Below are 56572 nucleotides of genomic sequence, written 5' to 3'. Positions count from 1 at the left end.
GGATGCGTTGCCGGCGGACTGCGCGGCGCTGCGTCCCTCGGCGGCCTGGCGGGCCAGCCGGTCGCGGTCGGCCTCCCGGCGCAGTTCCTCGGCGCGGGCGCGGTGCTGGACTTCGTAGTAGAGCATGACGTCTCCTGGACGGCCGCGGGAAGCGCGTTCCCGCGGCGGCTGACGGTACGTCGTCAGCCTGGCCGCCTCAGGAGGTGCGCCGCATCGGGCAACTTCCCGATCTCCACGGCCGGAGGGGCCTTAGATCCGCTGCCGTGTCTCATGCCGCGGATCTAAGGCCCCTCCTGTATGCCGTCATGCGGGCTCTCCTCAGGAGGAGCCGCCGGCGCTGAGCTTCGGGGCGGACGCGAACAGGTCGAGGTACATGCCGCCGGCGACCACCAGGCCGATCACGGCGAGCGCGAAGCCGGCCCAGGCGACGGCCCGGACCCAGACGGTCTGCGGGCGGCGGAGCAGGACGACGCCGGTGACCACGAGGGCCAGCAGGGCGAAGATCCCGTTGACGAGGGCCGTGGTGTGCCAGGGGGCGGTGTAGACGGCGGCGATCTGGTCCCGGGTCTTGCCGGTCTGGAGCTTGATCTGGCCGAGGACGGTCTGCCGCTCGGCGAGGACGGTGCCGGCCCAGGTGCCGGTCAGGGAGGCGAGGCCGAGCGCGGCACCGACGACGGCGCCGGCCCCGGCGGCGATGGAGCGGCGCGCGGATGCGGGCTGCTCGACGGCGGGCGCGTCCTCGGTGAAGCTCTCGTCCGCGCCGGTCTCCTCGGTACCGGCGGTGGTCTCCGGGGTGCTGTCCTCGGGGGCGTCCGCCGGCTTCGTGTCCGCCGCCGCGTCCCCGGTGACCGGCTCGGTCTTCTCGGTGTCGTTCTTGGTCGTCGTGGTAGCCATGGGCGCGACCGTAGGGGCCGCGTCTGAGAGTCGTATGAGAGAGCGGGCCGACACCGGATGACGAGCGCGGGAACGGCGTCCGGACGGCCCGGTCAGCGGCGTACGAGGGGCGCGTCCGCCGCCTCCCGCGGCTCGGGGACGAGGACCTGCGGGGCGGCGTCCGCGTACTCCTCCGGCGGTTCGATGCTGAGGCGCGGCAGCCGCCGCTCCAGCCAGCCCGGCAGCCACCAGTTCGCGCCGCCGAGCATGTGCATCAGGGCCGGTACGAGGAGCGTGCGCAGCACGAAGGCGTCCAGGGCGACCGCGGCGGCCAGTCCGATGCCGAACATGGCGATCGTCCGGTCGCCGCTGAGCACGAAGGCGGAGAACACCGCGATCATGATGACCGCCGCGGAGTTGATCACCCGGCCGGTCTCGGCGAGCCCGACTCGTACGGACCGGCAGTTGTCGTGCGTGCGCCGCCACTCCTCGTACATCCGGCTGACCAGGAAGACCTGGTAGTCCATGGAGAGGCCGAAGAGGACGGAGACCATGATCACCGGTAGGAAGGGCTCGATCGGGCCGCCGCTGCCCAGGCCCAGGAGTTCGCTGCCCCAGCCCCACTGGAAGACGGCGACGACGACCCCGAAGGCGGAGGCGACGGCGGCGACGTTCATGACCGCGGCCTTGAGCGGGATGCCGATCGAGCGGAAGGCCAGCAGGAGCAGTACGGACCCGAGGGCGACGACCACGCCCACGAAGAGCGGCAGCTTGCCGACGATCACGTCGGCGAAGTCGTCGTAGCCGGCGGTCACGCCGCCGACGTCGACGTGCAGCGTGGCGGCGTCGGCGGCGTTCGGCAGCACGTCCGTGCGCAGCCGTTCGACCAGGTCCGAGGTGTCCTTCGACTGCGGTGAGCTGTCCGGGACGACCGTGATCACGCCCGTACTGCCGCTGCCGTCGAACTCCGGGCCGCTGACCTGCGCCACGCCGGGTGTGGCCCGCAGCCGGTCCGGGAGGCCGTCGAAGGCGAGCCGGTCGCCGGCGCCGTCCAGGTCGCCGACCAGGGTCAGCGGCCCGTTGAAACCGGGGCCGAAGCCCTCGGCCAGCAGGTCGTACGCCTGCCGGGTGGTCGAGGAGCGCGGGTCGTTGCCCTGGTCGGAGGTGCCCAGGTGCAGCCCGAGGGTGGGCAGTGCGAGGACGAGCATGACGACGGCGGCGAGGCCGCCGAGCAGCTTGGGGTGGCGTTCGACGAAGCCGGACCAGCGGACGGCGAAGCCGGTGGGCTGCTCGGGGCGCGGCCCGTCGGCGGCGAGCCGGCCGCGTTCGCGCCGCCCCAGTACGCGCGTCCCGATCAGCCCCAGGAGCGCGGGCAGCAGGGTGACGGAGGCGGCCACGGTGAGCACGACGGTCAGCGACGCGGCGAGCGCGACGCCGTTGAGGAAGCTCAGCCGCAGGACGAGCATCCCGAGCAGGGCGATGCACACGGTCGCCCCGGCGAACACCACGGCCCGTCCCGAGACGGCCACCGCCTTCTGCGCGGCCTCGGCGACGCCCATCCCCGCGCGCAGGTTCTTGCGATGCCGGGTGACGATGAACAGCGCGTAGTCGATGCCCACGCCGAGCCCGATGAGCATGCCGAGCATGGGCGCGAAGTCGGCCACGGTCATGGCGTGGCCGAGCAGGCCGATGCCGGCCGAGGCGGTGCCGACCGCGACGACGGCGGTGATGATCGGCAGCAGGGTCGCGGCCAGTGATCCGAAAACGAGGAAGAGCACGACGGCGGCCGCCGCCAGGCCGAGGGCCTCGGCGAGATGGCTCTGCGGCGCTTCGGTGAGGCCGATGCCGGCGCCGCCGAGCGCGACGGTGAGGCCGTCCCCGGACGCGGCCCGCGCGGTGTCCACGACGGCCTGTACCTGCTTCGGGTCCAGGTCGTCGGTGGGCGCGTCGAAGGCCACCGTGGCGTAGGCGGTGCGTCCGTCCTCGCTGACGCGCTGTGCCGCCCCCTCGTCCGCCGGGGCGCCGGCCCGCGTGTCGTACGGGCCGTCCACGGAGGCGACGCCGGGCAGGTCGGCGATCCGGTCCAGGGCCGGGCCCATCCGGTCCCGTACCGCGTCCGCGCGCACGGTCCCGGAGTCGGTGTGCCACACGAGGGTGTCGCTGTCCCCGGACTGTCCGGGGAAGGCGTCCGCCATCCGTTCCGCCGCGCGCCCGGACTCCGTACCGGGGACGTCGTAGTTGTTCGAGTACGAGGAGCCCAGTGCACCGGCTGCCGCCACGACGCCCGCGAGGACGGTGAGCCACAGGACGATGACCAGGGCGCGGCGCTTCAGGCACCACCGGGCGAGTGCGGTCATGAGGGCCTTCGTCTGCTTCCCGGTTTGTGCGTCGAACTCCGGGGTCACCGGTGCTGCCGAGCGCGGGACGGGCGGGGGATGGCACGGGCCCGCCGCCTGCCGACGAAGGGGCGGCGGGCCCGCATCCCAAGAGAGTGACAGCCCGAAAAGATCCTTTGACCCCTTTGTGTACTTCCCCACAAAGAAGCGAAGGATCGGCGTCCGCGCGTTTCAGCCCGTTATGGACTCCGCCCCGTTCTCGATGTGGCCCATCAGCCGGCGGCGGAACGTTTCGTCCTCCGTGACCGTGACGTTTAGGTCGTACCAGCCGTGGTCGCGGTCGGCGGAGTGCGCCAGCGTACGGGTGCGCCCCGCGGGCAGCTTCACCGTGCGCGGCGCCGCACCGGAGTACGCCAGCGGCGCCAGCGTGACGGTCAGACCCCCGTCACCTCCGTTGACGAGCGTCAGATGGATCTCCCGCCGCCCGGCGTCCAGATGCGTGCTCACCTTCAGTCCGGCCGCCGCGCCCGCCCCGGTCCCGGCGAACTCCCGCCGGAAGCCGTTGGGCCCGGTGAGGTGGAAGTCGTACGCCTGCTCCCGGACCGGTACGTCCCAGCCTGCCTTCCCCCGTACGTCGCGGTGCTGGGGCGTGGCGTATTCGCGCGCATACGGGTACAGCGCGAGGTGCGCGGCGGCCGCGCCCGTATTGCGCAGCGCCAGCCGGAAGTGCCCGGCCGCCGGGTCGTAGGCGCCGTCCGCGTCGGGCTGGTACGGCAGCGGACGGGCCGGGCGCGTGCCCTCCTCCGGCCGCGGCAGCCGCTGCTCGGCGGGCGGCCTGGGGCTCCACCGCCCGGTGAAGGGCGGGATCGCGCCCGGCTGGTCGACGGCCGGCTGCCTGCGGCCGCGCGAGAAGTCGAAGGCGCTGGTCAGATCGCCGCAGACGGTGCGCCGCCAGGCGCTGATGTTCGGCTCGCGGACCCCCGTCCAGCGCTCCAGGAAGCGGGTGATCGAGGTGTGGTCGAAGACCTGGGAGCAGGCGTAGCCGCCGACCGTCCAGGGCGAGATCACCAGCATCGGGACGCGGATGCCGAGGCCGGTGGGGCGCCCGTCCCAGTACTCCTCGTCGGTGCCGGCGGGCGCCACGGGCGGCGGGACGTGGTCGAAGAAGCCGTCGTTCTCGTCGTAGGTGAGCAGCAGGACCGTGCGCCGCCAGACCTCGGGGTTCTTCCCGAGGGCGTCGAGGACCTTGTACACGAGGGTGGCGCTGGCGATCGGCGAGGAGGAGCCGGGGTGCTCGGAGTCGGCGGCGGCCGGGACGAGGTAGCTGACCTCGGGGAGGGTGCCGGCGGCGACGTCCGCGGCGAAGGCGGTGGCGGTCGAGCCCGGCTCGCCGCGCCGCAGCGCGCGCTCGAACAGGCTCCGGTCCGCGCGCGAGAGCGCCTTCACGCCCTCCTCCAGCAGCCCCTGCAGCCGCTCGCGCTCCGCCGCGTCGGCGTCCGCGACCTTCGCGTAGAAGGCCGTCATGTTCTGGATCTTCGCGTCCCCGACCTTCGCGAGCGCCTTCTTGGCGACGGCCTTGAAGCGCGCGTAGAACTCCAGGTTGTTGTCCGTGAAGTTGTCCCACTCCTGGTAGACCCGCCAGCTGTGGCCGGCTTTCTCCAGGCGCTCGGCGTACGTCGTCCAGTCGTAGCCGGGGTGGGTGTCCTCGTCGTACGCGTCGTTGCCGACCGCCCGCTTGCCGTCCGGCTCGAAGCCGGTCCAGCCGCTGACCAGATGGTTGCGGTTGGGGCTGGTGGAGGAGTGGATCGAGGAGTGGTACGCGTCGCAGACGGTGAAGGTGTCGGCCAGCTCGTAGTGGAGCGGCACGTCCCGGCGGTCGTAGTGCGCCATCGTGGCCGCGGTCTTGGCGGCGACCCAGTTGTCCATCCAGCCGCCGTGCCAGGCCCGCGAGCCGCCGTCCCAGCCGTGGTCGAGGGCGCCGATGTACTGGAGGTCCTTCTTCTGCGCGGCCGCGGCCTCGCGCACGGAGAAGGGCAGCACGGAGCCGGTGCCCGTCGCGGCGGGCTGCTCGAAGACGCTGCGGCCGGCGGGGATGCGGATCGCGTTGCGGTCGGCGTAGCCCCGTACGCCGCGCAGCATCCCGAAGTAGTGGTCGAAGGACCGGTTCTCCTGCATCAGGACGACGACGTGCTCGATGTCGTCGAGCCCGCCGTCCGTACGGTCGGGCCGCGCCGCGTCGGCGGCCAGTGCCTGCTGCAGCGAGGGCGGCAGCAGCGACCCGGCGGCGGCCGCGCCCACGGCCGCCGCGCCAACTGCCAGTACCCGTCTGCGCGTTGTCTCCGGTGCCACGCGTTTCCTCCAGTCGTCCCCAATGGTCCGCCATCGGCCCATTGATGTGGTGCGTCGGGGACGATAGAAGAGACGCGTGGCCCGCGATAGGTATCGCGGTGACATCTTTCGGAACAGCGGGCCACGCTCACCGCGCCGGACCGGTCACTTGCCGATGCCGGCCGCCAGTCCGCGGACGAAGTGCCGCTGGCCGATCAGGAAGATCACGATCATCGGCAGCGCGGCGATGGTCAGGCCCGCGAAGAGCACCGGCCAGTCGGAGTTCAGCCGCCCCGCCATGTCCGCCAGGCCCACGGGCAGCGTCTTGAGCCGGTCGTCGGTGATGAAGACCAGCGCGAAGGCGTACTCGTTCCAGGCGAAGAGCGCCTGCAGGACGGCGGCCGAGGCGAGGATCGGGCGGGCCATCGGGACGACCACCCGCCAGAACGTCTGCCAGCGGCTCGCCCCGTCGATGTACGCCGCCTCCTCCACCTCCACCGGCTGCCCCAGCAGATAGGCGCGGATCAGGAAGGTGGTGAAGGGCACCTTGAAGGCGGTGTAGAGGACGATCAGCGCCCAGTACGTGTCGTAGATGCCCAGCGCCTGGAGCAGCTGCGAGAGCGGGACCAGGGCCACCGTCGGCGAGAGCATCATCGCGCCGAGCACCAGCAGCAGCGCCGGCTGCGAGCAGGGGATGTCCAGGCGGGTGAGGCCGTAGGCGGCCCAGGCGCTGATGAGGACGACGGCCAGCACGCTCGCGGAGGTCACCAGCACGCTGTTGAGCAGGTAGCCGAGCACGCCCTGCTGCCAGGCGTCGGCGTACGTCGACCAGTGTGGGTGCGCGGGCAGCCCCCAGGGATCGGCGAAGATCTCTCCGTTGGTCTTCAGGCCCGCCAGCGCCATCCAGCACAGCGGGTAGATCACCGCGACGGCGAGCGCGGCCAGCGCGCCGTAGGCCAGCACGCGCACGGCGACGGGGCCGAAGCGGGCGGGGGCGCGCCCCGTGGGGGACGTGGCCGGTTCCGGTGCCGTACGGGCGGTCCTGCCGAGGGTGAGGGTCATACGGCGACCGCCTTTCTGCGCGAGTGGAGCAGCTGCAGGGCGCCGGCGGCGAAGGTGATGAGGAAGATCACCGTGCCGATCGCCGCGGCGTATCCCATGTCGTCGCCGGTGAAGGCGCTGGCGTAGAGCCACGTGCCCAGCACCTGGCTGGAGTTGGCGGGGCCGCCGCCGGTCATCACCATCACCTCGTTGAAGACCAGGAAGGCCCCGGAGACGGTGAGGATGATCAGCAGGGTGGTCATGTCGCGCACCATCGGCACGGTGACGTGGAAGAAGGTGCGGATGCGCCCCGCGCCGTCCACGGTCGCCGCCTCGTACAGCTCACGCGGTATCCGCTGGACCGCGACGGTCAGCAGCATCGTCGTGTACCCGAACGACTGCCACTGGCTCATGTTGATGACGCCCCAGATGGAGGTGGCGGTGTCGCCCAGCCAGTCGTGCTGGAGGCCACCGAGCCCGACCGCGTCCAGGGCGCCGTTCACCAGGCCCGCGTCCGGCTGGTACAGGAACTGGAAGAGCAGGCCCGCGACGGTCATGGAGACGGCCGCCGGGATGAAGTACACAGCGCGCAGCACGCCGCGCAGCCGCCGCCCGATCAGCTCCTCCAGTACCGCGGCGAGCACCAGCGCCGCGCCGACCTGGAAGACGACCGAGGTGAGCGCGTAACAGACGTTGTTGAGCAGCGCGTGCCAGAAGACCGGGTCCTGCAGGGCCTGCCGGTAGTTCTCCAGGCCGACGTAGCGCATGCCGGGCTTGAAGACGCTGAACTTGAAGAGGCTGAGCCGGACGTTCTCGACGATCGGGTAGTAGACGAACAACGCGATCAGTGCGAGCGCGGGAGCGGCGTAGAGGGCGTGCCCGATGCGGCGTCGTGTCACTGGTGCACCTCCTTCGGGGGCGGTCGGGGCGAGCGGGGTTCAGGGCCGGACGCCGAAGCGGCGGGCGTTCTCGGCGCCGCGGCGCACGGCTTTCACGGCCTGCTCCGGGGTGGTGTTCCCGCCGAGTACGGAATCGGCGGCCGACAGGTACGGATTGACGACCTTGTCGTCGGCGCGGGTGTCGAGCCAGACGGAGATGTCGTGGCCCGCGATGGTCCGCTGCGCGCCGGCCAGCCCGGGCAGCCGCGCGGCGTCCGCCGTGCCCTTCACCGCGCTCAGCCAGCCCAGCTCCCGCACCATCGCGCGGGCCCGGTCCCGGCTGGTGAGGAACTTCAGGAAGTCCACGGCGAGCGCCTTGTGCGGCGAGGAGTTGGAGACCATCAGGCCGTCCACGCCGCCGGCGATGGCGCGCGGCGAGCCCTTCGCGCCGGGGACCGCGGGCATCGGGAAGAAGTCCCAGTTCTCCGAGTACGCCTTCGGGGCGCCGCCGCTCTCGTCCAGGTACGAGAACTCCAGCGTCTCCAGATACTGCATGGCGGCCTTCCCGTACAGCATCCGGGCCTGCGCCGACTCGTGGCTGATGCTGGTGCCGCCGGCGGGCATGCACCGCTGCCGCAGCCGCGCCAGGTCCTTGAACGCGCGGACGTATCCCGGGTGGGTGAAGGCGCCGGCTCCCCCGTCGTAGTCCTTGGCCAGCACGTCGGCCGGCACTTCCATGGCGTTGAACTGGGTGAGCAGGTGCCCGGCCGGCCAGCCGTACTGGTTGCCGAACGCCAGCGGCGTGTATCCGGCCTTCTTGATCCGGTCGCAGGCGGTGAGCAGTTCGGGGAAGGTGCGGGGGATGCGTCGCACCCCGGCCTTGTCGAAGATCTTCTCGTTGTACGCGAAGACCTTGGCGTCCATGTCGAGCGGCACGCCGTACCGCCGCCCGCCGTAGGTGAAGGCGCGCAGCGCGTCGCTCTCGAAGCTGTCGCCCCAGCGGGTGCCGTCGAGCTGCCCGGTGAGGTCGGCGGCGAGCCGTCCGTCGGCGAACTTCTGCGCGTACCGCCCCGGCCAGGCGAAGTAGATGTCGGGCAGCTCGCGGGAGGCGGCGAGCACCGCGAGCCGGTCCTTGTACGGCTGGTCGCCGACGGCCTGGAGGTCGATGGTGACGCCGGGGTTGCGCTTCTCGTACGCCCGGACCGCCGACTTGAAGTACGGGGCGTACTCGGGGTCCGCCCACTTCTCCAGGACGGTCAGGTGGCCGTGGGGCTTCCCGGCGAGGCGGAAGTCGTCGGCGGTGACCTGTACGGGGGCCTGGCCGCAGCCGCTGAGCAGCGTCAGCAGTACGGCGAGCAGGCAGCCGGCGGCGGCTGCCGGGGTGCGGCGCATCGGCTCTCTCCTGGGTTGGTCGGTTCAGGTCCGGGCGGGGAGGGCGAGGGGGTGGCCGAAGGCTCCGGGGGTGGTGCAGACCTCGGCGGCGTAACCGGCGGCCCGGCCGGCGGCGTCGGCCAGGGTGCGGCCTTCGTGGAGCGACACCAGCAGGGCCGCGATGAAGGAGTCGCCGGCGCCGAGGGTGTCGGTGGCGGCGACCGGGACGACGCTCTGGTGGTGCACCGCCCCCTCGTACGACACCAGCGATCCGCGGGCGCCGCGCGTCACCACGGCCAGCCGCGGCCCGGCGCCGCGGACGCGCTCGGCGAGCGCGGCGGCCTCCTCGTCCCCGGCGTCCGGCCGCGAGAAGACGGCGCCGTGCACGTGCGGCAGCAGCGGCGCGGCGTAGGACCAGGGCCGGTCGGAGAAGTCGAAGCTGACCGGGCAGGCCGCGGCGAGCGCGGGCAGATGCGGCTCCAGGCGGCTGCAGTCGCCGGTGTGCAGCAGGTCGAAGCCGGCCAGCCAGGCCAGGTCGGCGGCGTCCGGCGCGAAGACCGAGACGGTCTCGTCGCACTCGCCGAAGGTGCGGTTGCCGTCCGCGTCGAGGTGGACGGTGGCGTACGCGTTGGGCCCTTGGGCCGTACGGGCCCGCTCGGTGCGGACGCCCTCGGCGGCGAGCGCGGCCCGTATGTGCGCGCCGGCCTCGTCGGTACCGGTGACGCCCAGGTACCCGGCGTCGGCGCCGAGCCGGGCGGCGTGCACGGCGACGTTGAGCGCGTTGCCGCCCGGGTACATCAGGCCGCGCTGGGGGTAGCGGTCGACGACATTGTCACCGACTCCGCAGATGCGCATGGGGGTTCCTTACGGGGGAGCTGCGGGGGAACGGGTACGGGACGGCCCGGTGCGGCACCGCACCGGGCCGGGTCTCGCGCGGGGGTTCCGGGATCAGTAGTCGACCTGGAACATGTAGCGGCGCTTGTCCAGGTCGTGGCCGCGCACCGACTCGTAGTGGCGGGCGAGCCGGGTGCCGAAGACGTCCAGCGCGATCGGCGTGATGTCGCCGCGCACCTCCTCCGGGACGCCGGGCAGCGAGAAGATCCGCGAGTCCACGTAGTGGGCCTTCTTGGTGTACTTGTCCAGGAAGGTCTTGGCGCGCTCGGCCATCGGGCGGGTGGTGTCCTCGCCGAGGAAGAGGATCACCGGCTGGTCCTCGGTGACCACCTCGAAGGCACCGTGGAAGAACTCACCGGCGTTGTAGCTGCCGCCGTGCTTCCACTGCATCTCCATCAGGTAGCACATCGTGAAGCCGTAGCCGGCACCGTAGTTGGGCCCGGCCGACAGCACGTACGTCACGTTCTCGTCGGCCAGCGCGGTGGCGATGGCGGCGGCCAGCTCCTCCCCCTCTTCCTGCGCCTTGTGCAGCGCCTCGGGCAGCGCCTCGTACGCCGTGCGGATCGCCGCGTAGTCGCCCTCGGCGCCGGTCTTCTCCAGCAGCGCGTACACGAGCTGCCCGAACAGCACGCCCTTGGGCGCGACGACGGTGTCCTCGCTGCGGTAGGTGAACGCGGTGTGCGCGGCCTTCGCGAGGGGGCTGTCGGCGCTGCGCGTGAGCGCGGCGACCTTGGCACCGGCGCCGCGCGCGTACTCGGCGGCCGCGACGGTCTCCTTGGTGGTGCCGGTGTGCGAGGACACCAGGACGAGCGAGCCCTCGCCGAGCAGCGCGGGGCGGCGCAGGTTGAACTCGTCGCTGTTCATGTGGAAGACGGGGAACGAGGCCCGGGTCTCCAGCAGGAAGTGCGCCGGGTAGGCGGCGGTGAGCGAGCCGCCGCAGCCGACGAGGAAGACGTTGCGCAGCCCGCCCGCGACGACCTCGTCGACGAACGTGCGCGCGGCCTCGTTCTGGCTGAGGGCGAAGGACACGGCCTCCTTGAAGTCCTCGGTGATCGGCTGGAGGGGCAGGGATGCGGTAGTCACGCGGTTCCTTTCCTGAGCGGTTGCGGGGTGGGGCGGAGTGATGCGGGGTAGTGTGGTGCGGGTGGCTCGGGGCGGTGCGACGCGGGCCGTTCCCGGGCAGCCCGGGGCAGCCCGGGGCAGCCCGGGACACGGTTGAGAACGTTCTCAACCCAGCGCGAGGTGGGCGATTGGGAACGTTCTCACTCGCGGTGTTGGGAACCTTCCCACCGCCAACTCCCCGCCGTCAATCCCCTGTCGCGACCCGATAGCCTGACGACGCCATGACGACGAACCGACGCAAGCCCGCAGGCCGCCCCGCGACCCTCCCCGACGTCGCGCGCGAGGCGGGCGTGTCCCGCTCCACCGCCTCCCGCGCGCTGGCCGACTACGGCTCGGTCAGCCCCGAGGCACGCGAACGCGTACGGGCCGCGGCCGAGAAGCTCGGCTACCGCCCCAACCTGCTGGCCCGGTCCATGATCACGGGACGGACGCACACCCTCGGCGCGATCGTCGCCGACATCCAGAACCCGTTCTTCGCGGGCGTCACCCGCGGCATCACCGACGCGGCCCGCGCCGCCGGGTACCAGGTCCTGCTCGCCAACACCGACGAGGACGTCGCCGCCGAGCGCGCCGCGGTGAAGATGCTGCGCGACAAGCACGTCGACGGGCTGATCGTCGCCCCGGCCGCCACCACCGAGACCGCCCACCTGGCGGCCGCGCACGCCGCCGGCTGCCCCGTCGTCCTCCTCGACCGCCAGGCGCCCGGCCTCCCCGCCGACTCCGTCACCGTCGACAACCACGGCGCAGCGCAGGACGCGGTACGCCGCCTGCTCGCCGCGGGCCACCGCCGGATCGCCCTGGTCAGCCTGCTGGGCAGCGCGCCCGCGACGCCTGCGGGCGCCTCCGCCGATGCGCCGGGCGCCGGGGCGGCGGCCACCGACCAGGTCCCGGACGCCGCCCCCACTGACCCGGTCTCCACCGACCCGGCCTCCACCGATCCGGTCTCCACCGACCCGGTCTCCACCGGCCTGGAACGCATCGAGGGCTATCGCACCGCCCTCCGCGAGGCCGGCCTCACCGACACCGACACCTACCTCCGTACCGGTACGTTCCACCGCGAGGACCCGGCCGACCTGACCGCCGAGCTGCTGTCCCTCCCCGAGCCGCCCACCGCCGTCTTCGCCACCGACAGCATGATCGCCCTCGGCGTCCTCTCCGCCGCCCGCGACCACGGCCTCCGCGTCCCCGAACACCTCTCCGTCGTCACCTTCGACGACACCGACTGGGCCCGCGCCGTGCGCCCCCGCGTCAGCGTCGTGGCCCAGCCCGTCCAGGAACTCGGCGCCCGCGCCGTCCACACCCTCGTCTCCCGCATCGAAGGCGCCACCCGTCCCCCGGAACACATCGTCCTGGACACGGAATTCATCGAACGAGAGTCGATCGCCCCGCCTCCGGAAGCCTCCCGCTGACCCACCCACCGGAGAAGTGACGGCCCCGAAACTCCATCGCTCCCGGCCGCCTCAGGGCCTACTCTCGCCACATGCCCGGTCACGCGAGAACCTGCTACGTCTGCCTCACAAGTCTTGCTGCGGCGGCCCGGGTTACCGCCCCCGCACCATGGCCGAGGTACGCCAGCGACTCGCCCACGCGGCGACCGGGCGAGCCCCTCGCCCACGCACTGGTGCGCCAGGAGCTCCCCGGCAAGTCGTGAGGCCGGGAAACCGCTCGGCCCCGGCGCTGGCCTTCACGTCGGTGTCAAGGTCTAGCGTCTCGGATGAACCAGGGAGGAGTCGCCGTGCGGATCGGGGAACTGGCCGAGCTGGCCGGGGTGAGCACGCGGTCGCTGCGTTACTACGAGGCGCAGGGACTGCTGAGGGCCCGGCGGGCTGCCAACGGCTATCGCGAGTACGGGGGCGAGGACCTGCGGATGGTGCGGGAGATCCGCTCGCTGCTGGATCTCGGCTTCGGGCTGGAGGAGACCCGGCCGTTCGTCGAGTGCCTGCGCGACGGGCACGAGACCGGCGACCGCTGTCCCGACTCGATCGCCGTCTACCGGCGCAAGCTCGCCGAGCTGGACGCGTGCGCGGCCCGTCTCGCCGAGGTACGCGAGCACGTCGCCGCACAACTGGAGCGGGCCGTCGAGGCCCGGGCCGCCGCTCCGCGCTGCGAGTTCTCCCCCGAGTTTCCGGATGATCCCGACCGGCCCGCCCGAGAGCGAAGGACGCGCGAATGACCACCACCGAACCCGCCGTCGTCACCGTCACCGACGACACCTTCGACCAGCTGGTGCTGCGCAGCGCGCGGCCCGTCCTCGTCGAGTTCTGGGCGCCCTGGTGCGGTCCGTGCCGGCAGCTGGCGCCGGTCCTCGACCAGATCGCCCGCGAGGAGGCCGGCCGCCTGACCGTCGCCAAGCTCAACACCGACGAGAACCCCGCCACGATGGTCGCCTGCAACGTCCTCGCCGCGCCCACCCTGCACGTCTACCGCGGGGGCGAGCTGGTGAAGGAGATGGTCGGCGCGCGGCCGAAGCGGCGGCTGCTGCAGGACCTGGAGGACGTCCTGCCGCACGTCGACGAGACGGATCTCCTGCGAGCCGGTCGGTGAGCGAAGAGCCGTAGATCGATGCCGTCGTGTTCGATGTGCTCGACAGAGGGGCGGCGCACCCGTAGGTGCGCCGCCCCTCGTCGCATGCAGCGGGCCGGGATCAGCCCTCCACGCCCAGCTTTTCCAGGATCAGCTCGCGGACGCGGGCCGCGTCGGCCTGGCCTCGGGTGGCCTTCATTACCGCGCCGACCAGGGCGCCGGCCGCGGCGACCTTGCCGCCGCGGATCTTGTCGGCGATGGCGGCGTTGGACTCGATCGCCTCGTCGACGGCCTTGCCGAGCGCGCCCTCGTCGGAGACGACCTTCAGGCCGCGCTTCTCGACGACCTCGTCCGGGGTGCCCTCGCCGGCCAGTACGCCCTCGATGGTCTGGCGGGCCAGCTTGTCGTTGAGGGAGCCCTCGGCGACCAGCGCCGCCACCCGGGCCACGTCGGCCGGGGTGATGGGCAGGGCGGCCAGGTCCACGCCGTCCTCGTTGGCGCGGCGGGCCAGCTCGCCCATCCACCACTTGCGGGCGGCCGCGGCGTCCGCGCCGGCCTCCGTGGTGGCGACGATCAGGTCGACCGCACCGGCGTTGAGGATCGACTGCATGTCGTGCTCGGAGACGCCCCACTCCTCGCGCAGCCGGTTGCGGCGCAGGCGCGGCAGCTCGGGCAGGCCGCGCCGCAGCTCCTCGACCCACTCACGGGACGGGGCGACGGGGACCAGGTCGGGCTCCGGGAAGTACCGGTAGTCCTCCGCCTCCTCCTTCACGCGGCCGGACGTCGTGGAGCCGTCCTCCTCGTGGAAGTGGCGGGTCTCCTGGATGATCGTGCCGCCGGACGAGAGCACCGCGGCGTGCCGCTGGACCTCGTACCGCGCCGCACGCTCGACGCTGCGCAGGGAGTTGACGTTCTTGGTCTCCGAGCGCGTGCCGAACTTCTCGCTGCCCTTGGGCATCAGCGAGAGGTTCACGTCGCAGCGCATCTGGCCCATTTCCATGCGGGCCTCGGAGACGCCGAGCGCCTTGATGAGCTCGCGCAGTTCGGCGACGTACGCCTTGGCGACCTCGGGGGCGCGCTCGCCGGCACCGGTGATCGGCTTGGTGACGATCTCGATGAGCGGGATGCCGGCGCGGTTGTAGTCCAGGAGGGAGTGCGAGGCGCCGTGGATACGGCCCGTCGCGCCGCCCACGTGCGTGGACTTGCCGGTGTCCTCCTCCATGTGGGCGCGCTCGATCTCCACGCGGAAGATCTCGCCGTCCTCCAGCTGTACGTCGAGGTAGCCGTCGAAGGCGATCGGCTCGTCGTACTGGGAGGTCTGGAAGTTCTTCGGCATGTCCGGATAGAAGTAGTTCTTCCGGGCGAAGCGGCACCACTCGGCGATCGAGCAGTTCAGGGCCAGGCCGATCTTGATGGCCGACTCGACGCCGATCGCGTTGACGACCGGGAGCGAGCCGGGCAGGCCCAGACAGGTGGGGCAGGTCTGGGTGTTGGCGTCGGCGCCGAGCGCCGTCGAACACCCGCAGAACATCTTGGTCTTGGTGCCGAGTTCGACGTGCACCTCGAGCCCCATGACGGGCTCGTACGTCGCGAGGGCGTCCTCGTACGAGACCAGGTCAGTGACAGTCACGGTGAAACAATCCCTCTCAGCCCAGCAGGACGTCGTCGTCGCCCAGGTGCTTCAGTTCCCGGTAGAGGATCGCCAGGCCGGTGACGATGGCCGCGGCCGAGACGGCCGCGTCGATCAGTCGCAGCGTGTCGTTCTCCTGCCGGGCCAGCTTCGCCTGCTTGGCGACGCTGAGCGCGCCGAAAGCGGTGGTGCCCATCGACAGGTACAGACCCGACTTGGACTTCTTGAAGTTCTTGGCCTTCTTGGTGATGGCGCTCACAGTGACGGTGCCTCCTCCAGCAGCGGGTGGCCCCACTTTTCCACGAAGGCGGCCTCGACGGCGGCACCGACCTTGTACAGCCGGTCGTCCTTCATGGTGGGGGCGATGATCTGCAGGCCCACGGGCAGCCCGTCCTCGGGAGCCAGGCCGCAGGGCAGCGACATGGCCGCGTTCCCCGCCAGGTTCACGGGGAGCGTGCACACGTCCGCGAGGTACATCGCCATCGGGTCGTCGGCGCGCTCGCCGATCGGGAAGGCGGTGGTGGGCGTGGTCGGCGAGACGATCACGTCGACCTGCTCGAACGCCGCCTCGAACTCGCGGGTGATCAGGGTCCGCACCTTCTGCGCGGAGCCGTAGTACGCGTCGTAGTAGCCGGAGCTGAGCGCGTACGTGCCGAGCATGATCCGGCGCTTGACCTCGGGGCCGAAGCCGGCCTCGCGGGTCAGCGCGGTGACCTCCTCGGCGGACTTCGTGCTGTCATCGCCGACCCGCAGGCCGTAGCGCATGGCGTCGAAGCGGGCGAGGTTGGAGGAGCACTCCGAGGGCGCGATGAGGTAGTACGCCGCCAGCGCCAGGTCGAAGGACGGGCAGTCCAGCTCGACGATCTCGGCGCCCAGCTCCTTCATCAGCGCGACGGACTCGTCGAACCGCTGGATGACACCGTCCTGGTAGCCCTCGCCGCGGAACTGCTTCACCACGCCGACGCGCATGCCCTGTACGGAGCCGTTGCGGGCGGCCTCGACGACGGCCGGGACCGGCGCGTCGATGGAGGTGGAGTCGAGCGGGTCGTGGCCCGCGATCGCCTCGTGCAGCAGCGCCGCGTCCAGGACCGTACGGGCGCAGGGCCCGCCCTGGTCGAGGGAGGACGAGAACGCGACCATGCCGTACCGCGAGACGCCGCCGTACGTCGGCTTCACGCCGACGGTGCCGGTGACGGCCGCGGGCTGGCGGATCGAACCGCCGGTGTCCGTACCGATCGCCAGCGGGGCCTCGTACGAGGCGAGGGCCGCGGACGAGCCGCCGCCGGAGCCGCCGGGGATGCGGGTGAGGTCCCACGGGTTGCCCGTCGGGCCGTACGCGCTGTTCTCGGTGGACGACCCCATGGCGAACTCGTCCATGTTGGTCTTGCCGAGGATGACGACGTCGGCGGCCTTGAGGCGCTGGGTCACCGTCGCGTCGTACGGCGGGATCCAGCCTTCGAGGATCTTGGAGCCGACGGTGGTCGGGACGCCCTCGGTGGTGAAGATGTCCTTCAGGGCGAGCGGGACGCCGGCCAGCGGGCCGAGCTTCTCGCCGCGCTCGCGCTTGGCGTCCACGGCGCGGGCCTGGGCGAGCGCGCCCTCCCGGTCGACGTGCAGGAAGGCGTGCACCTTCTCGTCCACGGCCTCGATCCGGGCCAGGTGGGCCTCGGTGACCTGGACGGCGGTGACCTCACCGGCCGCGATCTTCGCTGCGGTCTCGGCGGCGGTCAGCTTGATCAGTTCGTGTGCTGCGGTCTGCGCCATCTCGGTCACTCCTCCCCCAGGATCTGCGGCACCTTGAATCGCTGCTGCTCCTGGGCGGGCGCGCCGGAGAGCGCCTGCTCGGGGGTGAGCGACGGGCGCACCTCGTCCGCCCGCATGACGTTCGTCAGGGGCAGCGGGTGGGAGGTCGGCGGAACGTCTTGGTCGGCGACCTCGGAGACGCGGGCTACCGCGCCGATGATGTCGTCGAGCTGTCCGGCGAAGTGGTCGAGCTCTTCGTCCTTCAGCTCCAGACGTGCCAGCCGTGCGAGGTGGGCGACCTCCTCGCGCGTGATGCCAGGCATGCAGCGATCCTCTGCTGGTTTCCGGTGGAGTATTCGCCCCAATCCTATGGCGCGCGGTGTCGTGACGGCGAAACGGTTGAAGAACAGCCCGTCCGGCGTTTGAGGACAGCACCCGGAGGGCGCTCTCCCGGCACGGCGGGGGCGGCTTACTTCACGACCTGACCGGAGGGCTGGTCCGCCTCGTCGTCCACTTCGCGGCGCCAGCCGCCGTGCTCCCGCGCACGCAGCCACGCCGTCGTCTCGTCCGGCGGCATCGCGGCCGCCACCAGCCAGCCCTGTACCGCGTCGCAGCCCAGGTCGCGCAGCCGCTCCCAGGTCTCGTCGTCCTCGACGCCCTCCGCGACGACGAGCAGCCCGAGGGAGTGGGCGAGGTCGAGCGTGCAGCGGACGATCTCGGCGTCCTCGGTGTCCACCGCGAGCCGGGCCACGAACGAGCGGTCGATCTTCAGCTCGCTGACGGGCAGCCGGCGCAGGTGCACCAGGGAGCTGTACCCCGTGCCGAAGTCGTCGAGCGACATCTTCACGCCGTGGCCGGTCAGGCCGTTCAGCGTGTCGGCGGCGCGCTGCGGGTCCTCCAGCAGCACGTGCTCGGTGATCTCCAGCTGGAGCGCGCCGGGCGGTACCTGGTGCCGCGCCAGCCGCGCGGCCACCGCGCCGGCGAAGCCGGGGGTGTGCACGTCGCGCGGCGAGACGTTCACCGCGACCGGGACCTCCAGGCCGTCCGCGCGCCAGCGCGCCACCTGGCCGAGCGCGGTCTCCAGGACGTACTCGGTCAGCCGCGGCATCAGCCCGGAGGACTCGGCGATGGCGATGAACTCGTCCGGAGGGACTCTCCCGCGGTCCGGGTGCACCCAGCGCACCAGCGCCTCCAGCCCGGCGACCTGGCCGTCGAAGCGGACCTTGGGCTGGTAGTGCAGCTCGACCTCGCCCGCGTCCAGCGCCCGGCGCAGGTCGCCGAGGAGGCCGAGCCGGTCGGGGGTGTTGCCGTCGCGCTTGGCTTCGTAGACCTCGACGCCGCTGCGGTCCCGCTTCGCCTGGTACATCGCGACGTCCGCGCGGCGCAGCAGGCCCTCGGCGTCCAGCGCGTGGTCCGGGTAGACCGCGACGCCGGCGCTCGCCTCGAGCACCAGCGTCAGCCCGTCCAGGTCGAGGGGCGAGCCCAGCGCGGCGACAAGCGAACGGGCCACCCGCTGCGCGCTGGTGAGGGAATCGGCGGTGGGCAGCAGCACCGCGAACTCGTCGCCGCCCAGCCGCGCGGCCTCCGCTCCGCGGGGCAGGGCCTGCCGCAGCCGCTCGGCGATCTGGAGCAGCAGGCGGTCACCGGCGAGGTGTCCGAGGGTGTCGTTGACCGACCGGAAACGGTCGAGATCGATCAGTACGAGGGCGGCGCGGGCGCCGACGCGCTCGGCGTCGTCCAGCGCGCTCCAGGTCCGCTCCAGCAGCCACTGCCGGTTCGGCAGGCCCGTCAGCGGGTCGCGCAGCTGCTCCTCGGCGCGTGCCCGGGCGATCCACAGCGTGGAGTCCAGCGCGATGAGCGGCACGGCGAAGAGCGGCAGCAGCAGCGGCGTGTGCTCGGCGACCACCACGATCAGCGGGGCTATGCCCACCAGCGCGACGCCGACCAGGGCCTGCCGGGTCACCGCCCGGCGCGCGATGGACGGCAGCCGGCCGTTGCGCGAGCCCATCAGGAACCAGAGCAGCGCCCGGGTGACGGCCAGATACACCAGCGCCGATCCGAGGATCGGCGGCAGTACGGACAGGTCCCAGTCCCCGGGGCGGCCGGGATCGGCCACGCTGGGCGCGATGCCGAACGCGGCGAGGCCCAGCGCCGCCGTGCCCAGGCCGAGGACGTCGATCGCGCCGTGCACGACTGCCTGTCGCCAGCGCTGCCGGCGCGCGGCGCCGACCAGGACGACCACGGACAGGCTGATCAACAGGGCGGGCACCCAGCCGTACAGCAGCAGGACCGCCAGGGCCAGCGCGGCACCGGAGCCGGTGCCGCCGGTCCAGCGGTCCCTGCCGATGGCGACGAGATGCCCGACGATCACGCCGGTGAGGACGGCCAGCGACCAGCCGACGGCGCCGCGCGGAAAGAGCGCGGCGCCGCCTCCGATCGTCATGAGGACGCCCGTCACGAGCACCACGGCGGCCGTCAGAACCACAGCCGCGGGCAACGCGGGCATGACGAGCCGCCGGAGCCGCGACGCCGGAGCGGCGCTGTCGGTCGGTTCCATTCCGATACCTCTCACAGCCGGCTGTGCCCGCGCCACGGCAGGCGCACCCCTCAACAGTAGGCCGCAGAAGGCCACCACGGGCAGCGATCGGCAGCGGTTGCCCGAATGCGACCCGACCACCCGTAAGCGTCTGGTATGCGCCGAAGAAGTGACTTACTCACTCCTCCTCCGGGGGCGTGACCGCTACCGCGCGGGCGGCGTCGGGGCCCTCTTCGAGCAGCACCGCGAAGCCGTCATCGTCCAGCACGGGCACCTTCAACTGCATAGCTTTGTCATATTTCGAACCAGGATTGTCGCCTACAACGACGAAACCGGTCTTCTTCGAGACAGAACCGGTCACTTTCGCTCCAAGACGTTGCAGCGCTTCCTTCGCGCCATCTCTGGTGTGTGATTGAAGTGTTCCCGTTACGACGACGGTGACGCCCTCCAGCGGCCTCGGGCCTTCGTCGCCGGTGCTTTCCTCCTCCATCCGGACCCCGGCGGCGCGCCATTTGTCCACGATGTCGCGGTGCCACTCCTCCTCGAACCACTGCTTCAGCGAGGCGGCGATGGTCCCGCCGACGCCCTCGACCGCGGCCAGTTCCTCCTCGCTCGCCTCCCGGATCCGGTCCAGCGAACGGAACTCCATGGCCAGCGCCTGCGCCGCGACCGGGCCCACGTGCCGGATCGAAAGGCCCGTCAGGATGCGGGCCAGCGGGCGCTCCTTGGCCGCCTGGATGTTCTCCAGCATCGCCAGGGCGTTCTTCTTCGGCTCGCCCTTCTGATTGGCGAAGAACGTGACGACCTTCTCCTCGCCGGTCTTCGGATCCCGCTTGGGCAGCCCGCTGTCCGGGTCGAGCACGTACGACTTGATGGGCAGCAGCTGCTCGATGGAGAGCCCGAAGAGGTCGCCCTCGTCCTTCAGCGGCGGCTCGGCCGGCTCCAGCGGCTGGGTCAGCGCCGTCGCCGCGACGTATCCGAAGTTCTCGATGTCCAGGCTCTTGCGGCCCGCGAGGTAGAACAGCCGCTCCCGCAACTGCGCAGGGCAGCCCCGCGCGTTCGGACAGCGCAGGTCGATGTCGCCCTCCTTGGCGGGCTGCAGCGCCGTCCCGCACTCCGGGCACTCGGCCGGCATCACGAACTCCCGCTCGCTGCCGTCCCGCAGGTCCACCACCGGCCCGAGGATCTCGGGGATCACGTCGCCCGCCTTGCGCAGCACGACCGTGTCGCCGATGAAGACGCCCTTGGCCTTGACCACGTCCTGGTTGTGCAGCGTGGCGAACTCCACCTCGGAACCGGCCACCATGATCGGCTCGACGACGGCGTACGGCGTCACCCGGCCGGTCCGCCCGACACCCACCCGGATGTCCAGCAGCTTGGTGTTGACCTCCTCCGGGGGGTACTTCCACGCGATCGCCCAGCGCGGCGCGCGCGAGGTCGCGCCGAGGCGGCCCTGCAGCCGGATCTCGTCGAGCTTGACGACGACGCCGTCGATCTCGTGCTCGACGTCGTGCCGGTGGTCGCCGTAGTACGCGATGAACTCCCGCACCGCCGCCAGCGAGTCGACGACCTTGTTGTGCTTCGCCGTGGGCAGGCCCCACTCGCGCAGCAGGTCGTACGCCTGCGACTGGCGGTCGATGTCGAAGCCCTCACGGGCGCCGGTGCCGTGCACCACCATGTGCAGCGGGCGGGTCGCCGTGACCTTGGGGTCCTTCTGGCGCAGCGAACCGGCCGCGGCATTGCGCGGGTTGGCGAACGGGGGCTTGCCGTCCGCCACCAGGCGGGCGTTGAGCTGCTCGAACGCCTCCATCGGGAAGAAGACCTCGCCGCGGATCTCCACCAGCTCCGGGACGCGGTCGCCCTTGAGCCGGTCGGGGATGTCCGCGATCGTCCGCACATTCGGCGTGATGTCCTCGCCCGTGCGGCCGTCGCCCCGGGTGGCGGCGCGGGTCAGCCTGCCGTGCTCGTACGTGAGGTTGACCGCGAGGCCGTCGACCTTGAGCTCGCACAGGAAGTGGTACTTCGCCGACTTCGGATCGCCGCCCAGCTCCGCCGCGATCCGCTCCGCCCAGGCGGCCAGCTCCTCATCGTCGAAGGCGTTGTCCAGCGAGAGCATCCGCTCGCGGTGGGCGACCTCCGTGAACTCCGTCTCGTACGCCCCCGCGACCTTCTGCGTGGGCGAGTCGGGCGTCCGCAGCTGCGGATGCTCCTCCTCCAGCGCCTCCAGGGAGCGCAGCAGCTTGTCGAACTCCGCGTCGCTGACGACCGGGGCGTCCTTCACGTAATACCGGAAGCGGTGCTCCTCGATCTGCTCCGCGAGCCGCTGGTGCCGCTCGCGCGCCTCCGAGGGCACGCCGGCTCCCGCCGCGTCGTCCGCCGCGCCCTCCGCCGCCTGTCCGGTCTGCTCTTCGCCGGCCACCGTCTGTCCTCCCGTGTCCTTGAGTGCGCTCACTCAGGGTTGTCCGCGAGCGATCCCGCCGCCCGGACGCAGTGGGCGAGCACCTTACGGGCATACTCGGGCGAAGCGCCCGCGAGTCCGCACGCGGGAGTGATCACCACGGACTCGCTGAGAGTCCCCGGATTCAGCCCCAGCCTGCGCCACAGCGTCCTGACACCCATGACGCTACCGGCAGGGTCTGACAATGGGCCGTCGGTGCCCGGCACGACGCCGGCGAAGAGCGTCGTACCGCCCTCGACGGCCTCGCCGATCACCTCGTCATCACGCTCGGTGAGCAGCGAGAAGTCGCACGCGATGCCGGTCGCCCCGGCCCGGCGCAGCAGCGCGAACGGCACGTCGGGGGCGCAGGAGTGCACGACGACGGGCGTGCCGTCGTCCTGCGCGCCGCCCGCCGCGTCGATGATGTCGCGGAGCGCGCCCTCGACGACGGCGCGGTCCACGGCCCGGTAAGTGCGGTAGCCGCTCGCCGTCCGCACGCTGCCGCGCAGTACGGAGGTCAGCGACGGCTCGTCGAGCTGGAGGACGATCCGGGCGCCGGGGATGCGGCGCCGTACGTCCGCGAGGTGGGCCCGCAGGCCCTCGGCCAGCGACGCGGTGAGGTCCCGGCAGGCGCCCGGATCGCCGAGCGCCGCCTCCCCGTTGCGGCGCTCCAGCGCGGCGGCCAGCGTCCACGGCCCGACGGCCGAGACCTTCAGCGCGCCCTCGTACCCTTGCGCGAACTCCTCCAGCGCGTCGAGGTCCTCGCCGAGCCAGGACCGGGCCCGGCGGGTATCGCGACCGGGGCGGTCGCTGATCCGCCAGCCGCTGGGCTCCACGTGCGCGTACACCTCGACGAGCAGCCCGGCGGTCCGGCCGATCATGTCGGCACCGGGCCCGCGGGCGGGCAGCTCGGGCAGGTACGGCAGCCGGTCGAGAGATCCTGTGACGGTCTTCGCGGCCTCCCGCGCGTCGCCACCGGGCATCGACCCGATACCGGTGGCCGCGCGGGCGCCCCAGGGGTTAGTCGTCTTGTCGCTCACGCGTCCGACCCTATGCGGCGGGACGGCAGGCCGGCCGCACGGGCGGCCGGCGGGCGGTCAGCGCCCCGGGCGGACCGAGAGATCGGTGATCTCGGCGTCCCTGGGGAGGTCGAGAGCCGTGAGGACGGTGGTCGCGATCGACTCCGGGTCGATCCACCGGGCGGGGTCGTACTCCTTGCCCTCCTGCTGGTGCACGCTCGCCTGCATGGCGGTCGCGGTGCGCCCCGGGTAGACGGAGGTGACGCGGACCCCGTTGTCGTGCTCCTCGGCGCGCAGCGCGTCGGCGAGGGCCTTCAGGCCGTGCTTGCTGGCCGCGTACGCGCCCCACTGCGGGTTCGCGCGCAGCCCCGCGCCGGAGTTGACGAAGACCACGTGCCCCTGCGCGAGCCGCAGCTGCGGCAGGAAGAGGCGGGTCAGCTCGGCCGGCGCGACGAGGTTGGCGGTCAGCTGGCGCTGCCAGCTCTTGGCGGGCAGGTCGGCGACCGTGCCCAGCTCGACGACGCCCGCGATGTGCAGGACGGAGTCCAGCCGGTCGGGCAGCGTCTGGTGGCCGAGCGCCCAGGCGAGCTTCTCCGGAACGCCGAGGTCACCGACGACCGTGCGGGCCCCGGGGAACTGCGCGGCCAGCTCCTTGGCGCGGCCCGCGTCCCGGGCCAGCAGCCACAGCTCCTCGCCCCGGTCGGCGAGCCGCCGCGCGACCGCCGTCCCGATGCCCGATCCTGCGCCGGTGATCAAGTGCGTACCCATACCGGCGATCCTAATTGCCGGACTTTCCGACGGCCGCCTGGGTCCCTGCCGGTATGGGCCTGGGTCCCTGCCAGATATCCGCGCGCCGCTCGGCTGTCCCCGCCGGATATCCGCGCGCCCGCTTGGGTATCCCCCTGGTGGGGGCCTCCGGGTCTGCGCAATCGGGGCCAGCGCGAAAGTCGTACTAACTCGCCCGCACGCCGCGCCGGCTGTCAGCCCCGCACCCCCGCCTGCTCCTCCAGGTACGCCAGCGCGCCCACGCCGTCCTCGGCGAAGAACGCCAGCTCGGTGAGCGGCACCGGGAGGAAGTTCTCCGCCTCCATGCGCTGGAACTGCTGCTTGAGCCCGTCGTAGAAGCCGTTCGTGTTCAGGATCACGACGGGCTTGGTGTGCATCCCGTGCTTGCGCAGCTCCAGGATCTCGGTGGCCTCGTCCAGCGTGCCGGTGCCGCCGACCATCACCACGATGGCGTCGGCGCGGGCGAGCAGCGCCGCCTTCCGCTCGGCGAGGTCCGCGGTGATCACCATCTCGTCCGCGCCCGCGCGCGCCTTGTGGGCCAGGAACTCCACGGAGATGCCGATGAGCCGGCCGCCGTTCTCCTGCACGCCGTCGGCCATGACCTTCATCAGGCCGGTGTCCGAGCCGCCCCACACCAGCGCGTGCCCGCCCTTGCCGATCAGCTCGGCGAATTCACGGGCGGGGACGGTGTAGCTCTCGGAGAGGTCGGCGGCGGAGCAGAAGACACAAATGTTCATACCGCAACCATACGGGCGGGCAGCGGCGGGCAGCAGACGTACGTACGCCGCCCCGCTCCCCGCCCACCCGTAGGAGCCGCTCGTCAGATCAAACGCCGTACCGGCCTCAGATCAGGCCCTGCGACATCATCGCGTCCGCGACCCGCTCGAACCCGGCGATGTTCGCGCCCACGACGTAGTCGCCGGGGCGGCCGTACCGCTCGGCCGTCTCGAAGCACGTGCGGTGGATGTTCTCCATGATGGCCGCGAGCTCGCCCTCCGTACGCTCGAAGGTCCACGACTCCCGTGCGGAGTTCTGCCGCATCTCCAGCGCGCTCGTCGCGACGCCGCCCGCGTTGGCCGCCTTGCCGGGCCCGAAGGCCACCCCGGCCTCCCGGAACACCGCGACCGCACCGGGCGTCGTGGGCATGTTCGCGCCCTCGGACACCGCCTTCACGCCGTTGCGCACCAGGACGCGCGCGGCGTCCTCGTCCAGCTCGTTCTGCGTGGCCGAGGGCAGCGCCACATCGGCGGGTACGTCCCACACGGAGCCGCCGGGCACGTACGTCGCCGAGGACCCGCGCCGCTCCGCGTAGTCGCTGATGCGGCCGCGCTCGACCTCCTTGATCTGCTTCAGCAGATCAAGGTCGATGCCCTTCTCGTCCACGACGTACCCGCCGGAGTCCGAGCAGGTCAGCACGTTGGCACCGAGGGCCTGCGCCTTCTCGATCGTGTAGATCGCGACGTTGCCGGAACCGGAGACCACGACCTGCCGGCCGTCCAGGTCCTCGCCGCGCTCCTTCAGCATCTCAGCGGTGAACAGTACGTTTCCGTACCCGGTGGCCTCCGTACGGACCAGCGAGCCGCCCCACTCCAGACCCTTGCCGGTGAGCATCCCGGCCTCCCAGCGGTTGGTGATCCGCCGGTACTGGCCGAACAGATAGCCGATCTCGCGGCCGCCGACGCCGATGTCGCCGGCCGGTACGTCGGTGTGCTCCCCGAGGTGGCGGTGCAGCTCGGTCATGAAGGACTGGCAGAACCGCATGACCTCGGCGTCGGACCGGCCGTGCGGGTCGAAGTCGCTGCCGCCCTTGCCGCCGCCGATGTTCAGGCCGGTCAGCGCGTTCTTGAAGATCTGCTCGAAGCCGAGGAACTTCACGATGCCGAGGTTGACCGAGGAGTGGAAGCGCAGGCCGCCCTTGTAGGGGCCGAGGGCGCTGTTGAACTCCACCCGGAAGCCGCGGTTGACGTGGATCCGCCCCTTGTCGTCCATCCACGGCACCCGGAACATGATCTGCCGCTCCGGCTCGACGACGCGCTCCAGAATGCGGGCGTCGGCCAGCTCGCGGCGCGCGGTGAGCACCGGGTCCAGGGTCTCCAGCACTTCCAGAGCCGCCTGGTGGAATTCCGGCTCTCCGGGATTGCGCCGGACCAGTTCGGCATACAGGCCGGCCGGACCGGCCCGGTGATCCCCGGCGGCCTTGTCCTCCGTACGCTCCGTACGATCCGCTTGCACCGTCACGATCATTTTCCTTCCCCTGGGCGGCCGTTGACGTCCCGTCGCCCCGCGACTCTATGTCCCCGCCCGCCACGCACGGTATCCGGTTGGCCTGGAACCCGAGTGGAACTTCCGGTGCGCACCCGGTGGGCTCCGCTCCCGCGTTGCCGCCATGGCGGGGCGGCGGGAGGCTGGTTATGCACGACCGGGTCCTTTCGGTACCCCTCAAGGAGCACCCGCCCGGCCGGAAGGGGTTTCCCATGCGAATGTTGCTCAAGGCCCAGCTCGCCACACCAACGGCCAACGATGCCATCAGAAACGGCACTCTTCCGAAGACGATCGAGAATGCGCTGACGGCCCTCCGTCCCGAAGCGGCTTACTTCACCACTGAGAACGGCTGCCGTACGGCGTACATCTTCTTCGATATGCAGGACTCGTCCCAGATGCCGAAGACCGGAGAGCCGTTCTTCCTCGAACTCGGTGCCAAAGTCCAGTACTCACCGGTCATGAACGCGGACGACCTCCGCAAGGGCCTCGCGGCCCTGGCCGACAGCTAGCCCTCCGATCACCGACGGGCACGGCAGTCCGCCACGCGCAGCGCATCACTCAGCGCCTCCGCCAGACGGAGGGACAGGTAGCGGAACTCGGCATCCGTGACCTTCGGGTCACCGTGCATCGCACGGGCGTGCCGCAGGAGTTCCGCGCCCATGTCGAGCTGGATCCGCTCGACGCTGTCGGCGAGCGCGGATACGGGCCCCGTGCCGTCGGTCGAGAGGTAGCAGGGACGGCCGTCAGCGGTCGCCCACGGCAGCAACCGAAGGGCGTGAACGGGCACTTCACCAGGCATTTCATCCGTCATGGGACCGATTGTCAGTGGTCGCGGTTACTCTGCGTACTGGATCGGATTCGTTGTGCGGAGACGGGCAGCGGATGTGCGATCCGTGCAGTGCAGTACGACGTACGACGCACGACCGCCGTCACGACCGGCGTCAGCGGAGGATGCCCGATGCCCAAGTCCAAAGAACCTCCCACCAGTCTCCTGATCTTCGGCAAGCAGTCGCGTTACTTGCGCGAGAAACGCGACCTGACCCGCCGCGAGCTGTCCGCGCTCATCCCGTACTCCGAGTCCTTCATCGCGATGGTCGAGCGCGGCGAACGCCCGCCGAAGCCGGGGTACGTGGACGCGGTGGATGCCGTACTGGGCGCGGACGGCCTGCTCTGCGTCCTGGCCCCGGACGTGTCGGAGAAACATCACCCGGCGTGGGCGGAGGAGTACGTCCATCTCCAGGCGCAGGCGCTTGCCCTCCACGTCTACTGCACGCACCTGCTCCACGGTCTGCTGCAGACCCCGGAGTACGCCCGCGCGGTCCTCGGCTGCCTGCGCCCGAGTCTGACCGATGAGGAGATCGAGCAGTCCGTCCAGGCCCGGCTGGCGACGCAGAAGCTGCTCACGCGCACGCCCGCCTGCCGGATGACCTTCGTGCTGGAGGAGCACACGCTCTATCGGAAGATCGGCGGACGGACGATCTGGGAAGACCAGTTGAAGCACCTGCTCAAGCTCTCCGAACTGCACAACGTCCAGTTGCAGGTGATGCCGCTCGCGCGCGAGACCCACGCCGGGCTTGACGGCCCCATGACCTTGCTGGAGACGCCGGACCACCACACCGTCGTCTACGTCGAGGGGCAAAAGGGCAGTTACTTCCTGACCGAGCCCGATGACGTCAGCGTGTTGAGTCATCGCTACGGCACCATCAGATCCCAGGCCCTCGACGCCGAGGCGTCGCGAGCTTTCATTCAGCGTCTGCTGACAGGAGAGTCATGAACACCGATCCGGCGTGGTTCAAAAGCAGCTACAGCGGCAGTGAGGGCGAAGCCTGCGTCGAGGTGGCGACCGGTCCCGGGGCGATACGTGTCCGGGACTCCAAGGACACCGCGCGTCCGTACGTCACCGTCTCCCCCGGCGCCTGGGCGGAGTTCGTCGCGTTCGCGCAGGTCGCTCCTGGAGTCGGCTGACCGTGCACCGGTGGGGCGGCGCGAGGTTCCGCCCCGCCGCCCGCCGGTGTACCGGACGATCTCCTAAAGAACCTAGGTAAAGAACCTACCGACCTACCCCACCGTCTGTGACCTGCAGCTTCCCAACGCCTCACCCCTTCGGGTGACTTGGGGGAATATTCGCCCGGCATACCGCTACGCTCGGCCGCGACAGTCACAAAAAGTTACGGCCCCCGGCGGGACGGCAATCCCGATCGAGGGCCTGATCACCAGGAAGAAGAGCCCTTCCCGATGACTTCGATGAAGTCTAACGCGCCCTGCTCCGCCAGCGGCGGCATCATCCACATCCGTGTCGTCCAGACCGCCGACTTCACCATTGTCGCCAACCGCCTTGCCCAGCGCCCCGGCAGCGCGGTCACGGTCGGTGTCGCGGCGTACCTCCTCTCCCTCCCCGACGGCGCCCCCGCCACCATCGAGGCCCTGTGCGCGCACTTCTCCGAAGGCAAGATCGCCATCGCACGCGCCCTGCGGGAGCTGGAGGCGGAAGGCTGGCTGGAGCGGCGCGTGGAACGCAGCCCGCGCGGCCGGATCACCACCCGCACGCTCGTGTACGACCTCCCCGGAGCGCCGGCTGGGCCCCCGCCCGCACCCCTGGCTGAGCCCGTACCGGAACCGGACCGCACACCGGAACCCAGCCCCACGCCGGAACCAATCCCCACCCCGGAACACGTGGTTGAGCGGGCCCCCGAGATCGCCGACGCCGCCGCCGTCCTCATCGATCTCCCTCTCACCGATCGTCGCCTGCTGCTCTCCGAGCGCGAGATCGCGACGCTCGCACCGGCGGTCGCCGACTGGCTGACCCGGGGCATCACGCCCCAAGAGATCACCGTCGCGCTGACCGCCAACCTCCCCGACCGCATCGTCCGCCGTCCGGCGCGCCTCCTCGCCCACCGGCTGGCCGTCCTGCGCCCACCAGCCCGTACGAGCCGTACGGGCCGCATGGGCCCGGCGGCGCCGGAGCCCGGCCGCCCGCCGGTCGTCCCCCTCCAGAACTGCGACGGCTGCGACCGCGCCTTCCGCGCCACCCACCCGGGCCGCTGCCAGGACTGCGCGGCCTCCGGCAGGTACGGCACGTTGCCTGAGCCGACACGACCCCATCACCACCGGCCCACGCCGGCGTCCCTCGCCGTAGCCTGAAAGGACAGAAATGCCGCACGCACTCGCAGAGAGGGAGGCACCGATGCCGTCTGCACCTCATGACGACTCACGTCCTACGACACCCGATGGTGCTGCGCACCCTCTGCGCACGATTCGGGACATCCGTGAGGCGCTCCCGGAGGACCAGCGACACCACTTCGACGCCGAGCTGGCGGACACGGACATCGACGCACTGCCGGAGATGCTCCACCGGTGGATCACCTTGGGATTCGACGGATTCGCAGAGTTCCTCCTGTCGGCACCGTTCGAGGGACTGGAATTCGGCGCCCGGTCCTACGACGAGGAGACGGGCGAGTGATCTTCCTCTTCGACACGAATGTGATCGCGGAGCTCACCACACGGGCCAGGCCCGATGAACGCGTCCTCTCCTGGTTTCATTCGACCGCACGCACCAGCCGCTTCGTCAGCGTGATCACCATGGCCGAGATCGAGGCGGGCGTCGCAGCCGCGCCCGACGCGATCCGGCAACGGCGCTACGCCGAGGCGTTGAACAAGGTGCGGCGGGAATACCGTGACCGCATCGCCGTCATCGATGAGCCCGAGGCGACTTCGTACGTCGCCCTGCACAGGGAGCTCAAGGCTGCCGGGACGTGCATTGATCCGCCCGACGCGTTGATCGCGGCGACCGCGTTGGCCCATGGCTGGACCGTCGCCACCCGGAACGCCAAGCACTTCGAGCGCACCGGCGTCGCCGTCGTCAATCCTTGGGAGCACGCGGCATAGCGATCCGACGCGGCGAGGGCGTACCGCGATTGCGGCGGTCAGCAGCCGCAGTCGCAGCAGCCGCAGCACTCACAGCATTCGCCGCAGCCGCCGCAGCTGCCGCAGTCGCCGCAGTCGCCGCAGTCGCAGTCGTTGCAGCAGCCCTCGCGCTTCTTGCGGGACCAGGGGCCCTCGTACTCGTCGGCGCAACAGAGCTTGCAAGTACAGCACAGGCCGATGAAGGCCGCGCAGCCCGCGAAGAAACCGCGGGGCTTCTTCGGCGAGTGGGGGCCTTTGTCGCCGCCCCAGCCGCCGCCCCCGAAGCCTCCTGGCGGCTGACCAGGGGCAGCGCCGTGCCCGGCGTGGCGGCACAAGGTCGTGCCGAAGGCGCGGTCCACCGAGCGGCGGAGTTCGTGGACGAGCAGTATGTGGACGAGCCCGGCGTCGGCGAAGTCGACATCGCGCAGGGCGAGTCGGATGCCGTGCAGCGCGTCGTCGCAGAGGCGACGGGCCTGGTCGAGGCCGGTCCCCGTGGCGGTGAGCGGGTTCCAGGCGCCCTCCGCGGCGTCCGCCGCACGGTCCTCCACGGCATCGAGGAGGTGCGCCAGTCGGCCGAAGAGGCGGCCGGCTTCAGCCAGCGGCTCGGCGTTGCCGGGCCTACCCGCCAGTACCGCGGTGTGGGCGAAGGCCGCGGCGGTCGCCGTCTCGGTCGGCTCGGTGATGACCGTCAGCGGGGTACCGGGGCCGGCCAGCCGCTCGATGGCCGGCTGCCGGTCGACCGCGTCGACGAGTACGGCGGTGTCGAAGCCGAGCGTGCTGCCGGTGCGCGCTCCGGCCCGGTCCCACCCGGCGGCGACCTTGCGCGCGGCGGCGGCCACGGGGCGGCGGCGCAGCAGTCCGTTCCGGTCGGTGACATGGTCGCGTATTTTCGCCGAAGCGAGGACGAGGGAGACCGATGCGGCGAGCCGAGCGCCTTCTCCCCGCGCCACCGAAGCGGTCCGCATGCCGCGGAGCGGGCAGGGGCCCGCGGTGCGGCGCGCGGCCGTCGCACGGCCGGTCTGAGCGTCCGTCAGTACGGAAACGATCAGGCCGTCGTAGTTCGTGACCACCCGGGCGAACTGCCCGTGATCGTTACGCAGCGCGAGACAGAGGCCGCACAGATGGGCCATCCACTCCGCTTTGAGCCCTTCGGTCAGGCGATGCGTGCAGGGCCTGACGATTCCGAACATCTGAAACCCCCGTATGACGTCGACAGCGCCTGGGGATCGTACAGACCACGCCGCTGACCTGCATAAACGGCGTATACAGGTCCCCGCATGGACGTCGTGTCGTCAGATGGGGCGGTTTCCAGCCATAGCGCCTGTGTCATACCCCCGCCGTGGCCCGCGTGGTGGTCGCGATCGTCGCCGAGCCGACCACCCTCGTCCCGTCGTACAGGACGACGGCCTGGCCGGGGGCGACGCCTCGGGCCGGGGTGGTGAAGGTGACCTTGAAGCCGTCCTCGGTGGGCTCGGCGGTTACCTCCGTCTCGTCGCCGTGGGCGCGGAGCTGGGCGGTGTAGGTGCCGGGGCCGGCCGGCGGGGTGCCGCACCAGCGGGGGCGGATGGCGGTGAGGGCCGTCACGTCGAGGGAAGCGGCGGGGCCGACCGTGACCGTGTTGTCGACCGGGGAGATGTCCAGGACGTAGCGCGGCTTGCCGTCGGGGGCCGGGGTGCCGATGCGGAGGCCCTTGCGCTGGCCGATGGTGTAGCCGTATGCGCCCTCGTGCGTGCCCAGGACGTTGCCTGTCTCGTCGACGATGTCGCCCTCGGCGCGGCCCAGGCGCTTCGCGAGGAAGCCCTGGGTGTCGCCGTCGGCGATGAAGCAGATGTCGTGACTGTCGGGCTTCTTCGCGACGAACAGGCCGCGGCGGGCCGCCTCTTCGCGGATCTCGGCCTTCGTGGTGAGCGTGTCGCCGAGCGGGAACATGGCGTGCGCCAGCTGGCGCTCGTCCAGGACGCCGAGGACGTAGGACTGGTCCTTGGCCATGTCGGAGGCGCGGTGCAGCTCGCGGCTGCCGTCCTCACGGGTCACGACCGTGGCGTAGTGGCCCGTGCAGACCGCGTCGAAGCCGAGGGCGAGGGCCTTGTCGAGGAGCGCCGCGAACTTGATCTTCTCGTTGCAGCGCAGGCACGGGTTGGGCGTGCGGCCCGCTTCGTACTCCGCGACGAAGTCGTCCACCACGTCCTCGCGGAAGCGCTCGGCGAGGTCCCAGACGTAGAAGGGGATGCCGATGACGTCGGCGGCGCGGCGGGCGTCGTGCGAGTCCTCGATCGTGCAGCAGCCGCGCGCGCCGGTGCGGAAGGACTTGGGGTTCTCGGAGAGCGCGAGGTGTACGCCGGTCACGTCGTGGCCCGCCTCGGCGGCGCGGGCGGCGGCGACGGCGGAGTCGACACCGCCGGACATGGCGGCGAGCACGCGAAGGCGGCGGGGAGCGTCAGTCATAGCTCTTCCAGAGTAGACGGAACCGCTGACAGGGGTGGACGGGGAGAGGTGTCCGGCCGCCGGGCGGAACCGGGAGGCGGGTGGTGAGCGTTGTTCAGCGCATGGGAGACGGTGATCACACGGGCCGCAGAAACATCGGCCGCCGCGCGGTGCTGATCGGCGGGACGGTCGCGGTGGCGGCCGCGGGGCTGGCGGCGCACGACGAGGTGGCGCGCTGGTGGTGGCGACTGCCCGGTCAGGAGAAACCGCGCAAACCGGGCGAGGTGGACTATCGGAGCGCGCAGTGGTCCGCCGCGTCCGGGACGAACTGGCGGCGGGCCGACCGCCCGGCCGACTATGTGATCGACCGGGTGGTGATCCATGTGGTGCAGGGCAGCTATGCGACCGCCCTGCGGGTGTTCCGCAATCCCGATCACGGCGCGGCCGCGCACTACGTCGTCCGGAAGGACGGGCATGTCGCGCAGACCGTCCGGGAGCTGGATGTCGCCTTTCACGCAGGCAACCGGGAGTACAACGAGCGCAGCATCGGCATCGAGCACGAGGGCTTCGTCGACCGGCCGCAGGACTTCACGGCCGCGATGTACGAGAGCTCGGCGCGGCTGACGGCGGATATTTGTGCGCGGTACGGGTTTCCGGCGGACCGGAAGCATGTCATCGGCCACATCGAGGTGCCGGGGGCCGATCACACCGATCCGGGGCCGCACTGGGACTGGGACCGGTACATGGGGCTGGTGCGGGAGGCGCTGTCCCGGAATCCGGGGAAGGGCCGGGACCCGGGGAAGGCCCCGGCGTAGGCCGCCGCGGGCCCGGCCGCCGGGCCCGGCACCGCCGCGTACCGGTCGCGCCCGGCGGCCCGGCCGCTCAGCTCAGCCCCGCGCTCCGTGCTCGTTCGACCACCGGGCCGATCGCCTCCGCCAGTGCCGCGACGTCCTCCTTCGTGGAGGTGTGGCCGAGGGAGAAGCGGAGCGTGCCGCGGGCCAGGTCCGGTTCCATGCCGGCGGCGAGCAGGACGTGGGAGGGCTGGGCGACGCCGGCCGTGCAGGCCGAGCCGGTGGAGCACTCGATGCCCTGCGCGTCCAGGAGGAGCAGCAGGGAGTCGCCCTCGCAGCCGGGGAAGGAGAAGTGCGCGTTGGCGGGCAGCCGGCCCGCCGGGTCGGGGTCGCCGCCGAGCACGGCGTCCGGTGCGGCAGCCCGTACGGCCGTGATCAGCTCGTCGCGCAGGGCGCCGATCTCGCGCGCGAATTCCTCGCGGTGCGCGACGGCGTGCCGGCCGGCCGCGGCGAAGGCCGCGATCGCGGGCGTGTCGAGGGTGCCGGAGCGTACGTGGCGCTCCTGGCCGCCGCCGTGCAGCACGGGCACGGGCGCGTACGCGCGGCCCAGCAGCAGCGCCCCGATGCCGTACGGGCCGCCGATCTTGTGCCCGGACACAGTCATCGCGGCCAGCCCGCTCGCGCCGAAGTCGACCTCCAGCTGGCCGAACGCCTGGACCGCGTCCGCGTGCATCGGGATGTCGAATTCGCCCGCGACCGCGGCCAGTTCGGCGACCGGCTGGACGGTCCCTATCTCGTTGTTGGCCCACATGACGGTGATCAGCGCGACGTCCGAGGGGTCCGTGGCGATCGCCTCGCGCAGGGCGTCCGGGTGCACGCGCCCGTGGGCGTCCACCGGCAGCCATTCCACCCGCGCGCCCTCGTGCTCGGCGAGCCACTCGACCGCGTCGAGCACGGCGTGGTGCTCGACGGGGCTGGCCAGTACGCGGGTACGGGACGGCTCGGCGTCCCGGCGGGCCCAGTACAGGCCCTTGACGGCGAGGTTGTCGGCCTCCGTGCCGCCCGCGGTGAAGACCACCTCACTGGGGCGTGCGCCGAGCGAGGTGGCGAGGGATTCCCGGGCCTCCTCGACGGTACGGCGGGCACGCCGGCCGGCGGCATGCAGCGAGGAGGCATTGCCGGTGACGGTCAGCTGGGCGGTCATCGCCTGCACCGCCTCCGGAAGCATCGGGGTGGTGGCGGCGTGGTCGAGGTAAACCATGGTGCGCACGATTCTACGAGCTGCCGGGCAGCCTACGGGAGCGCGTACCCGGCGCATGCCCGGCGCTCGGAGGCACCCTCCGTAAAACCGCTGTCAGGCGCACCCTACGCGCTTCAGTCCAGCAGCGCCCGGGCCAGCTGGCGGGACTGCGCGACCAGGCGGTCGTCGGCGTCCCAGACCTCGGCGTCCTCTTCGAGGAAGCCGCCGGCGAGGTTGCGGGTGGTGATCGAGACGCGGAGCGGGCCGGGGGCCGGGCGGCAGCGGATGTGGGTGGTGAGCTCCACGGTGGGGACCCAGCCCTTCAGGCCCATCTCGAAGGCGGTGGGCGGCAGCGCGTCGACCGTGAGGAGGAGCGAGAGCGGGTCGGCGTCGCGGCCGTCGGCGAGGCCGAACCAGCCGCGCATCTCGCCGTTGCCGCTGGGCGCGCCGACGGCCCAGCCGCAGGTCGCGGGGTCCAGGCGGACGTCGAGCCGGTCGGTGATCGCCGAGCTGCCGGGGAGGGCCGGGCGGCCTTCGGGCGCGGCGTCGGTCCCGAAGCACTCCGCGAGGGGCGGCATGGCGGGCGGCTTGGCGGTGGTGCGGACGTCGTCCGGGAGCGCGTCGAGGTCGCCGTAGGCGGCCAGTACGCGCAGCCGCTCGACCTCGGTGCCGTCCTCCTCGAACTGGACGAGGGTCGCGGTACCGGTCGACATCGTGCGCCCGGTGCGCACGACCTCGGTGCGGATCACGGCCGGTCCCGGCCGGGAGGCGGTGAGGTAGTGGGCGGTGACCGTCATCGGGTCGGGGTGCGGCAGCGCGTCGCCCAGGGCGCGGCCCATCAGCGCGAGGAGGTAGCCCCCGTTGACCGCGTGGATGATCGTCCAGCCCGCGGAGAGCTCCGCGTCGTACACGCCGGGAGAGCGGCGCACGATGGCCGTGTCACGGTCGAACTCGCTGTTGCCTATGGTCACCTCTGCCATGCGGTGCACGGTACATGGAATTATTACCGACCGGTAGAGGCGTCTCACCCTCTCGCCGGGTGGCGGCGAAAGCGCGCACTCTCCCCGCCGCCACCTGCGATTTTCCCGCCCGTTACGGCAGCGCCGGCCTGCTGTCCGTGAAGAGCCAGGTGTCGAAGAGGTCGTCCAGCTGCTGCCCGGATATCCGCTCCGCCAGCGCGATGAACTGCGCGGTACTGGCGTTGCCGTACCGGTGCTGCCGCGTCCAGGCCGGCAGCAGCTGGAAGAACGCCTTGTCGCCGATGCGCTCGCGCAGCGCCTGCAGGGTCATCGCGCCCCGCTGGTACACCGCCGAGGAGAACATCGTGTCCCGCTGCGGATCGCCGACCCGCACGTTCCAGAAGTCGGAGTCGGCGGGCCGCGCCCGGTACGCCTTCAGGAAGGAGTCGTGCGCGCTGAGCTGCCCCTTGTGCTCGCTCCACAGCCACTGCGCGTACGTGGCGAAGCCCTCGTTCAGCCAGATGTGCTGCCACTTGGCCACGGAGACGGAGTCGCCGAACCACTGGTGGGCCAGCTCGTGCACGATGGTGGACTCGCTGCGCACGGCCGAGTAGACGGGCTTGGACTGGGTCTCCAGGGAGAAGCCCGCCTGCGGCATGTCGTCGACGATCGCCCCGGTCTCCTCGAAGGGGTACGGACCGAAGACCTTCGACCAGTAGTCGGTGGCCTCCGAGGTGACGCCGTAGACGTCGACGCCGCCGGTGGGCAGGGTCGGGTCGATCGCCGTGTAGACCGGGACGCCGCCGGGCGTGGTGCCGGTACGGACGTCGAACTTCCCGATGGTGGCGGTCGCGAGGTAGGTCGCCATCGGCTTCGTCTCGCGCCAGTGCGCGTAGGAGCGGCCGTGCTTCTCGTACGCGGCGACCAGCCGGCCGTTGGAGACGCCGGTCAGGCCCTTGGGCGCGTCGATGCGGATGTCGTACGTGGCCTTGTCGCCGGGGTGGTCGCTGGAGGGGAACCACGTGGAGGCGGCGTTGGGCTCGCAGCCGACGAAGACGCCGTCCGCGGTCTTCATCCAGCCGTACTGGGAGCCGAAGACGATCGGGCCGCCGAGCGGCTCGGGCACGCCGCCGTACTCGACGCGCACGGTGAAGCGCTGGGCTTTGCGCAGGACGGAGTTCGGGGTGATGGTCAGCTCGTCGCCGGAGCGGCCGAAGCGGGCCCGCTCGCCGTTCACCCGTACCGAGGCGACCGCCAGCTTCTGCAGGTCCAGGTCGAAGGCGCTGAGGTTCTCGGTGGCCTTCGCGGTGAGGGTGGTGCGGCCGTCGAGGCGGTCGGTGTCCGGGTCGTAGCGGACGCCGAGGTCGTAGTGGAGGGCGTCGAAGCCGCCGTTGCCCAGGTTCGGGAAGTAGGTGTCCCCTGCGCCCGGGTCACCGGGCGAGCCACCGGGCGCCGCGGCGACGGTGAACGCCGAGGCGGCCGCGATCGCGAGCGCGAGCAGGCGGGTTCTGTGACGTGCTGAACGGGAGAGTGCCATGGGTGAGCCGGTCCCTTCGAACACACGGATGCATGATGAACAACCGCGCCGACTCTGCACTCTCCCGTTCCGTCACACCCGTCACTTTGCCAACTCATCAGCAATTACGGAGTGGTTGACTCCTTACCGACCGACTCCGGGGCCTCGTCCGAGGCCTGGCCCGGCACCTGGTCGGGGGCGTTCTCCGGGTGATGGCACGCCACCTGGTGCCCCGTGCGCAGCGCCACCAGCGGCGGCTCGGTCGTCGCGCACACCTCCGTCGCCTTCCAGCAGCGGGTGCGGAAGCGGCAGCCGGACGGCGGGTTGATCGGCGAGGGCACGTCGCCCTTGAGCAGGATGCGGTCCCGCTCGGTGCGCCGCTTGGGGTCCGGTACGGGGACGGCGGACAGCAGCGCCTTGGTGTACGGGTGCATCGGCGCCTCGTACAGGGACTTGCGGTCCGCCAGCTCCACGATCTTGCCGAGGTACATCACCGCGATCCGGTCCGAGACGTGCCGGATGACGGACAGGTCGTGCGCGATGATCACGTACGTCAGGCCCAGCTCCTCCTGGAGGTCGTCCATCAGGTTCACGACCTGGGCCTGGATGGAGACGTCCAGCGCGGAGACCGGCTCGTCGGCGACCACCAGCTTGGGCTTGAGCGCGAGCGCGCGGGCGATGCCGATGCGCTGGCGCTGGCCGCCGGAGAACTCGTGCGGGTACCGGTTGTAGTGCTCCGGGCTCAGCCCGACCAGCTCCAGCAGCCGCTGCACCTCCTTCTTCACGCCGCCCTCGGGCTCGACGCCCTGGAGCCGGAAGGGGGTGCCGACGATGCCGCCGATGGTGTGCCGCGGGTTCAGCGAGCCGTACGGGTCCTGGAAGATCATCTGGACGTCGCGGCGCATCGGGCGCATCCCGCCGGTCGACAGGTGCGTGATGTCCCGGCCCTCGAACTCGATGCGGCCGCCGGTCGGCTCGTCCAGCCGCGTGATCAGCCGGCCCATCGTGGACTTGCCGCAGCCGGACTCGCCGACCACGCCCAGCGTCTCGCCCGGGTACACCTCGAAGTCGATGCCGTCGACCGCCTGCACCGCGCCCACCTGGCGCTTGAGCAGCCCCTTGGTGATCGGGAAGTGCCGGACCAGGCCGCGCACCTTCAGGAGCGGCGCGGCCTCCCCCGGCGTGCTCGTCGCGTTCTGTTCGTCAGTCGTCTCGGTCACAGCTTCGGCGCAATCTCTTCGGTCCAGATCCGCTCCCGCTCCTCCTGCGACATGTGGCAGGCGGAGAAGTGCCGGCCGTCGACCTGGCGCAGCTCGGGGCGGACCGTACGGGTGAGGTTGTCCTTCGGGACGTCCGCGTACGGGCAGCGCGGGTTGAAGGCACAGCCGGAGGGGACGTTGATCAGGCTGGGCGGCGAGCCCTTGACGGGGATCAGGCGCTCGGTCTGATCGCGGTCGATGCGCGGCATCGAGCCGAGCAGGCCCCAGGTGTAGGGGTGCTGCGGCTCGTAGAAGACCTTCTCGGCGGGGCCCCGCTCCACGCACCGCCCGCCGTACATCACCAGCAGGTCGTCCGCGAGCTCGGCGACCACGCCCAGGTCGTGGGTGATGATGACGACGGCGGAGCCGAACTCCTTCTGCAGGTCCCGGATGAGGTCCAGGATCTGCGCCTGGACGGTGACGTCCAGCGCGGTGGTCGGCTCGTCGGCGATCAGCAGCTCGGGGTTGTTGACCAGCGCCATCGCGATCATCGCGCGCTGCCGCATGCCGCCGGAGAACTGGTGCGGGTGGTCGTCCACGCGCTTGTCGGGCTGCGGGATGCCCACCCGGTCCAGCATCTCGATCGCGCGCTTGCGTGCGGTCTTCTTGTTCACGTCGTTGTGGACGCGGTACGCCTCCACGATCTGCTGGCCGACCGTGTAGAAGGGGTGCAGCGCGGACAGCGGGTCCTGGAAGATCATCGCCATCTCGCGACCGCGCAGCCGCCGTACGTCGTCGGGGTCAGCGCCGATCAGCTCCTGGCCGTCCAGCCAGATCTCGCCGGACATCCGCACCTTGTCGCGCTGCCGCCGGGAGGCCCGGTGCAGGCCCATCACGGCGAGCGAGGTCACGGACTTGCCGGACCCCGACTCGCCGACGATGCCGAGGGTCTTGCCCTTCTCCAGCTTGAAGGAGAGCCCGTCGACGGACTTCACGACGCCGTCGTCGGTCGGGAAGTGCACCTTCAGGTCGCGTACTTCGAGGAACGCGGTGGGTGCCGCGCCGCCCTCCGCGACCGGCTCGGCGATCGCGGCCGAGGCCGCCGCCGGTGCGGTCTTCGTCAGGTCGTCGGAGTCGGTCACGAGAGCCTCACCCGCGGGTCGACGGCGGCGTACAGGACGTCCACCACCAGGTTGCACAGGACGATGAAGAAGGCGGCGAGCAGGGTGACGCCGAGGATGTTGGGCAGGTCGTTGGCGGTGATCGCCTGGACGGCGAAGGCGCCCACGCCCTGGAGGGAGAAGACCTGCTCGGTGATGAGCGCGCCGCCGAGCAGCAGGCCGAGGTCCATGCCGAAGACGGTGATGATCGGGGTGAGCGCGGCGCGCAGGCCGTGCCGGACGACGACCTTGCGCTCGCGCAGGCCCTTGGCCCGTGCGGTACGGATGTAGTCCTCGTTCAGCGTCTCCAGCATGCCGGCGCGGGTGAGCCGGGCGTACAGCGCCGAGTAGAGGAACGCCAGGGTGACCCACGGCAGGACGAGCGTGCGCGCCCAGCCGAACGGATCCTCCAGCAGCGGTAGGTAATCGCTGCGCTCGAAGATCGGCCATTGGTACGTGAACAGGGCCAGCGCCAGGGCGCCGGTGAAGAACATGGGGAGCGAGACACCGGCCAGCGCCACGCCCATCGCCGCCCGGTCGAAGAGGGAGCCGGGACGCAGCGCGGAGAGGACGCCGGTGGCGACGCCGGAGACGACCCAGACCACGGCGGCGCCGGCGGCCAGCGAGAGGGTCACCGGGAGCCGGGACTGGATCTCGGGCCAGACCTCGATGTGGGTCTTGAAGGAGTAGCCGAAACACGGCCGGTGGCAGTGCGCCACGTCGGGGCCGAACTTGTAGTCGACGCCGGCGAAGATGCCCTTGAGGAAGTCCCAGTACTGCTCGTACACCGGCTTGTCCAAGCCGAGGTTCTTCTTCACCGCGGCGATGTCCGCGGCGGTGGGGGCCTTGCCGATGTACTGCTGCGCGAGCTGGTCGGAGGACTGCCCGGCCAGCTTCGGCAGCAGGAAGAAGATGCCGAAGGTGACCGCGCTGACGATCAGCAGCAGGATCACTGCGCTGATCAACCTGCGGATGATGTACGAGAACACGGGACTGCGGCGTCGGTGCCCGCGGGCCTGCGGCGGCCCGCGGGCACCAATGCCTTCACCTGCCTTCCGGGGCTGCTACTTCTTGACGCCGACGTTGAGGTAGTCGTACTGACCGCTGAAGGCCGAGGTGGACACCAGGTTCGTGGCCTCCGGCGAGCGGTACATCAGCACCTTGAAGTAGGTCAGCGGCACGATCACCGCCTGCTCCATCGTCTTCTTGTCGATCTCGGCGTACGCCTTCTCGCGCGCGGCCTGGTCGGTGTTGGCGATGGCGGTGTCGAGCAGCTTGTTGATCGCCGGGTCGTCCAGCTCGGAGAGGTTGGTGTTGCCGGACTGGCTGATCGCCTTGCCGTTCAGGATCTGCTGCAGGTAGCCGTAGCCCGTCGGGAAGTCCGAGCCCCACTGCATCATGATCAGACCGACGTTGTTCTTCTTGTTGAACTTCGGCACGCCCGCGTAGTCCGAGAAGTACTTGCTCGTCGGGTACTGCTGGATCTTGGCGTTGATGCCGATCTTCTTCAGCGAGTCGATGACGGTGGTGGCCGCGTCGACCTCGTCCTGGCGGTCCGAGCGGGCGAGGATGGTGGTGTCGGTCTTGCCGGCCCCGCACTCGCTCCACTTCTTCTTCGCCTCGGTCAGGTCCAGCTTGTCCTTGGCGTCGTACTTCTGCGGGTACAGGTCGAACTTCTGGTACCCGGGGATGTCGGTCGGCAGGACGGTGGAGGCGATGTCACCGCGGATCGGGCCGCCGAGCGAGGTCTGCACGGCGCGCTTGTCGATCGCGTACTGCACGGCCTGGCGGCAGGCCAGCTTGTCGAACGGCTTCACCTTGGAGTTGATCGCCGTGTAGACGAGCCGCTGGCCGAGCGCGTTGTCCGTGCTCGCCTTCAGCTTCGGGTCGGTCAGCAGCTGGGCCTGGGTCTGGCCGTCCACGCCGCGCCCGGCGAGGTCGATCTGGGTGTTGCCGGACTGCAGGTCCTTGTCGATGGTCGACTGGGCGACCTTCATCTTCAGGACGATCTTGTCCGGGAGCTGCTTGCGCAGCGGGTCGGTCTTGGCGGACCACTGCGGGTTGCGCACCAGGACGAGCTGCTTGCCCTCCTGGTAGCTCTGGAACTTGTACGAGCCCGTGGAGACGACGCTCTTGGTGTAGTCGGCGCCCTTGTCCTTGGCCTGCGGGACCGGCGCGGTCTGCGGCGCGGACACCAGGTAGTCGAACTCCGCGAACGCCTTCTTCAGATGGAAGACGATCGTGTGGTCGTCCGGCGTCTCGATGGACTTCAGCCCGGCCTTGGACTTGTCCTTGTACGGACCCTTGTACTTGTCCTTGTTCTCCACGAACTGCTGGAAGTAGTTCGGGCCGAGCGAGAGGGTGTCGCGCGCGAAGTTGGAGCGCTCCACCGCGTACTTCACGTCCTGCGAGGTGACGGGCTTGCCGTCCTCGTACTTCACGCCCTTGCGGAGCTTGTACGTCCAGGTCTTGCCGCCGTCGGTGGGCTTGCCCATCGACTCGGCGAGGTCGGGCACCAGCTCGTTGCCCTTCTCGCCGGGGGCCGGCTTGAAGGTGGTGAGCGGACGCGCGTAGAGACGGCTGAAGTTGTAGATGAAGGCGTAATAGGTGTTGCCCGGGTCGAAGGACTCGGGGGCGTCGCTGATCGCGTAGTTGACCGTCCCGCCCTTCGCGTCCGAGGCGTTGACGACGCCCTTCGTCGCGGCGTTCGCCGCGGACGACCCGCCGCTTGCGTCCTTGCCGCCACTGCAGCCGGCCAGCAAAAGGCCCGCACTGGATATGGCCGCGATCGCCGCGACCGGAACTGACCTTCGCATGATGCTCGGTTTCCCCTTCGTTCGTCGGAAACTTCGGTGGAACTGCCGGACCTCCCGGCGCTGCCGGAGGTGTGTCAGCGGCTGCGCGGGTCCAGCGCGTCCCTCAGGCCGTCACCGAGCAGGTTGAACGCGAGTACGGTGACGAAGATCGCGAGGCCGGGGACGAGCATGTACTGCGGGTCGACCTCGTAGTACTTGACCGCCTGGTTCAGCATTCCGCCCCAGGAGGACTGGGGAGGCTGGATACCGACGCCGAGGAAGCTGAGCGCCGCCTCGAAGAGGATGTTCGAGGGGATCAGCAGCGTGGAGTACACGACGATGGGCCCCACCAGGTTCGGCAGCAGCTCCCGGAAGAGGATGAACGGGCCGCGTGCGCCCATCCCCCGGGCCGCGTCGACGAATTCGCGCTCCCGCAGCGACAGCGTCTGGGCCCGCACGATGCGGCCCATGTACGGCCAGTTGAAGAAGCCGATCACGAAGATCAGGACCGAGATGTGCAGCGGCAGGCCCTCCAGGCCGAAGGCGCCGCCCTGCAGCGAGGCGGAGATGGCGATGGCGAAGAGCAGCAGCGGGAACGCCAGGAAGACGTCCATCATCCGGCTGATCACCGCGTCCACCCGGCCGCGGTAGTAGCCCGCCACCACGCCGAGGACCGTGCCGATCGCCACCGACAGCAGCGTCGCGCCGAACGCCACGATCAGCGAGACCCAGGAGCCCTCCAGGACCCGCGCGAGCAGGTCGCGGCCGAACTTGGGGTCCACGCCGAGCGGGTGGCTCCCGCTCATGCCGCCGAAGTCGCCGAGCGGCAGGGTGGTGTTGGGGTCGATCAGCGACTGATTCGGCTCGTTCGGGTCCAGGCCGAGGAGTGACTGCAGGGGCCGGGAGAGCGCCGCGATCACGATGAGGAGGATGACAACGATGGCACCGGCCACCGCGACCTTGTCGCGCTTGAAGCGCAGCCAGGCGATCTGGCCGAGCGAGCGGCCCTCGATCCGCTTGCTCGGCACGCCTTCCAGCACCGCTTCCGGCTGCGCCTCGGCAGCCGCGCCGGTGGTCTCGATCGGTGCGGTCACGTGCCTTAGACCCCTCTCGGCCGCGCTCTGGCCGGCCCATGTCCGCCGCGTCGGCGGCTCGGTTCACATCACTGGTGTGCGCGCCGGCGGACGGTCCGGAGGTCTTGCAGCTCAGCGTTTTTCGGATGTCCGCGCGACAGCGGTCGTTGCCCGTCGCACACAGGGTCCAGACCCTGCTGCGGGAGTCTTCATCCGAGTCGCGATCAGTCACCAGCCCTGCCGGGGAAAGGATGCGCAACTGTGATGTGCTCCACGGCATTCCGTTATACGGACATCCGGGACGGCTGAGCGGTTCGTACACCCTCCCGGAGGTGACCTCAACGACGGTACACAGGAGGGCAATTCGGCACGCGACGGCGCGCGGGGCGACGGCGCTTTCGCGCCGCGGTGAAGGGCGCGGGTGACCTCAGTAAGGGCGGGGGTAGCCGTAGCCGTACGAGGCGGCCGGGGCGGCGGCGGGGTCCTGTGCCCCGCGGTCGAAGAAGGGGCGGGCGTAGGCACGCATCCACATGCCGACCGGGTCGTATTCGTCGTCCATCGCCACCGTCGAGACGGGCAGTCCCTCCGGAACCGCGCCGATGGACTGCTGCATCATCAGCCGTACGGACTCCACGGCGGCCGGCCCCGTGTCGTACAGCTCCAGGCCGATCGCCAGGTACGGGACGCCGAGCGCGGGCTGCACCCAGGCGCGGCGCAGCGAGCGGACGGCGGGGGTGCGGTGCGCGTTCTGCCCGAGGAGGGCGTAGAACTGCGGGATCTCCACGGCCGGTTCGGTGATCCGCAGCGGCCCGGCGGGCAGCCGGTCCAGGCCGCCGGCGATCCGGCGCAGGTCCAGCCAGGGGATGCCGACGCCGCCGCCCGGCGCGTGCGGGTTCAGCCACAGGCCCCAGCGGTCGGGGTAGAGCGCGGCGGCGATCTCCGGCCCGGAGACCACTTCGTGGGCGCGGCTCCAGCCGCTGGCCGCGAGCTCCGCCGGGGAGGTCACGCACGGGGCGTAGCCGAGCCCGTCGACCTCCATGTTGCCGTACTGCGCATCGGGGGCCCCGGCGCCGCCCTGCCACAGCAGCATCCACACCTGGCCCCCGGCCAGCGCCTGCAGCAGCGCCTCGTAGGCGTCGTAGCGGCCGGGCGAGACCTGCTGCAGCACCTGCTCGACCTGGCCGCCCGCCGCTCCCTGATGCGCACCCGCGCTCACGTGTCCCCGTCCCTTCTCTCGGCAGGCACGTGGGGGCGCCCGCCCGGTCATTGCACCAGCTTAGAGCCTGTGTCATGCCCCCGGTCGGATCAGCGAACGTCGTCTGGTGCGTGCGATCGCAAGGCGCCGGAGCGTCCTCGTAGCGGAGCTACTAGGGCGTTTCGGCAACGCCGCGAGCGTGCGTGCCAGGCGGCGGGCGCCCGGCCGGGGGCATGACACAGGCTCTCAGGGCGGGTCCGGCGCCCGGCCGGTGCCGGGCGCGCGCGTTCCGCCCCGGTCCGGGCCGCCGGTCCGTCTCCGTACGGCCGCGGCGCTACACCAGGTCCTGGGCGTAGAACGGCCGGACCCGCTCCCGCATCCAGTCCACGACCGGGTCCTGCGCGATGTCCAGCATGACCAGCTGGACCGGCCAGGGCACCGGTACGGCGCCGAGCGCCCGGCCCAGGGCGGCGAGCGCCCCGTCCCGCTGCGCCTGGTCCTGGATCGCGGCCGCCGGGTCGGCGACCTGCACGCCGACGAAGAGTGTGGGCGCGTCGCCCTCGATGTTCGCCAGGCAGCGGCGGGCGGTGGTGACGTACGGGACGCCGGAGAACTCCAGGCCCGCCGCGGCGAGGAAGTCCACCGGCTCGTCCTGCCAGTCCGGCTCGTACAGCCGCACCCGGCCGCCGGAGGGCAGGCCCTCGCGCGGCACGTCACCGCGGCACAGCTCGGCCACGGCGGGCGGCGGCAGCGGCACGCCGACCGTGCCGTCCGGGTTCACCGCGATGCCGATCTTCGGCGGCAGGCCGCGGGCGAACTCGCGGGCCGGCGCGACCGTGCACGGCATGTGCGCCCCGACGACCCGCAGGAACTCCTGCTCCGAGCTGAAGACGGGGACGTACGCCAGGCCGTCGGGGAGCTCCACCGTGGGCAGGTCCAGGCCGGGCCGGCCGAAGCCGGCGCTCTCGGGGCCGCCGCCCTTGGGCAGCGGCACCCATACCCGGCTGCGGCCGAGCACCTCGACGATCCGGGCGCCGGCATGGGGGTGGCCGACCGACGCGGCGAGCACCTCTTCCAGCTCGTTGGCCGGCCAGGCCAACTGCGGAATGCTCTGGTCGGTCATGCCCTGCCCAGGGATGCTCTGCTCCGGAATGTCCATGGTCACCACCCGCTTCGTACCGCGCTGCCTGGTCGGAAACCCTAGCGTCCGACCGGCCGTTTTCTCTCGGCCGTCTCACACGCGAGCTCTCTCGGCTGTCGTACACCCGAGCGCGGAACGGGCGGGTCCCGTCAGCCGAAGGTCGTCCGCTCCAGCGCGTCCGCGGCCCGCCGGTCCAGCAGCACCGTCGCCGTGAACCCCTTCGGGAGCCGGGCCGACCGGGCCCTGGCCAGCAGCCGCCGGACCGCGCGCCGGTGCCGCGCGAAGGCGTAACCGGACACGCCGCGGCCCCTGGCCCGCTGCCCGGACAGGGCCACCTCCGGCGCCACGTCGAGCAGCAGCAGATGCAGCTCGCGGCCGTCCCGCCGGGCGGTGCGCGCGATCCAGCGGCGCACCCAGGCGAGCGTGCCGCAGTCGTGCACGACCACGCTGCCGCCGGAGCGCAGCGCCTGCCGCAGGCCGTAGTAGTGCGCGACCCGCACCAGCGGCCTGACCAGGCCGTACGGCAGCGCGCCGAGCCGGCCGGCCGCCCAGCGCTCCCGTACGTCCTGGGAGTCGATGCGGTGGACGGGCGCGCCGGCCCGGTCCAGCGCGGGCACCACGCGCTGCATGAGGGTGCTCTTGCCGCTGCCCGGCAGGCCCGAGACCACCACCAGGCCGCGGGCGGGGAAGTCCAGCGCGCGGACGGCCCGGTCCCCCTCCGTTCCGCGCAGATCCGTCACGGGGGCGCCGCGGCCGGGGCGCACCACCGCCTTGGGCGCGCGTGCCCGGCGCGGCACCGCGCCGCGCGCGACCCCCGACGTCGTCGCGTATGCGGCTTGCCTCTGCACCGTGATCGCCCTCCCCGTCCCGTTCCCCGGATCCCCCGTCGAAGCCTGCGCGTGCACCGTGGTGCAGTCCCAGGCGCTTACCCGCAGAGTGTCAAGAAAAGGTAATGAGCTTCAAGCGGAGGGCAGGTCATGGCGGGTTCTCCGGGGCGTGCGGGCCGGGGCTCGGCTATCCGGCGCTCCCGTGCAATGATGTGCGCGCCACGTGCACCGTGACCGCACACCGGCGCCCAACTGCATACCGGCCGCTTGAATCCGCGCGGGAGAGTTCCCGCCAAGCCACGGCGGGGCGCCGAAGGAGCAAGTACTCCCTTGAATCTCTCAGGCCCCTGTACTGCGCGGACGAGGCAGATCTGAAAAGCGGGCCGCCCGGGTGCGGCCCCACCCAAGGTGCAAGCCGAAGCCCCCGACGGGGGCTGTCGGTGAACCTCTCAGGTTCCGATGACAGATGGGGAGACGTCCGATACGTCCCTGTCGTCCATCCCGGGAGCCCGCTGCCATGCCTGAACCCCGCCAGACCGCGCTCGATGCCACGCATCGCGCCCTCGGCGCGACCATGACCGACTTCGCCGGCTGGGACATGCCGCTGCGTTACGGCAGCGAGCGCGACGAGCACGTCGCCGTCCGCACCCGCGCCGGCCTCTTCGACCTCTCCCACATGGGCGAGATCACCGTCACCGGCCCGCAGGCGGCCGACCTCCTCGACTACGCGCTGGTCGGCAACATCGGCAAGGTCGCGGTGGGCCGCGCCCGGTACACGATGATCTGCCAGGAGGACGGCGGCATCCTGGACGACCTGATCGTCTACCGGCTGGCCGACCGGGAGTACATGGTCGTGGCCAACGCCTCCAACGCGCAGGTCGTGCTGGACGCGCTCACCCGGCGGCAGGCCGGCTTCGACGCCGCCGTGCGGGACGACCGCGACGCGTACGCGCTGCTCGCCGTCCAGGGCCCGGAGTCCGCGGGCATCCTGAAGTCGCTCACCGACGCCGACCTGGACGGTCTCAAGTACTACGCCGGTCTGCCGGGCACCGTCGCGGGCGTCTCCGCGCTGATCGCCCGCACCGGCTACACCGGCGAGGACGGCTTCGAGCTGTTCGTCCGGCCCGCCGACGCGGTCGCGCTGTGGGAGGCGCTGACCGAGGCGGGCAAGGACGCCGGGCTGGTCCCCTGCGGCCTGTCCTGCCGCGACACGCTGCGCCTGGAGGCGGGCATGCCGCTGTACGGGAACGAGCTGTCCACCTCCCTGACGCCGTTCGACGCGGGCCTGGGCCGCGTCGTGAAGTTCGAGAAGGCCGGGAACGAGGGCCGCTTCGTGGGCCGGGACGCGCTGGCGGCGGCCGCCGAGCGCGCCGAGCAGAACCCGCCGCGCAAGCTGGTCGGGCTGATCGCCGAGGGCCGCCGCGTGCCGCGCGCGGGCTACCCGGTCGTGGACGCCGAGGGCACCGCCATCGGCACCGTCACCTCCGGCGCCCCCTCCCCCACCCTCGGCAAGCCGGTCGCGATGGCGTACGTGGACGCGGCGCACGCCGAGCCGGGCACGAAGGGCGTCGCCGTGGACATCCGCGGCAAGCACGAGCCGTACGAGGTCGTCGCGCTGCCCTTCTACAAGCGGGAGAAGTGACCGCACGGCCCACCGAGGCCAGGAGAATCGGCCGCGCGGCACCCGTACGGCCGGTAGAAGTGACGCGTTCGCGTCTCACCTGTCAAGACCCTCTGCACGACCATTCCCCCGCATCCAGGAGAATCGAACCATGAGCAACCCCCAGCAGCTCCGGTACAGCAAGGAGCACGAGTGGCTGTCGGCCGCCGTGGACGGCGTCTCGACGGTCGGCATCACCGAGCACGCGGCCAACGCGCTCGGCGATGTCGTCTACGCCCAGCTCCCCGAGGTCGGCGACACCGTCACCGCGGGTGAGTCCTGCGGCGAGCTGGAGTCGACCAAGTCCGTCAGCGATCTCTACTCCCCGGTCGACGGTGAGGTCACGGAGATCAACGAGGACGTGGCGAACGACCCGTCGCTGGTGAATTCCGCCCCCTTCGAGGGCGGCTGGCTGTTCAAGGTGAAGCTGAGCGGCGAGCCGGAGGACCTGCTCTCCGCCGACGAGTACACCGCTTTCACCGCAGGCTGACCCACGCCCGCCCGCCGTACGGAAAGGGGCCCCGCCGCCCCTCTCCGTGTCTCCCACCCAGGAAGACTCATGTCGCTTCTCAACAGCTCCCTCCATGAGCTCGACCCCGACGTCGCCGCCGCTGTCGACGCCGAACTCCACCGTCAGCAGTCCACCCTCGAAATGATCGCGTCGGAGAACTTCGCTCCGGTCGCCGTCATGGAGGCGCAGGGCTCGGTCCTCACCAACAAGTACGCCGAGGGCTACCCCGGCCGCCGCTACTACGGCGGCTGCGAGCACGTCGATGTCGCCGAGCAGATCGCCATCGACCGGGTCAAGGAACTGTTCGGCGCCGAGTACGCCAACGTGCAGCCCCACTCCGGCGCCTCCGCCAACCAGGCCGCGCTGTTCGCACTGGCCAAGCCCGGCGACACCATCCTCGGTCTGGACCTGGCGCACGGCGGCCACCTGACCCACGGGATGCGGCTGAACTTCTCCGGCAAGCAGTTCAACGTGGTCGCGTACCACGTGGACGCCACGACCGGTCTGGTCGACATGGCCGAGCTGGAGCGGCTCGCCAAGGAGCACCGCCCGAAGGTGATCATCGCGGGCTGGTCGGCGTACCCGCGGCAGCTGGACTTCGCGGAGTTCCGCCGGATCGCCGACGAGGTCGAGGCCGCTCTGTGGGTCGACATGGCGCACTTCGCGGGTCTGGTCGCGGCCGGTCTGCACCCGAACCCGGTTCCGTACGCGGACGTCGTCACCTCCACCACCCACAAGACGCTGGGCGGCCCGCGCGGCGGCATCATCCTCGCCAAGAAGGACTTCGCGAAGAAGCTCAACTCGTCCGTCTTCCCGGGCTTCCAGGGCGGCCCCCTGGAGCACGTGATCGCGGCGAAGGCGGTCTCCTTCAAGGTCGCCGCCTCGGAGGACTTCAAGGAGCGCCAGAGCCGCACGGTCGAGGGCGCCAAGATCCTCGCCGAGCGCCTGGTACAGGGCGACGTCACCGAGCACGGCGTCTCCGTCCTGTCCGGCGGCACCGACGTGCACCTGGTCCTGGTCGACCTGCGCGACAGCGAGCTGGACGGCCAGCAGGCCGAGGACCGCCTCCACGAGGTCGGCATCACGGTCAACCGCAACGCCGTCCCGAACGACCCGCGGCCCCCGATGGTCACCTCGGGCCTGCGGATCGGCACCCCGGCCCTGGCCACCCGCGGCTTCCAGGCCGAGGACTTCCGCGAGGTCGCCGACATCATCGCCGAGACGCTGAAGCCCGACTTCGACGCCGCGGCGCTGAAGGCCCGGGTCACCGCCCTCGCCGACAAGCACCCGCTGTACCCCGCGCTGGGCAAGTAACGCCATCCGGCGGTCGTACGGGCTTCACGGGCCCGGGGCATCCTGTCCCCGGGCCCGTGGCCTGTGCGCCTCGCCACAGGAAGTGACCGCCCCGTAGGCCCCCTCGGTCGCGTTAGGCTCGACAGTCGGCGAAGAAACGTCCCATCTACGCCGTTAACAGCCTGCTCCCGCGGCGCGTGCCCCGCGGCACGTATCCCGCTCCCTCGCCCACCCTGAGCAGACAAAGGAGTCCGCCACCGTGGCCATCTCCGTCTTCGATCTTTTCTCCATCGGCATCGGCCCGTCCTCCTCCCATACGGTCGGCCCGATGCGCGCGGCACGGATGTTCGTGGGCCGCCTCAAGAAGGACGGCCTCCTCGCGCAGACCACGTCCGTACGGGCCGAGCTGTTCGGCTCGCTCGGCGCCACCGGGCACGGCCACGGCACCCCCAAGGCCGTGCTGCTGGGCCTGGAGGGCCACTCGCCGCGCACCGTCGACGTCGAGAAGGCCGACGCGATGGTGGAGCGCATCCGCACGACGAAGCGGCTGCGGCTGCTGGACGCCGAGATAGGCGATGTGCACGAGATCGACTTCGACGAGTCGACCGAGCTGATCCTGCACCGCCGCCGCTCGCTGCCGTACCACGCCAACGGCATGACCCTCTTCGCGTACGACGCGCACGGCGCCCCGCTGCTGGAGAAGACGTACTACTCGGTGGGCGGCGGCTTCGTCGTGGACGAGGACGCGGTCGGCGCCGACCGCATCGTGCTCGACGACACCGTGCTGAAGTACCCCTTCCGCACCGGCGACGAGCTGCTGCGGCTCGCCCGGGAGACCGGCCTGTCGATCTCCGCGCTGATGCTGGAGAACGAGAAGGCGTGGCGCACGGAGGAGGAGATCCGCGCCGGGCTGCTGGAGATCTGGCACGTCATGCAGGCGTGCGTCAGCCGCGGCACCAGCCGCGAGGGCATCCTGCCCGGCGGCCTGAAGGTGCGCCGGCGCGCCGCGAACGCGGCCCGCGCGCTGCGCTCCGAGGGCGACCCGCAGGCCCGCGCCATGGAGTGGGTCACGCTCTACGCGATGGCCGTCAACGAGGAGAACGCGGCGGGCGGCCGGGTCGTGACCGCGCCCACCAACGGCGCGGCCGGCATCATCCCCGCCGTCCTGCACTACTACATGAACTTCGTGCCCGGCGCGGACGAGGAGGGCGTGGTCCGCTTCCTGCTGGCCGCGGGCGCCATCGGCATGCTCTTCAAGGAGAACGCCTCCATCTCCGGCGCCGAGGTCGGCTGCCAGGGCGAGGTCGGCTCGGCCTGCTCGATGGCGGCGGGCGGCCTGGCGGAGGTACTGGGCGGCTCCCCGGAGCAGGTGGAGAACGCCGCGGAGATCGGCATGGAGCACAACCTCGGGCTGACCTGCGACCCGGTCGGCGGCCTGGTGCAGATCCCGTGCATCGAGCGCAACGGCATGGCCTCGGCCAAGGCGGTCACCGCGGCACGCATGGCGCTGCGCGGCGACGGCCGGCACCACGTCTCCCTCGACAAGGTCATCAAGACCATGAAGGAGACCGGCGCCGACATGAGCGTGAAGTACAAGGAGACGGCACGCGGCGGACTGGCGGTCAACATCATCGAGTGCTGAGCGGTACCGGCCTGCCCGGTGAGCGGCACGCGGCCCGTCGCCCTCCTCGAAACCACATGTGACTCAGGTCACGGAATGCCCTGGGGAGTTCGGGGCAGGCGACGGTGGTGATTCTCGTAATGCTGATTGCGCTGGCGTCGCTGGGCGCGCTGGTGGCGCGCTACGCGCCCCGCCCCCCGGCCTGACCTTCTGCCCCCATGACGGGTCCGACCCTTGCGGGTCGGACCCGTTGCCGTTTTTTGCTTGCGCGCCCGCCCGTACCCCGTCACCGTATTACCCGCGGGAACTCCCGCACGCCTGGCGGCGTTTGACGATCGACGGCACTTGTCACGCAGCGTGCACAGCCGTCGTGCACGGGGGACGTTGAGGGGGACAGCGAGCACGGCCAATACGGCAGGAAGACCTTTGAGACCTTGCGTCAGCGGGCATGTCCATGAAGGACTCGCAGTGACGCTTGGTGATCGCACGGTTGCGGGAGGATTGCAATGCTGCACGGCGTCGACGTCAGCTCGTACCAGCCCACGTACTCCACCAAGGGCTTGGACTTCGTCTTCATCAAGGCCACCGAGGGCCGCTCCTACATCAACCCCCACCAGAGCTCCCAGGCGTCGCGGGCCCGCGAGGCGGGCTGCGTGGTCGGCTTCTACCACTTCCTGTGGCCGGGGAACATCGCGGCGCAGGCCCGGTACTTCGTCGACAAGTGCGCGTCCAGACTGGGCGACGTGCTGATAGTGGACTGGGAGCGCACCAGCGCCGGGACGTACGCGAGCAACGCACAGAAGGACCAGTTCATCCGCGAGGTGAAGGCCCTGCGCCCGGACCGCCACCGGGTGCTCCTGTACTGCAACCGCGACTTCTGGCTCAACCACGACACCACGTCCTACGCGGGCGACGGCCTGTGGATAGCGGACTACGTCAGCGCGGGCCACCCGCGCATCAAGGCCAGGTGGCGCTTCCACCAGTACACCGACAGCCCGATCGACAAGAACGTCGGCCAGTTCTCCAGCAAGGCCGCTCTCAAGGAGTGGGCGAACGCCGAATAGAGTTTCCTCGTACGTACGCGCCTGTGTGCCGGTGCCGCCCGCCCCTCCGCGGGCCCCGGCGCCACAGCGAGACCACGAGGAGCCACCGTGACCGACCCGGCGTCCATGAGCCTGCAGCAGGAGATCGCCAGGGATCTCCAGGTGTCCGCGTCCTTCGACGCGCACGAGGAGATCGAGCGCCGGGTGGCCTTCCTCACCGAGCGGCTGACCGGCACGGGGCTGCGCTCCCTGGTGCTCGGCATCAGCGGCGGCGTGGACTCCACCACCGCGGGCCGGCTCTGCCAGCTCGCGGTGGAGCGGGCCCGGGCGACGGGGCACGACGCGACGTTCTACGCCATGCGGCTGCCCTACGGCGTCCAGGCCGACGAGCACGACGCGCAGCTCGCGCTCTCCTTCATCAAGGCCGACCAGCTGCTCACGGTCGACGTGAAGCCGGCCAGCGACGCCGCGCTGCAAGCCGTACTGGAGGGCGGGGCGGCCTTCCGCGACGCCCACCACCAGGACTTCGTGCAGGGCAACATCAAGGCCCGGCAGCGCATGATCGCCCAGTACGCGGTGGCCGGCGCCCGGGAGGGCCTGGTCGTGGGCACCGACCACGCCGCCGAGGCGGTGTCCGGCTTCTTCACCAAGTTCGGCGACGGCGCCGCCGACCTGGTGCCGCTGACCGGCCTGACCAAGCGCCGGGTGCGCGCGGTGGCCGAGGCCCTCGGCGCCCCCGCCGAGCTGGTCTGGAAGACCCCGACCGCCGACCTGGAGACGCTGGACCCGGGCAAGGCGGACGAGGACGCGCTCGGCGTCACGTACGACGACATCGACGACTTCCTGGAGGGCAAGCCGGTCAGCGAGCAGACGTACGAGACGATCGTGCGCCGCTATCGCCTGACGGCCCACAAGCGCGAACTGCCGATCGCGCCCTGAGGCGGCGCGGGGGCCCGGCCGGCCGCCGGGCCCCTGCCCGGGCGCTCCCCGTCCGGCACGGAAAATGTCATGCCCCCGCAAGAGGGTCTTCCGCCACGGGACGGTGAATCGTGGCCGCCGACGGGCATGCATCGGGCCATGGGATGCCACCAAGTGCGATCGGAAGATCAACTGTCAGTGGGTGCGCCTACGCTCCGGAGCATGAGTCACGCAGACCTGCGCGAACTCCAGACCGCGCTCACCCTCGCCGCCGACCTCGCCTCGGGCCTGCAGACGGCCCCCAGCCGACGGGACGCCGACCAACTGGTCGACGTCCTGCGGCGCGCCCTGACCGCCGCCGGATCGCTCGGCTCCGACGACGGGCCGACCGGCAGCCCGACCGGCTGCGCCGCGCATCCGCACGGCGCGGTGGACCCGCTGTACGGCGACCCCGAAGACCCGCTGCCGCCGGGGTACGGCAAGTGCCTGCTGTGCAACGACCGCCGACGCCGGGCGGACGCCCACCCGCACCCACCCCTGCGCCGCACGGCCTGACGGCCCGCGCGCCTCAGCCTCGCATCCCCAGGTCGTACAGGAGCTGGTAGCGGCTGGGGGCGACGGGCAGGAAGGCGTGCAGTCCCGTCTGGAGGAAGACGGCCACCGCGCTCACCGCGATGACCACTCCGGCGAGCAGCAGCGCGGCCTGCCCCGCCGTGCGGTGCAGGCCCTGCGTGGGGATCCGCCGCGCCGTGGTGAGGTGCGAGGTGACCAGCACGGCGGCGATCGCGAGCACGGACGCCTGGAAGAACAGCCACGCCCAGACGCCGGCCGGCAGCCCTTGGACCGCGTCACCGTACGCCCCGCTGCCGTACGCCGCGCCGCCGTGGGGCCCGCCGCCGTGCGCCCGGCCGCCGAGCAGGAGGTACGGCAGCGCCTGCCAACCCGCCGCCAGCGAACCGGCCGTGCAGCCGACCAGCGCGAGCCCCCACCCCATGAGGTAGTCCCGGCGCGGCACCGCGCCGCGCAGCCCCTGCCGGACGATGTGCGCGGCGCCCAGCAGCGCCAGCACCATGAACATCCGCTGTACGACGCAGAGCGGGCACGGCGCTTCCCCGGCGACGAACTGGAGGTACAGCCCGGCGCAGAGCACCGCGGTCCAGCCGGTCACGAAGAGGCAGGCGAACCAGTACTGCGCGCGGGCGATGATTCCCGGCGGCCCGGGATCCAGTGCGGGAATCGCCGGCGTACTCATCGGCGTGGTCATCCGCCCGGTCAGCAGTGCACTCATGACAAAGAAAACTCCGGTCCAGTCGTCGGTCCAGCCGTTTCCGGTCCGCCGGCGGGAACGGACCGGCGGGGCGCGGCGCGATTCATTGCGCCCCGGCGGGACGCGGCGCGGTTCATTGCGCGAGACCGAGCGCGAGAATTCCGCTGACATGATGCGCCATCAGCCACACGACGGCGGCGAACATCGCCGACCACACCGCGACCACCGCCAGCCGGCTCCGCTGGCCCACGATGCACAGGAGCGTGGCGAAGAGACCGGCGAAGAGGAGGGCGTCCATGGCACGGCAACGTAGCGGCCGGCCGGCGCCATCCCGCGTACGCCACGGAAGGTCACCGGCCGCCGCCCCGGATATGAGCCGAATGGCCCTACGCGTCCCCCATGGGTGGGATCAGTCCTTCGTCTGCTTTTCCGGACGCAGCGCGATCCGGCCGAGCACCGCCGCGACCACGAGCGCGGCCGCCGCGATCAGTACGGAATCCGGCACGGCGGCGGCGACGCCGGACACCCATTCCTCCAGCCGGAATTCGGATTCGGTGTCCAGAATTCCGGGCAGCGCACTCGTGCCGTTGAACGCCAGGAAAAGAATTCCGATGCCGATGAAGAACAGCCCGGAGATCAGCGAAGTGGTGTGCAGGCGCAGCGGCCCGACGCCGAATTCGCGGCCGCGCAGCCAGCCGCGCCGCCCGAGCTGAAAACGGTCCCAGAGCAGGGCCAGGACGAACAGCGGCAGCGCCATCCCCAGCGCGTACACCGCGAGCATCGACGCGCCGTACACGGGCGAGCCGCTGACCGCCGTGACCGTGAGCACGGCGCCCAGGATCGGCCCGGCGCAGAAGCCCGCGAGGCCGTAGACGCAGCCCAGGAGGAAGGTCGAGACGGCGGAGCGGGGGGTGATCCGGGCGGCGGCGGACTGCGCACGGCGGGACGCGAAGCCCAGCCCCAGGATCTGCAGCACGCCCATCGCGATCACCACCCAGCCGCCGACGGCGATGAGCAGGTCGCGGTGGCCGTTGAAGAGCCGGCTCGCGGCGGTGCTGGCGGCGCCGAGCGGCACCAGCGTGACCGACAGGCCCAGGTAGAACACGCCGGTACGGGCCAGCAGCCGGCCGGGCGTGGCGAGCGAGTACGCGAAGAAGGCCGGCAGCAGCAGCGCGCTGCACGGGCTGAGCAGGGCGAGGGCGCCGCCCAGGAAGGCGGCGAGGTAGCCGATGTCGGTCACTTGCCGCCCCCGCTCTTCCCCGCCCCGCTCTTCCCCACCCGGTCGGCGGCCTCGTCGATGGCCTGGGTGAAGGTGGCGGTGGGCTGGGCGCCGGCGATCGGCGCCCCGTTGACCAGGAACGACGGCGTGGACTGCACGCCGAGCTGGTAGCCCTCCTGCTGGTCGCGGTCCAGCGCGGCCGCCGACGCGTCGCTCTTCATGTCGCGCCGGAAGCGGTCGATGTCCTTCACGCCGCTGTCCCGCGCCAGCTCGACCAACTTGCCCTCGGCGAGCGCCGAGCCCTTGCGGCTCTTGGCGTACAGCGCGTCGTGCAGCTCCCAGAACCTGCCCTGCTGCCCGGCGGCCCAGGACGCCCGGGCCGCCCGCTCGGAGTCCTCGCCGTAGAGGGTGAAGTTGCGGAACTCGATGCGCAGGACGCCCTCGTCCACGTACTTCTCGATCAGTTCGGGCTGGGTCTCGCGGGCGAAGCGGCCGCAGAAGCCGCACTGGTAATCGGCGTACTCGACGAGCACGACCGGCGCGTCGGTGCGGCCGATCGCCAGTGCGTCGCCCTTCTCCCGGCGCGAGGTCTGCTTCGCGAGGTCGTCGTACATCTTCTGGCGGCCGCCGGGGTCCTCGGTCTCGACGGACGCGGCGGGTCCGGGCTCGGCGGCCCGGTGGCTGCCGCCGCCCTCGACGGCCGTGCCGACGGCGATGCCCAGGGCGACGAGGCCGACGATGAGGGCGAGGATCGCGCCGACGGCCGCGAGGCGGCGGCCCGGTGAAGCGGTTGCGGACATGGGTGTGCTCCTGACGTACGGATGCGGATACCGGGGTTGCTGCCGGAGAGCGACGACCGGTCCAACGGACGGACCGGATCGCGCGGCGGCGCTATATCCGCAGTACGGGCAGGAGGGCGCAGGGATCGGTGGCGGGCGCCGGGCCGGTGGGCGGCCGGGCGAGCGCGCAGCACGCGGGGTCGTGGGAGAGGTACGGGACCGGGGTGACCGCGGGCGCCGCGAGCGGTTCGCCGCGGTG

The 56572-nt window shown here is 71.4% G+C and carries 54 protein-coding genes and 1 riboswitch (1 of these 55 cut by a window edge); of the genes, 17 read left to right on the top strand and 37 right to left on the bottom strand.

Annotated elements, in window-relative coordinates; genetic code table 11:
* The 9 genes from ABT381_RS09075 to ABT381_RS09035 all read right to left on the bottom strand — a co-directional run.
* On the bottom strand, positions 1-126 hold the 5' portion of the coding sequence (locus ABT381_RS09075) for a hypothetical protein (protein WP_351590021.1). The gene continues 60 nt to the left of window position 1, outside the view; the window shows 126 of its 186 coding nt (coding positions 1-126); it begins with the start codon at positions 124-126; the stop codon falls past the left edge of the window.
* Positions 127-318: 192 nt separating this feature from the next.
* Positions 319-894: a hypothetical protein gene (locus ABT381_RS09070; RefSeq protein ID WP_351590018.1), complete on the bottom strand. Its 576-nt coding sequence runs from the start codon at positions 892-894 to the stop codon at positions 319-321.
* Between the two features lie 92 nt (positions 895-986).
* Positions 987-3230 carry an MMPL family transporter gene (locus ABT381_RS09065; RefSeq protein WP_351590015.1) on the bottom strand — a complete coding sequence of 748 codons (2244 nt, stop codon included), beginning with the start codon at positions 3228-3230 and terminating at the stop codon, positions 987-989.
* Between the two features lie 210 nt (positions 3231-3440).
* Positions 3441-5558 carry a phosphocholine-specific phospholipase C gene (locus tag ABT381_RS09060; RefSeq protein WP_351590012.1) on the bottom strand — a complete coding sequence of 706 codons (2118 nt, stop codon included), beginning with the start codon at positions 5556-5558 and terminating at the stop codon, positions 3441-3443.
* A 144-nt stretch (positions 5559-5702) separates the two neighbouring features.
* On the bottom strand, positions 5703-6599 hold the full coding sequence (locus ABT381_RS09055) for a carbohydrate ABC transporter permease (RefSeq protein ID WP_351590010.1): 897 nt from the start codon (positions 6597-6599) through the stop codon (positions 5703-5705).
* On the bottom strand, positions 6596-7477 hold the full coding sequence (locus ABT381_RS09050) for a carbohydrate ABC transporter permease (RefSeq protein ID WP_351590007.1): 882 nt from the start codon (positions 7475-7477) through the stop codon (positions 6596-6598). Before ABT381_RS09050 ends, ABT381_RS09055 begins: the two co-directional genes overlap by 4 nt.
* 39 nt (positions 7478-7516) lie before the next feature.
* Entirely contained in the window at positions 7517-8848 is a 1332-nt protein-coding gene (locus ABT381_RS09045; RefSeq protein ID WP_351590004.1) for an ABC transporter substrate-binding protein, read from the bottom strand.
* Between the two features lie 24 nt (positions 8849-8872).
* Positions 8873-9682, bottom strand: coding sequence for a PfkB family carbohydrate kinase (locus ABT381_RS09040; RefSeq protein ID WP_351590001.1), 810 nt, complete (start codon positions 9680-9682; stop codon positions 8873-8875).
* Positions 9683-9775: 93 nt separating this feature from the next.
* On the bottom strand, positions 9776-10804 hold the full coding sequence (locus ABT381_RS09035; RefSeq protein ID WP_351589998.1) for an SIS domain-containing protein: 1029 nt from the start codon (positions 10802-10804) through the stop codon (positions 9776-9778).
* A gap of 260 nt (positions 10805-11064) precedes the next feature.
* Here ABT381_RS09035 and ABT381_RS09030 point away from each other — a divergent pair, with 260 nt between their 5' ends.
* The 3 genes from ABT381_RS09030 (at position 11065) to trxA (ending at position 13387) form a co-directional block, all read left to right on the top strand.
* Positions 11065-12252 (top strand): LacI family DNA-binding transcriptional regulator, encoded by a 1188-nt coding sequence (locus tag ABT381_RS09030; protein ID WP_351589995.1) that lies wholly within the window; start codon positions 11065-11067, stop codon positions 12250-12252.
* A 326-nt stretch (positions 12253-12578) separates the two neighbouring features.
* A complete protein-coding gene (locus ABT381_RS09025; protein ID WP_351589992.1) occupies positions 12579-13016 on the top strand; it encodes a MerR family transcriptional regulator in 438 nt (145 codons plus the stop codon).
* Positions 13013-13387 (top strand): thioredoxin, encoded by a 375-nt coding sequence (trxA, locus tag ABT381_RS09020; protein WP_351589989.1) that lies wholly within the window; start codon positions 13013-13015, stop codon positions 13385-13387. Before ABT381_RS09025 ends, trxA begins: the two co-directional genes overlap by 4 nt.
* A 100-nt stretch (positions 13388-13487) precedes the next feature.
* Here the strand turns inward: trxA and gatB are convergent, their stop codons facing one another.
* The 10 genes from gatB to gdhA all read right to left on the bottom strand — a co-directional run bounded on the left by gatB (position 13488) and on the right by gdhA (position 25680).
* On the bottom strand, positions 13488-14996 hold the full coding sequence (gene gatB, locus ABT381_RS09015; RefSeq protein WP_351589986.1) for an Asp-tRNA(Asn)/Glu-tRNA(Gln) amidotransferase subunit GatB: 1509 nt from the start codon (positions 14994-14996) through the stop codon (positions 13488-13490).
* Positions 14997-15012: 16 nt separating this feature from the next.
* On the bottom strand, positions 15013-15255 hold the full coding sequence (locus ABT381_RS09010) for a hypothetical protein (RefSeq protein WP_030258159.1): 243 nt from the start codon (positions 15253-15255) through the stop codon (positions 15013-15015).
* Entirely contained in the window at positions 15252-16760 is a 1509-nt protein-coding gene (gene gatA / locus ABT381_RS09005) for an Asp-tRNA(Asn)/Glu-tRNA(Gln) amidotransferase subunit GatA (RefSeq protein ID WP_351589981.1), read from the bottom strand. The genes ABT381_RS09010 and gatA overlap by 4 nt, the downstream gene beginning before the upstream one ends.
* 5 nt (positions 16761-16765) lie before the next feature.
* Positions 16766-17062 (bottom strand): Asp-tRNA(Asn)/Glu-tRNA(Gln) amidotransferase subunit GatC, encoded by a 297-nt coding sequence (gene gatC, locus ABT381_RS09000; RefSeq protein ID WP_030258164.1) that lies wholly within the window; start codon positions 17060-17062, stop codon positions 16766-16768.
* Between the two features lie 146 nt (positions 17063-17208).
* On the bottom strand, positions 17209-19296 hold the full coding sequence (locus ABT381_RS08995) for a putative bifunctional diguanylate cyclase/phosphodiesterase (RefSeq protein ID WP_351589978.1): 2088 nt from the start codon (positions 19294-19296) through the stop codon (positions 17209-17211).
* Positions 19297-19453: 157 nt separating this feature from the next.
* The gene (gene ligA, locus ABT381_RS08990) at positions 19454-21694 is read right to left on the bottom strand and encodes an NAD-dependent DNA ligase LigA (RefSeq protein ID WP_467754816.1); all 2241 of its coding nucleotides are present in this window, start codon (positions 21692-21694) and stop codon (positions 19454-19456) included.
* A 29-nt stretch (positions 21695-21723) separates the two neighbouring features.
* Positions 21724-22752 (bottom strand): methionine synthase, encoded by a 1029-nt coding sequence (locus tag ABT381_RS08985; RefSeq protein ID WP_351589976.1) that lies wholly within the window; start codon positions 22750-22752, stop codon positions 21724-21726.
* 57 nt (positions 22753-22809) lie between these two features.
* On the bottom strand, positions 22810-23499 hold the full coding sequence (locus tag ABT381_RS08980; RefSeq protein WP_351589973.1) for an SDR family oxidoreductase: 690 nt from the start codon (positions 23497-23499) through the stop codon (positions 22810-22812).
* A 212-nt stretch (positions 23500-23711) separates the two neighbouring features.
* Positions 23712-24254: an LOG family protein gene (locus ABT381_RS08975; protein WP_351589971.1), complete on the bottom strand. Its 543-nt coding sequence runs from the start codon at positions 24252-24254 to the stop codon at positions 23712-23714.
* A gap of 106 nt (positions 24255-24360) precedes the next feature.
* Complete coding sequence (gene gdhA, locus ABT381_RS08970) at positions 24361-25680, bottom strand: NADP-specific glutamate dehydrogenase (RefSeq protein ID WP_351590076.1); 1320 nt, start codon at positions 25678-25680, stop codon at positions 24361-24363.
* 311 nt (positions 25681-25991) lie between these two features.
* Between gdhA and ABT381_RS08965 the strand changes: the two genes are divergently transcribed.
* Positions 25992-26288, top strand: a complete 297-nt coding sequence (locus ABT381_RS08965) for a hypothetical protein (RefSeq protein ID WP_351589969.1) — start codon at positions 25992-25994, stop codon at positions 26286-26288.
* A gap of 8 nt (positions 26289-26296) precedes the next feature.
* Here ABT381_RS08965 and ABT381_RS08960 read toward each other — a convergent pair whose 3' ends face one another.
* The gene (locus ABT381_RS08960) at positions 26297-26590 is read right to left on the bottom strand and encodes a hypothetical protein (protein ID WP_351589966.1); all 294 of its coding nucleotides are present in this window, start codon (positions 26588-26590) and stop codon (positions 26297-26299) included.
* Positions 26591-26737: 147 nt separating this feature from the next.
* Between ABT381_RS08960 and ABT381_RS08955 the strand changes: the two genes are divergently transcribed.
* The 5 genes from ABT381_RS08955 to ABT381_RS08935 all read left to right on the top strand — a co-directional run bounded on the left by ABT381_RS08955 (position 26738) and on the right by ABT381_RS08935 (position 29664).
* Positions 26738-27553 carry a helix-turn-helix domain-containing protein gene (locus tag ABT381_RS08955; protein WP_351589964.1) on the top strand — a complete coding sequence of 272 codons (816 nt, stop codon included), beginning with the start codon at positions 26738-26740 and terminating at the stop codon, positions 27551-27553.
* On the top strand, positions 27550-27744 hold the full coding sequence (locus ABT381_RS08950; RefSeq protein WP_351589961.1) for a DUF397 domain-containing protein: 195 nt from the start codon (positions 27550-27552) through the stop codon (positions 27742-27744). The genes ABT381_RS08955 and ABT381_RS08950 overlap by 4 nt, the downstream gene beginning before the upstream one ends.
* Positions 27745-28023: 279 nt before the next feature.
* A complete protein-coding gene (locus ABT381_RS08945) occupies positions 28024-28920 on the top strand; it encodes a hypothetical protein (RefSeq protein WP_351589958.1) in 897 nt (298 codons plus the stop codon).
* Between the two features lie 43 nt (positions 28921-28963).
* Positions 28964-29239: a hypothetical protein gene (locus ABT381_RS08940; protein WP_351589955.1), complete on the top strand. Its 276-nt coding sequence runs from the start codon at positions 28964-28966 to the stop codon at positions 29237-29239.
* On the top strand, positions 29236-29664 hold the full coding sequence (locus tag ABT381_RS08935) for a type II toxin-antitoxin system VapC family toxin (protein ID WP_351589952.1): 429 nt from the start codon (positions 29236-29238) through the stop codon (positions 29662-29664). Before ABT381_RS08940 ends, ABT381_RS08935 begins: the two co-directional genes overlap by 4 nt.
* A gap of 38 nt (positions 29665-29702) precedes the next feature.
* Here the strand turns inward: ABT381_RS08935 and ABT381_RS08930 are convergent, their stop codons facing one another.
* On the bottom strand, positions 29703-30872 hold the full coding sequence (locus tag ABT381_RS08930) for a DUF5685 family protein (RefSeq protein ID WP_351589949.1): 1170 nt from the start codon (positions 30870-30872) through the stop codon (positions 29703-29705).
* A 136-nt stretch (positions 30873-31008) separates the two neighbouring features.
* On the bottom strand, positions 31009-32127 hold the full coding sequence (gene mnmA, locus ABT381_RS08925; RefSeq protein ID WP_351589947.1) for a tRNA 2-thiouridine(34) synthase MnmA: 1119 nt from the start codon (positions 32125-32127) through the stop codon (positions 31009-31011).
* Positions 32128-32228: 101 nt separating this feature from the next.
* Here mnmA and ABT381_RS08920 point away from each other — a divergent pair, with 101 nt between their 5' ends.
* On the top strand, positions 32229-32921 hold the full coding sequence (locus ABT381_RS08920) for an N-acetylmuramoyl-L-alanine amidase (RefSeq protein ID WP_351590073.1): 693 nt from the start codon (positions 32229-32231) through the stop codon (positions 32919-32921).
* A gap of 67 nt (positions 32922-32988) precedes the next feature.
* Here the strand turns inward: ABT381_RS08920 and ABT381_RS08915 are convergent, their stop codons facing one another.
* The 11 genes from ABT381_RS08915 to ABT381_RS08865 all read right to left on the bottom strand — a co-directional run bounded on the left by ABT381_RS08915 (position 32989) and on the right by ABT381_RS08865 (position 46029).
* Positions 32989-34158 carry a cysteine desulfurase family protein gene (locus ABT381_RS08915; protein ID WP_351590070.1) on the bottom strand — a complete coding sequence of 390 codons (1170 nt, stop codon included), beginning with the start codon at positions 34156-34158 and terminating at the stop codon, positions 32989-32991.
* Between the two features lie 113 nt (positions 34159-34271).
* Positions 34272-35117 carry a thioesterase family protein gene (locus ABT381_RS08910; RefSeq protein WP_351589944.1) on the bottom strand — a complete coding sequence of 282 codons (846 nt, stop codon included), beginning with the start codon at positions 35115-35117 and terminating at the stop codon, positions 34272-34274.
* 112 nt (positions 35118-35229) lie between these two features.
* Positions 35230-36633: a M1 family metallopeptidase gene (locus ABT381_RS08905; RefSeq protein ID WP_351589941.1), complete on the bottom strand. Its 1404-nt coding sequence runs from the start codon at positions 36631-36633 to the stop codon at positions 35230-35232.
* Between the two features lie 104 nt (positions 36634-36737).
* Positions 36738-37832 carry an ABC transporter ATP-binding protein gene (locus ABT381_RS08900; protein ID WP_351589940.1) on the bottom strand — a complete coding sequence of 365 codons (1095 nt, stop codon included), beginning with the start codon at positions 37830-37832 and terminating at the stop codon, positions 36738-36740.
* Entirely contained in the window at positions 37829-38953 is a 1125-nt protein-coding gene (locus ABT381_RS08895; RefSeq protein ID WP_467754813.1) for an ABC transporter ATP-binding protein, read from the bottom strand. The genes ABT381_RS08900 and ABT381_RS08895 overlap by 4 nt, the downstream gene beginning before the upstream one ends.
* The gene (locus ABT381_RS08890) at positions 38950-39960 is read right to left on the bottom strand and encodes an ABC transporter permease (protein WP_351589938.1); all 1011 of its coding nucleotides are present in this window, start codon (positions 39958-39960) and stop codon (positions 38950-38952) included. Before ABT381_RS08890 ends, ABT381_RS08895 begins: the two co-directional genes overlap by 4 nt.
* Positions 39961-40035: 75 nt before the next feature.
* The gene (locus tag ABT381_RS08885) at positions 40036-41787 is read right to left on the bottom strand and encodes an ABC transporter substrate-binding protein (RefSeq protein WP_351589936.1); all 1752 of its coding nucleotides are present in this window, start codon (positions 41785-41787) and stop codon (positions 40036-40038) included.
* A 74-nt stretch (positions 41788-41861) separates the two neighbouring features.
* Positions 41862-42860, bottom strand: coding sequence for an ABC transporter permease (locus ABT381_RS08880; RefSeq protein ID WP_351589933.1), 999 nt, complete (start codon positions 42858-42860; stop codon positions 41862-41864).
* 406 nt (positions 42861-43266) lie between these two features.
* Positions 43267-44055: an enhanced serine sensitivity protein SseB C-terminal domain-containing protein gene (locus tag ABT381_RS08875; RefSeq protein ID WP_351589930.1), complete on the bottom strand. Its 789-nt coding sequence runs from the start codon at positions 44053-44055 to the stop codon at positions 43267-43269.
* A gap of 313 nt (positions 44056-44368) precedes the next feature.
* A complete protein-coding gene (locus ABT381_RS08870) occupies positions 44369-45193 on the bottom strand; it encodes an enhanced serine sensitivity protein SseB (RefSeq protein WP_467754815.1) in 825 nt (274 codons plus the stop codon).
* A 131-nt stretch (positions 45194-45324) separates the two neighbouring features.
* Positions 45325-46029 (bottom strand): AAA family ATPase, encoded by a 705-nt coding sequence (locus ABT381_RS08865; protein ID WP_351590061.1) that lies wholly within the window; start codon positions 46027-46029, stop codon positions 45325-45327.
* Between the two features lie 241 nt (positions 46030-46270).
* Positions 46271-46367: riboswitch (glycine riboswitch) on the top strand.
* A gap of 152 nt (positions 46368-46519) precedes the next feature.
* Between ABT381_RS08865 and gcvT the strand changes: the two genes are divergently transcribed.
* The 7 genes from gcvT to ABT381_RS08830 all read left to right on the top strand — a co-directional run bounded on the left by gcvT (position 46520) and on the right by ABT381_RS08830 (position 53603).
* Positions 46520-47644 (top strand): glycine cleavage system aminomethyltransferase GcvT, encoded by a 1125-nt coding sequence (gene gcvT / locus ABT381_RS08860; RefSeq protein ID WP_351589928.1) that lies wholly within the window; start codon positions 46520-46522, stop codon positions 47642-47644.
* Between the two features lie 130 nt (positions 47645-47774).
* Positions 47775-48152, top strand: a complete 378-nt coding sequence (gene gcvH, locus ABT381_RS08855; protein WP_351589925.1) for a glycine cleavage system protein GcvH — start codon at positions 47775-47777, stop codon at positions 48150-48152.
* A 69-nt stretch (positions 48153-48221) separates the two neighbouring features.
* The gene (gene glyA, locus ABT381_RS08850; RefSeq protein WP_351589922.1) at positions 48222-49487 is read left to right on the top strand and encodes a serine hydroxymethyltransferase; all 1266 of its coding nucleotides are present in this window, start codon (positions 48222-48224) and stop codon (positions 49485-49487) included.
* 238 nt (positions 49488-49725) lie between these two features.
* The gene (locus ABT381_RS08845; RefSeq protein ID WP_351589919.1) at positions 49726-51108 is read left to right on the top strand and encodes an L-serine ammonia-lyase; all 1383 of its coding nucleotides are present in this window, start codon (positions 49726-49728) and stop codon (positions 51106-51108) included.
* A gap of 485 nt (positions 51109-51593) precedes the next feature.
* Positions 51594-52151 carry a GH25 family lysozyme gene (locus tag ABT381_RS08840; RefSeq protein WP_351589916.1) on the top strand — a complete coding sequence of 186 codons (558 nt, stop codon included), beginning with the start codon at positions 51594-51596 and terminating at the stop codon, positions 52149-52151.
* 87 nt (positions 52152-52238) lie between these two features.
* On the top strand, positions 52239-53069 hold the full coding sequence (gene nadE / locus ABT381_RS08835; protein ID WP_351589913.1) for an NAD(+) synthase: 831 nt from the start codon (positions 52239-52241) through the stop codon (positions 53067-53069).
* A gap of 201 nt (positions 53070-53270) precedes the next feature.
* A complete protein-coding gene (locus ABT381_RS08830) occupies positions 53271-53603 on the top strand; it encodes a hypothetical protein (RefSeq protein WP_351589910.1) in 333 nt (110 codons plus the stop codon).
* Between the two features lie 13 nt (positions 53604-53616).
* Here the strand turns inward: ABT381_RS08830 and ABT381_RS08825 are convergent, their stop codons facing one another.
* The 4 genes from ABT381_RS08825 to ABT381_RS08810 all read right to left on the bottom strand — a co-directional run bounded on the left by ABT381_RS08825 (position 53617) and on the right by ABT381_RS08810 (position 56334).
* On the bottom strand, positions 53617-54336 hold the full coding sequence (locus ABT381_RS08825; RefSeq protein WP_351589907.1) for a disulfide bond formation protein B: 720 nt from the start codon (positions 54334-54336) through the stop codon (positions 53617-53619).
* A 112-nt stretch (positions 54337-54448) separates the two neighbouring features.
* Positions 54449-54613 (bottom strand): DUF5993 family protein, encoded by a 165-nt coding sequence (locus tag ABT381_RS08820; protein WP_351589904.1) that lies wholly within the window; start codon positions 54611-54613, stop codon positions 54449-54451.
* 111 nt (positions 54614-54724) lie between these two features.
* Positions 54725-55555 carry a cytochrome c biogenesis CcdA family protein gene (locus ABT381_RS08815; RefSeq protein WP_351589901.1) on the bottom strand — a complete coding sequence of 277 codons (831 nt, stop codon included), beginning with the start codon at positions 55553-55555 and terminating at the stop codon, positions 54725-54727.
* Positions 55552-56334, bottom strand: a complete 783-nt coding sequence (locus ABT381_RS08810) for a DsbA family protein (protein WP_351589898.1) — start codon at positions 56332-56334, stop codon at positions 55552-55554. Before ABT381_RS08810 ends, ABT381_RS08815 begins: the two co-directional genes overlap by 4 nt.
* Between the last annotated feature and the right edge of the window lie 238 nt (positions 56335-56572).

This window comes from Streptomyces sp. NPDC000151 (assembly GCF_040301705.1).
Classification (GTDB): domain Bacteria; phylum Actinomycetota; class Actinomycetes; order Streptomycetales; family Streptomycetaceae; genus Streptomyces.
The sequence above is the reverse complement of the archived record's forward strand: the minus strand, read 5'-3'. Positions and strand labels throughout refer to the sequence as shown.

What these genes read in the sequence shown, in the direction of transcription:
- ABT381_RS09070 (WP_351590018.1), bottom strand. Translation starts at nt 894, where the DNA reads ATGGCTACCACGACGACCAAGAACGACACCGAGAAGACCGAGCCGGTC.
- ABT381_RS09065 (WP_351590015.1), bottom strand. Translation starts at nt 3,230, where the DNA reads ATGACCGCACTCGCCCGGTGGTGCCTGAAGCGCCGCGCCCTGGTCATC.
- ABT381_RS09055 (WP_351590010.1), bottom strand. Translation starts at nt 6,599, where the DNA reads ATGACCCTCACCCTCGGCAGGACCGCCCGTACGGCACCGGAACCGGCC.
- ABT381_RS09045 (WP_351590004.1), bottom strand. Translation starts at nt 8,848, where the DNA reads ATGCGCCGCACCCCGGCAGCCGCCGCCGGCTGCCTGCTCGCCGTACTG.
- ABT381_RS09040 (WP_351590001.1), bottom strand. Translation starts at nt 9,682, where the DNA reads ATGCGCATCTGCGGAGTCGGTGACAATGTCGTCGACCGCTACCCCCAG.
- ABT381_RS09030 (WP_351589995.1), top strand. Translation starts at nt 11,065, where the DNA reads ATGACGACGAACCGACGCAAGCCCGCAGGCCGCCCCGCGACCCTCCCC.
- trxA (WP_351589989.1), top strand. Translation starts at nt 13,013, where the DNA reads ATGACCACCACCGAACCCGCCGTCGTCACCGTCACCGACGACACCTTC.
- gatA (WP_351589981.1), bottom strand. Translation starts at nt 16,760, where the DNA reads ATGGCGCAGACCGCAGCACACGAACTGATCAAGCTGACCGCCGCCGAG.
- gatC (WP_030258164.1), bottom strand. Translation starts at nt 17,062, where the DNA reads ATGCCTGGCATCACGCGCGAGGAGGTCGCCCACCTCGCACGGCTGGCA.
- ABT381_RS08995 (WP_351589978.1), bottom strand. Translation starts at nt 19,296, where the DNA reads ATGGAACCGACCGACAGCGCCGCTCCGGCGTCGCGGCTCCGGCGGCTC.
- ABT381_RS08980 (WP_351589973.1), bottom strand. Translation starts at nt 23,499, where the DNA reads ATGGGTACGCACTTGATCACCGGCGCAGGATCGGGCATCGGGACGGCG.
- ABT381_RS08975 (WP_351589971.1), bottom strand. Translation starts at nt 24,254, where the DNA reads ATGAACATTTGTGTCTTCTGCTCCGCCGCCGACCTCTCCGAGAGCTAC.
- ABT381_RS08965 (WP_351589969.1), top strand. Translation starts at nt 25,992, where the DNA reads ATGCGAATGTTGCTCAAGGCCCAGCTCGCCACACCAACGGCCAACGAT.
- ABT381_RS08960 (WP_351589966.1), bottom strand. Translation starts at nt 26,590, where the DNA reads ATGACGGATGAAATGCCTGGTGAAGTGCCCGTTCACGCCCTTCGGTTG.
- ABT381_RS08955 (WP_351589964.1), top strand. Translation starts at nt 26,738, where the DNA reads ATGCCCAAGTCCAAAGAACCTCCCACCAGTCTCCTGATCTTCGGCAAG.
- ABT381_RS08950 (WP_351589961.1), top strand. Translation starts at nt 27,550, where the DNA reads ATGAACACCGATCCGGCGTGGTTCAAAAGCAGCTACAGCGGCAGTGAG.
- ABT381_RS08945 (WP_351589958.1), top strand. Translation starts at nt 28,024, where the DNA reads ATGAAGTCTAACGCGCCCTGCTCCGCCAGCGGCGGCATCATCCACATC.
- ABT381_RS08940 (WP_351589955.1), top strand. Translation starts at nt 28,964, where the DNA reads ATGCCGTCTGCACCTCATGACGACTCACGTCCTACGACACCCGATGGT.
- ABT381_RS08930 (WP_351589949.1), bottom strand. Translation starts at nt 30,872, where the DNA reads ATGTTCGGAATCGTCAGGCCCTGCACGCATCGCCTGACCGAAGGGCTC.
- mnmA (WP_351589947.1), bottom strand. Translation starts at nt 32,127, where the DNA reads ATGACTGACGCTCCCCGCCGCCTTCGCGTGCTCGCCGCCATGTCCGGC.
- ABT381_RS08920 (WP_351590073.1), top strand. Translation starts at nt 32,229, where the DNA reads ATGGGAGACGGTGATCACACGGGCCGCAGAAACATCGGCCGCCGCGCG.
- ABT381_RS08915 (WP_351590070.1), bottom strand. Translation starts at nt 34,158, where the DNA reads ATGGTTTACCTCGACCACGCCGCCACCACCCCGATGCTTCCGGAGGCG.
- ABT381_RS08910 (WP_351589944.1), bottom strand. Translation starts at nt 35,117, where the DNA reads ATGGCAGAGGTGACCATAGGCAACAGCGAGTTCGACCGTGACACGGCC.
- ABT381_RS08905 (WP_351589941.1), bottom strand. Translation starts at nt 36,633, where the DNA reads ATGGCACTCTCCCGTTCAGCACGTCACAGAACCCGCCTGCTCGCGCTC.
- ABT381_RS08885 (WP_351589936.1), bottom strand. Translation starts at nt 41,787, where the DNA reads ATGCGAAGGTCAGTTCCGGTCGCGGCGATCGCGGCCATATCCAGTGCG.
- ABT381_RS08870 (WP_467754815.1), bottom strand. Translation starts at nt 45,193, where the DNA reads ATGGACATTCCGGAGCAGAGCATCCCTGGGCAGGGCATGACCGACCAG.
- gcvT (WP_351589928.1), top strand. Translation starts at nt 46,520, where the DNA reads ATGCCTGAACCCCGCCAGACCGCGCTCGATGCCACGCATCGCGCCCTC.
- gcvH (WP_351589925.1), top strand. Translation starts at nt 47,775, where the DNA reads ATGAGCAACCCCCAGCAGCTCCGGTACAGCAAGGAGCACGAGTGGCTG.
- glyA (WP_351589922.1), top strand. Translation starts at nt 48,222, where the DNA reads ATGTCGCTTCTCAACAGCTCCCTCCATGAGCTCGACCCCGACGTCGCC.
- ABT381_RS08840 (WP_351589916.1), top strand. Translation starts at nt 51,594, where the DNA reads ATGCTGCACGGCGTCGACGTCAGCTCGTACCAGCCCACGTACTCCACC.
- ABT381_RS08830 (WP_351589910.1), top strand. Translation starts at nt 53,271, where the DNA reads ATGAGTCACGCAGACCTGCGCGAACTCCAGACCGCGCTCACCCTCGCC.
- ABT381_RS08825 (WP_351589907.1), bottom strand. Translation starts at nt 54,336, where the DNA reads ATGAGTGCACTGCTGACCGGGCGGATGACCACGCCGATGAGTACGCCG.
- ABT381_RS08820 (WP_351589904.1), bottom strand. Translation starts at nt 54,613, where the DNA reads ATGGACGCCCTCCTCTTCGCCGGTCTCTTCGCCACGCTCCTGTGCATC.
- ABT381_RS08810 (WP_351589898.1), bottom strand. Translation starts at nt 56,334, where the DNA reads ATGTCCGCAACCGCTTCACCGGGCCGCCGCCTCGCGGCCGTCGGCGCG.